Here is a 57,671-nt window from a genome sequence, read left to right on the forward strand (position 1 = left end):
CGAGCGTCTACGTGATCTACTCACCACCTGAAACCAAGTGGTGTTGCGACGACCCCTGGAACCCAAGCACGACGCGCCGGGGCCTCCTGCTGTGTCCCTAGGTCCATCGACTGATCAACTCCGAGCCTTGCTGCTGCTAGCCTGCACTTGCGAAAGAGTTGCAATAAGCCGCGCGACGCTGGAGGCTCGGTCCATGGCGATCTACACCCTTCCGGAACTGCCCTACGACTACGCGGCGCTGGCGCCCGTGATCAGCCCGGAGATCATCGAGCTGCACCACGACAAGCACCACGCCGCCTACGTCAAGGGGGCGAACGACACCCTGGAGCAGCTGGAGGAGGCGCGGGACAAGGAGCAGTGGGGCTCGGTCAACGGCCTCCAGAAGAACCTGGCCTTCCATCTCTCCGGCCACATCCTGCACTCCATCTACTGGCACAACATGACCGGCGACGGCGGCGGTGAGCCCCTGGAGAAGGACGGCGTGGGCGGACTGGCCGACGCCATCGCGGATTCCTTCGGCTCCTTCGGCCGCTTCAAGGCCCACCTGTCCAAGGCCTCCGCGACCACGCAGGGCTCCGGCTGGGGCGTCCTCGCGTACGAGCCGGTCAGCGGGCGGCTGATCGTCGAGCAGGTCTACGACCACCAGGGCAACGTCGGCCAGGGCTCGGTGCCGATCCTGGTCTTCGACGCCTGGGAGCACGCCTTCTACCTCCAGTACCGGAACCAGAAGGTGGACTTCATCGAGGCGATGTGGCAGGTCGTCAACTGGCAGGACGTGGCGAAGCGTTACGCCGACGCGAAGAACCGTACGCCGCTGATCGCCCCCTGACGGCTCCCCCCGGCGTCCTGCTCGTGATCGTCTTCTCACCCTTCACGCGGCAGGCGGAGAAAGGGACGGCCCCCGCGAGGACAGGACTCGCGGGGGCCGTTCTGCATGAGCCGGAGGAAGGACTCAGTCGAAGACCGGCCCCTGGGTGCGGGTGCGCTTGATCTCGTAGAAGCCGGGCGTGGACGCCACCAGAAGCGTGCCGTCCCAGAGACGGCCGGCCGCCTCGCCCCTGGGTGCCGGGGTGACGACCGGGCCGAAGAAGGCGACCTCCTCGCCGCCGGGGCCCGGCACCGCGATGACCGGCGTGCCGACGTCCTCCCCGACCTTGCCGATGCCCTCCGCGTGGGAGGCACGGAGCTCCGTGTCGTACGTGTCCTTCTCGGCGTACGCGGCCAGCTCGGCCGGCAGGTCCGCGTCCTCCAGGGCCGCGGTGATCGTCTCGCGGTTCACCGGCTCGCCCTTGTTGTGGAAGCGAGTGCCCATCGCGGTGTAGAGGCGGGCCAGCACCTCCGGCCCGTGCAGCTGCTCGGCGGCGACGGCCACGCGCACCGGGCCCCACGCGGTGGCCAGCAGGTCCACGTACTTCTGCGGCAGCTCGTCGTGCCGGTTCTCGTTGAGGACGGACAGGCTCATGACATGCCACCGCACGTCCACCGGCCGCACCTTCCCCACCTCCAGCATCCAGCGCGACGTCATCCACGCCCACGGGCACGTGGGGTCGAACCAGAAGTCGGCGGTGGTCCTGGTCTCGGGCATGTCACTCCTCACAGGTAACGGGGGCCACGGCAGTGCGGCTCACTTGCGACAACGCCGGGGGCGAACGAGGGCATTCCCGCTTATCGGCTCCGGAAGCCCGTGGGAGGATCGCTGCTCGTACCAACGAGCCACGAAGGAGTCGCCCGTGCCCGGCGAGAACCTGTCCCGCGACGAGGCCCACGAGCGCGCCGCGCTGCTGACCGTCGACAGCTACGAGGTCGCACTGGACGTGCGGTCGGCGGTCGGGGACAGCGGGAGCGCCGGGGCGGAGCCGCGTACCTTCCGGTCGGTGACGACGATCCGGTTCCGGAGCGCGCGCGCCGGGGCGGGCACGTTCGCGGACCTGATCGCGCCGGCCGTGACCCGGGTGACCCTCAACGGCCGGGACCTCGACCCGGCGGCCGTGTTCGACGGGGCCCGGATCGCGCTGGACGGGCTGGCCGAGGAGAACACGCTGGTGGTGGACGCGCAGTGCGCGTACAGCCGCACCGGTGAGGGTCTGCACCGGTTCGTGGACCCGGAGGACGGCGAGGTCTACCTCTACACCCAGTACGAGCCGGCCGACGCCCGCCGGGTGTTCGCCAACTTCGAGCAGCCCGACCTGAAGGCGCCGTACCGCTTCGAGGTGACGGCCCCCGAGGGCTGGAACGTGTGGAGCAACGGCGCGGAGGAATCCCGCACCGGCGCCTCCGGCGGCCATGTGTGGCGCTTCGCGGAGACGAAGCCCATCTCGACGTACATCACCTGTGTCGTCGCCGGCCCGTACCACTACGTCACGGACACCTACCGGCGCGGCGACCTGGAGATCCCGCTGGGCGCGATGTGCCGCAAGGGGCTGGCCAAGCACTTCGACGCGGACGACGTCTTCCTGGTCACCAAGCAGGGCCTGGACTTCTTCCACGAGGCCTTCGACTTCCCCTACCCCTTCGGCAAGTACGACCAGGCCTTCGTGCCCGAGTACAACCTCGGCGCCATGGAGAACCCGGGCATGGTGACCTTCCGCGAGGAGTACATCTACCGGGGCAAGGTGACGCGGGCCGCGTACGAGCGGCGGGCCAACGTCATCCTGCACGAGATGGCGCACATGTGGTTCGGGGACCTGGTCACCATGAGGTGGTGGGACGACCTGTGGCTGAAGGAGTCCTTCGCGGACTTCATGGGCTCCTTCTCGATGGTCGAGGCGACCCGTTTCACCGGCGGCTGGATCACCTTCGCCAACAACCGCAAGGCGTGGGCGTACCGCGCCGACCAGCTGCCCTCCACACACCCGGTCACGGCCGACATCCGTGACCTGGAGGACGCCAAGCTGAACTTCGACGGCATCACGTACGCCAAGGGCGCGGCGGTACTGAAGCAGCTGGTCGCATACGCCGGCCGGGAGGCGTTCCTGGAGGGCGCGCGGCGGTACTTCAAGCGGCACGCTTACGGCAACACGACGCTGGGCGACCTGCTGGCGGTGCTGGAGGAGACCTCGGGCCGGGACATGAAGGCGTGGTCGCGGTCGTGGCTGGAGACGTCCGGCGTCAACGTGCTGACGCCGGTGGTGACGTACGACGGCGAGGGCCGGGTCGCGGAGCTGGCCGTCGAGCAGTCCGGGCCCGCGGAGGCCCGCCCGCACCGGGCGGCGGTGGGGCTGTACCGGCTGGAGGGCGGGGACCTCGTACGGTACGCGCGCGCCGAGGCGGACATCACCGGGGCGCGCACGGTGGTCGCGGAACTGGCGGGGGCGGAGCGGCCCGCGCTGGTACTGGTGAACGACGAGGACCTGACGTACGGGAAGGTGCGGTTCGACGAGGCGTCGCTGGCGACGCTGCGGGCACATCTGGCGGATGTGACGGACCCGTTGGCGCGGGCGCTGTGCTGGTCGGCGCTGTGGAACATGACGCGGGACGCGCTGCTTCCGGCGCGGGAGTTCGTGGCACTGGTGCTGGACTTCGCGGGGCGCGAGTCGGACATCGGTGTGCTGCAGATGCTGCACGCGTGGGCGCGGACGTCGCTGGTCCATTTCGCGGCGCCGGAGTGGCGCGCGGAGGGCGGCCGGGTGGTGGCGGAGGGCGCGCTGCGGGAGCTGCGGGCCGCCGAGCCGGGCAGCGAGCACCAGCTGACGTGGGCGCGGTTCTACGCGGAGGTGGCGGCGGGGGACGCTGACTTCGCGTTCCTGGAGGGGCTGCTGGCCGGTACGGAGTCGGTGGACGGCCTGGACGTCGACCAGGAGCTGCGGTGGGTCCTGCTGGAGCCGCTCGCGGCGCACGGGCGCGCCGACGAGGAGGTGCTGGCGGCGGAACTGGCGCGGGACGACACGGCGTCGGGCAAGCGGCACCAGGTGCGGTGCCTGGCGGCGCGGCCGTCCGCGGCGGTCAAGGCCCAGGCGTGGGCACAGGTCGTGGAGTCGGACCAGCTGTCGAACGCGCTGGTGGAGGCGACGATCGCGGGCTTCGGGCAGCCGTCGCAGCGGGAGCTGGTGGCGCCGTACGCGGTGAGGTACTTCGAGGCGGTCGAGCGGGTGTGGGCCGAGCGGTCCATCCAGATCGGCATGGACGTCGTGCGGGGCCTCTTCCCGATGCTCCAGGGCGACGCGGCGACGCTGGCGGAGACCGACGCCTGGCTGGCGGAGCACGGCTCCTCCGCGCCCGCGCTGCGGAGGCTGGTGCTGGAGGCGCGGGACGACCTGGCGCGGGCGCTGCGCGCGCAGGAGTGCGACGGGCGCGCCTGAGCCGCCCGTGGGCGGCACTCCGCCGAGGGGGCGCCGCCCACGGGGGTCAGGCCTGCGGCCAAAGCTTCCATCATCGGCATTCGAACGCCCGTACTTTAGGGCGGTGATGTCCCTATTTGTCGACGGGCGTGTAACAGCGGTTAGCGGGGGGTTCGGCGGCGGGCACGTGGGCTGCATGAAGAAGACCCCGCTCTCCCCCCGCCCCCTGTCCCACCTCTCCGACGCCCCGCGCCGGGTGCTCTCCGCCGCGCAGCTGCGGGCGCACGGCGTACCGTCGGCCGAGGCCAGCGCGCAGAGCCGCAAGGGCGGCCCCTGGCAGCAACTGCTGCCTGGTGTCTATCTGCTGCACTCGGGACAGCCGACCAGCGACGAGCGGCTGCACGCCGCGCTGCTGTACACCGGGCGGCGCCCGGCCCCGGCGGACGAGCCCGGGTACGGAGACTCGATGATCACCGGCCTGGCGGCGCTCACACTGCACGGCTTCACGTCCACTCCCCCGCTGCTCGCGCTGGACCGGATCGACGTACTGGTGCCGCGTACCCGGCGGCTGCGGTCCACCGGGTTCGTCCGGATCGTGCGGGCGACCGGCCATGACCTGCCGGTGGCCCAGGAGCTGACCGGACTGCCGGTGGCGCCGGTGGGGCGGGCGCTGGCCGACGCGGTGGCACAACTGCCGGACGCGCACGCGGTGCGCGGCGTGCTGACCGAGGCCGTCCGCGACGGACATGTGGAACCGGCCACCGCGGTACGGGAGTTGAACCGGGCGCGGCTGCTGTCGCGTCCGCATGTGGTGGACGCGGTGGACGCGCTGCTCGCGGAGGGCCGGGCGCTGGCGGAGGACCGGCTGTACGAGATGGTGAGCCGCCACCGGCTGCCGGACCCGCTGTGGAACGTGGATCTGCGGCTGCCCGGCGGCCCGCATCTGGGCGGCGTGGACGCCTACTGGCCGGACCACGCGGTGGCGCTGGAGCTGGACACGCGGGCACCGCGTCAGGACGACGCCGCGGTGTGGTCGGAGTACACCCGCAAGCGGGAGTACCTGGAGCGGCTGGGCATCACGGTCGTGCACATCACGCCGCGCAAGCTGCGGGACTCCATGGAGCAGCAGGCGGTCGTGGTGCGCACGGCCCTGATGGCGGCCGAGGACCGGGCGCCGGCGGCGTATGTCGTCGTCCTGCCGCGGTGACGGCGGGGCTCCGGTCAGCGGCAGAACTCGGCTTCGAGGACCTTGCCCAGGCCGCCCGTCCAGTCCCCGTTCGCATTGGCCGCCATCGTGTGGGTGCCGGAGCGGTCGGCGGCGACGAAGGACGAGGAGCCCCGGATGCCGCCGGTGTGGCCCCACACCTGCGTGCCGCAGCTCAGCTTGAGGGTGCGCAGGCCCAGCCCGTAGCCGTCGTCGGCGTTGCTCCCGTCGACGGGGACGGCCGTGGTCATCTCCTTCAACTGCCGCTCGGGCAGCAGACGCCCGGTCAGCAGAGCGCTCAGGAACCGCTGCAGGTCGGCGTTGTCGGAGATCAACTCGCCCGCGGCCCAGGCTCCGGACGGGTTGAGTTCGGTGACGTCGTGGATCGTGGTGGCCGGGTCGGCCGGGTCGGCGCCCAGCGTGGAGTAGGCACGGCCGCTGGGTCTGGGCAGCCGGACGTCGGTGCCGGGCACGCTGGTGGCGCGGAGCTTGAGCGGCCTGATGATGCGGCGCTCGGTCTCGGAGCCGTACGGGCGTCCGGTGACCTTCTCGATGACGAGGCCGGCCAGGACGTAGTTGGTGTTGGAGTAGGACCAGTCGGTGCCGGGTGCGAAGCGCGGCTCGTGCCGCATGGCCACGGCGACGAGCTGGTCGGGGGTCCAGGTGTCGTAGCGGTGTTCGAGGAATCCCGGGCCGTTGCGGGTGGCCCGGAAGTCCGGGTCGGACGTGTAGTCGTAGATGCCGCTGGTGTGGTTGAGCAGTCGGCGGAGCGTGATGCTCCGGCCGTCGTGGCCGTTGCCCCGGACGGTACCGGGAAGCCATTTCTCCACGCTGTCGTCCAGGTCGAGTCTGCCCTCGGCCTCCAGCTGGAGCATCACGGTCGAGACGAAGATCTTGGTGATGGACGCGACGCGGTACCGGTCGTTGTGGCGCCGCTTGCGCCCGGAGTCCCGGTCGGCCACGCCCGCGTCGCCCTTCCAGACCCCGTACCGGTCGCGTGCCTCGGCGACGACGCCGGGCGCTCCGTTCCGGACGATGTCGTCGATGGCCGCCTGGGTCGCGCGGTGGCCGTGCGGGGTGGGCGCGGTCGGCGCGGCGACCGCGGTGGAGGTGAGCGAGGTCGCGCCGAGGGCGGTCGCCACGGCCACGCCGACGAGGGCGGTGCGGGTGGTACGTACGGACATGAGGGTCCCCCTTCACCGATGACTGCGGATGACTGCGGTGCATCCGGTCACAGGGAAGGACCCGGACTCGCCTGCCAGAGTTGATCACCTTTCGGCCGTTCCGGTCGGCCACGCTGGGGAGCCGCGGGTGGTGTGGTGCTCTTCGGGCCTCGCGGGCGCCCGGAGTCCCGGGGACCTGTCTCTGACGCATCCGCTTCCTGTCGCCGCCCGTTCCGGCTCCGAGGTGTCCCGGGCCCGGCGGCTTCCCCTTCGCGATGCCGTACGGGGGTTGCGGGCCCTGTCATGGACTGTCGGCCCCGGCGGGGAGCTTGCGGTTCTGCTGGTCCACCGGTGCCGTCTGCGGCACATCCGGTACGGGATGCGACGGGTGCGGTGGATGGGGGACATCCCGTTCCGGGGTGAACTGGTCACCGTCGGCGGGCGGGAGGAACGACGGATGCCACCGGTGGACGTCCGGATGCGCCCGAACCACCTGGCTCCCCTGCCCGATGGCCGGTTCCTGCCGGCGAACGGCCGTTCCTCCCGAAGCGAGACCGACGGCGTCTGGAAGCCGAACGCCGTGGTGTTCTCCGCGTCGGGCACACCCGAATCCGAGTTCTGCCCGGGTGGCGGCATCCCCGCGCCGGTCACCGACCGCCGCGGCGGATCTGGACGGCCCACGGGGACGAGGGGATCAACGGCGGCCACCCCGAGTCGGGCGCGGGGCCGGCGGGCTGGAGACGCGAGAGGGGTGCCGTCCGGAGTCCGGCGGGGCGACTGCCCGCCCACCCGCTGGAGGGTCCGGCCGCCGCGACCGAGGGCGACCACGTGTGGCTCGCCTGGTACGAGAGCGCCAGCGCCACCGGCATCTACCTGACCCGGATCACCCCGCTCAGCGGCGCGGTGACCGGCTGCCGCGGCCCCGTGCCGGAGCCGTACGGATTCGCCGTCCGCGACGGCCGGGCGGTGCTGACCGCCCGCCGCCGCGACAAGCGCTCCACCGAGCTGATCCGCGTCCGGCTCGACGGACCGGGCGACCGTGACCAGCCGCCGCACGCTGCGCGTACGCGGCCCTGGCCAGGGCCGTGACGGCATCCTCCGGCTCCGCACCGGCAACACCCGGCTGCGCGTAGCGGCATGAGCCTGCCGGGTCACCGGGTGAGCCGGACCAGGCCACCACCCAGGTCCTCTTCGCCCAGGCCCGGCTCCGCGGCCAGAAGCTTCCGTGTGACCGCCTCCCCCGCGATCACGCAGTCCGGGACGCCGGGGAACCCGTCGCCTTCGTGCAGCACGATCGAGTCCCAGTCCTCCGGGTCGTGGATGCCTCGCCGGTCGACGATCACCGCACGGCTGGGTGTGGGCAGTCCGGCCGCGGCGGCGGTGACGGCCGCCTCCACCGTCCCCGCCTCCTCCGGACTGAGGCCGTCCAGCCACAGCGTCTGGACCTCGCAGCCGAAGGGTTCATGGGTGAAGCTGCCGATCACGTTGGTGTCGGCCGAGAACCACCAGTTCATCGTGATGGACGCGAGGCGAAGCCCGAGCAGGCGGCGCAACTCCTCCTGCTCCATGGGGACGTCGTCCCCTTCGACGTTCAGCACCAGGGCCGCGCCCGCCACCGGGTGCTCCAGCACGATCCCGTACCGCCGGAACAGCCCCGCCTGCTCGCCGAAGACGGACACGTCCCCCGACTCCCGGTACCACCGGACGAATCCGTCAGCCATCCCGCTCGCCGCCCCGCCCCCGCGCCACACGGCCCGTGTCCGGGCGTTCGCGCCACAGGCGGAGGGCGGTGTCGACCAGGCGGATGCGGCGGAGGGCGGGGACCGTCACCAGCGGGTGCCAGGCGGCGAGGTCGGTGGAGCCGTTCCGCTCCGGGCGCAGGGTGCCGCCCGTGACGCGGGCCTCGTAGACCAGGCGGAGGCTGTGGTGGTCGACGGTCGCGCCCAGGGTGGAGCGGTGGGAGTCGACGCCCAGAAGGGTGGTCATCTCGGCCCGGTAGCCCGTCTCCTCCTCGACCTCGCGGACCGCGGTCTCCAGGGGATCCTCGCCGTGCTCCATGCCCCCGCCCGGCAGCACCCATTCCCGGCCGCCGTCGGCGGTGGGGCTGCGCGCCAGGAGGATCTCGTCGCCGCGGACGACCACGGCGTAGGCCGCCACCCTCAACCTCTTTTGCATAGAGGGAGGTTAGGAGGGATTCCCCTCTCCCCGCATCCGATTTCTGGGGGATTCTTCCCGGTGGCGCTCTGCACCCTATGGCGGGTTTGCGTCATGGGCATGATCTGACTTGGTGTGCACTCCCCAAAGACCTGTCACATACGAAAGGCTCAGCGGTCATCCGGTATCGATTTCCGGACTGTTCCCTTCACAACAGGTCTCACACAGGGATGTACATGACCCCCGAACCCCCCAACCCCATACCGGGAATGAGACGCGCTGCCCGTGTCGCGGCAGCCGCCGGCCTCGTGGCCGCGCTGGTCGCCGCCGGTGCCGCGCCCGTCCTCGCCGCGCCGGCGGCGGCGCCCGCGCCCGAGGCGACGCCGAACGCCCCCGAGCCCGGCAAGTCCGCCGAGGAGAAGCTCGGCTCCGAGGACGCCGAGCGGCTCGCGGAGGCCGAGGCACGCGGCGAGAAGACCGTCACGCTCATGGTCGCCACCGAGCCCGGCAAGACCGACCAGGTCGCCAGGGAACTGGACGCCGTCAAGGGCGGCACCGTCGGGCAGCGCCACGACAAGCTCGGCTACGTCCGCGCCACCGTGCCCACCTCGCAGGCCGAGGCCGCCATCGGCAAGGCCGCCAAGCTGTCCAGCGTCCAGGGCATCGACCTGAAGCACGAGATCGTGCTGGAGGACCCGCGGCCCGACGGCGGCCGGGGCGGCAAGGCCCCCTCGGGCAGCGCGGGCAGCGGCTACCTGTACCCGGCGCCCACCAAGCGCACCCCGGCGGCCAACCCGTACAACCCGTCCCATGAGACCGGGGCCGTGGACTTCGTACGGAAGAACCCCGGCGCCGACGGGCGCGGTGTCACCATCGGCATCCTCGACTCGGGTGTCGACCTGGGGCACCCCGCGCTCCAGAAGACCACCACCGGCGAGCGCAAGATCGTCGACTGGGTGACCGCCACCGACCCGGTGAGCGACGGCGACGGCACCTGGCTGCGGATGGACACCCCGGTGTCCGGGAGCACGTTCACGGCCGCCGGCAAGACCTGGACGGCGCCCGAGGGCTCGTACCGCTTCCGCACCTTCGCGGAGGCCGCCACCGAGGGCGGCGACATGGCGGGCGACCTGAACCGGGACGGCGACACCACCGATGTGTGGGGTGTGCTGTACGACGAGGCCGCGGGCACCGTGCGGGTCGACCTCGACGGGGACTTCGACTTCTCCGACGACGAGCCGATGAAGCCGTACAAGGACGGTTTCCAGGTCGGCTACTTCGGCACCGACAACCCGAAGACCGACGTCGTCGAGCGCATCCCGTTCGTCGTCGAGATCCGCAAGGACGTCGTCTTCAACGGGGCCGGTGACAAGGCCGACTTCGTGAGCATCGGCGTCATCGAGGGCTCGCACGGCACCCATGTCGCCGGGATCACCGCCGCCCACCGCCTCTTCGGCGGCAAGATGAACGGTGCCGCGCCCGGAGCCAAGCTCGTCTCCTCCCGCGCCTGCACCTGGAGCGGCGGCTGCACCAACGTCGCCCTGACCGAGGGCATGATCGACCTCGTCGTCAACCGCGGGGTCGACATCGTCAACATGTCGATCGGCGGTCTCCCGGCGCTGAACGACGGCAACAACGCGCGCGCCCGCCTCTACACCCGGCTGATCGACGAGTACGGAGTCCAGCTCGTCGTCTCCGCGGGCAACAGCGGCCCCGGTGTCAACACCATCGGTGACCCGGCGCTGGCCGACAAGGTCATCAGCGTCGGCGCGGCCATCTCCAAGGAGACCTGGGCCGCCAACTACGGCTCCGCCGTGGAGAAGAAGTACCAGATGCTGCCCTTCTCCTCGCGCGGCCCGCGTGAGGACGGCGGCTTCACGCCGACCCTCACCGCCCCCGGCGCGGCCGTCAACACCACGCAGACCTGGTCGCCCGGCGACCCGGTCAAGGAGGCCGGGTACCAGCTGCCGGCCGGTTACTCGATGCTCCAGGGCACCTCGATGTCCGCCCCGCAGGCCACCGGCGCCATGGCGCTGATGCTGTCGGCCGCCAAGCAGAAGGGCATCGACCTCACCCCGGCGAAGCTGCGCACCGCCGTGATCAGCCAGGCCGACCACATCCCGGACACCCAGGCGCACGAGCAGGGCGCGGGCCGGATCAACGTGGTGGACGCCTGGAAGGAGGTGCTGCGCGGCGCCGACGCCCACGAGTACACCGTGAAGGCGCCGGTCGACACCGCGATCGACCAGTTCCTGAAGGAGCCCGGCTTCGGCACCGGCCTCTACGACCGCGAGGGCGGCATCAAGGTCGGCCAGGAGAAGGTCTACGAGGTCACCGTCACCCGCACGACGGGCGCCGACAAGCCGATCCGGCACGAGCTGTGGTTCGAGAACAACCACGAGGACACCTTCCGGATCGTCGGCAGCGACGAGATCGTGCTTCCGCTGAACAAGCCGGTCACCTTCAAGGTCGCCGCCAAGCCGCGCAGCGCCGGAGTGCACAGCGCCGCGCTGGAGCTGAGCGACCCGAAGACCAAGGGCATCGACCGGCTGATCCAGACGACGGTCGTCGCCTCGGAGGAGCTGGCCGAGCCGTCCTTCAGCCACTCGGCGTCGAGCATCGTGCAGCGCAACGAGACCCGGTCGTACTTCGTGACCGTCCCGGCGGGCGCGAAGGCGCTGGAGATCGCGATGAGCGGCCTGGCGAAGGACAGCCAGACCCGGTTCATCGCGATCCACCCGTACGGCGTGCCGGCCGACCCCACGTCGACGATCTACTGCTACCCGAACTACGAGAGCCCGAAGAACACCTGCCGCCCCGACCTGCGGTCGTACCCGAACCCGCAGCCGGGCGTGTGGGAGATCGAGGTGGAGGCGCGCCGTACGTCGCCGCTGCTCGACAACCCGTACACGCTGGACGTGTCGGTGCTGGGCGTCACCTTCGACCCGCAGACGCAGACCCTGGAGTCCGCGGCCCAGGGTTCCGGTACCCCGGTCGAGTGGCAGGTCACGAACGGCTTCGCCGCCCTTGAGGGCAGGCCGCAGGGCGGCTCGCTGGGTTCCGCGAAGGTGGACCGCCCGACGATCGGCCACCAGGGCCAGAAGAAGACCACCGTCGAGATCGGTGAGGGTGTCGAGCGGTTCGACGTCGCCATCGGCAACGTCTCCGACAAGGGCGCCGACCTGGACCTGACCGTCCTCCGCGACGGTGTGCGGGTGGGCTTCTCCGCCGACGCCGACTCCGAGGAGTCGGTGTCCCTGCTGAAGCCGGCTCCCGGCACGTACACGATCGTCGTCGACGGCTACGCGGTCCCGGCCGGCGAGACCGCCTACGACTACAAGGACGTGTTCTTCTCGTCCTCGCTGGGCGAGATCAAGGTCGACCGGACGAATACGCTGGCGCTGAAGAACGGCGAGTCCGGCGTCTTCCGCGGCGAGGTCGTCGTGAACGGCCCGGCGCCCGAAGGACGGCAGTTCTTCGGTGAGGTCAGCCTGCTGAACGCGCGTGGCACCGCCGCGGGCACCGGCAGCGTCGTGATCAAGAGCGTCACGCAGTGAACCGCGCGAAGATCACTGCCGCTCCGTAGCCCGGAGGGCCACGGAGTGTGAGGGCGGGCGTCCGGCACGGGCGCCCGCCCTTGCGTGTACCCGGACGCCGCCGTGATCGATCCGTGGTGCTTCTCACCCTCTGGACAACCGATTGGACAAGGCGGCACGGGACATACGCATCATGGACGGCGGCAGCACCCCTTGCCGCACACACGTACGGAGGAGTTCCCGTGAAGGTCGGAATCGTCGGAGCCACCGGTCAGGTCGGCACGGTCATGCGCAGGATCCTCGCCGAGCGGAACTTCCCGCTGGACCGGCTCCGGCTGTTCGCCTCCGCGCGCTCGGCGGGCACGGTGCTGGACGGCATCACGGTCGAGGACGCGGCCACCGCCGACTACACGGGCCTGGACATCGTGCTGTTCTCGGCGGGCGGCGCCACCTCCCGGGCGCTCGCGGAGAAGGTCGCCGGGCAGGGTGCCGTCGTGATCGACAACTCCTCCGCGTGGCGCCGCGACCCCGAGGTGCCGCTGGTGGTGTCCGAGGTGAACCCGCACGCCGTCAAGGACCGCCCCAAGGGGATCATCGCCAACCCGAACTGCACCACCATGGCCGCGATGCCGGTCCTGAAGCCGCTGCACCAGGAGGCCGGTCTGGTGGCGCTGGTCGCCACCACGTACCAGGCCGTGTCCGGCTCCGGGCTCGCAGGCGTCGCGGAGCTGGACGGCCAGGTCAAGGCGGTCGCCGGCCGGGCCGCCGAGCTGGCCCACGACGGCGAGGCCGTCGACTTCCCCGAGCCGGGCGTGTACGCGCGGCCGATCGCCTTCAACGTGCTGCCGCTGGCCGGGTCGATCGTCGACGACGGCCTGCACGAGACGGACGAGGAGCAGAAGCTCCGCAACGAGTCCCGCAAGATCCTGGAGATCCCGGACCTGAAGGTGTCCGGCACCTGCGTCCGCGTCCCGGTCTTCTCGGGGCACTCCCTCCAGGTCAACGCCCGCTTCGAGCGCCCGATCAGCGTCGAGCGCGCGTACGAGCTGCTGAAGGACGCCGAGGGCGTCGAGCTGTCCGAGATCCCGACACCGCTCCAGGCCGCCGGCAAGGACGCCTCGTACGTGGGCCGTATCCGGGCCGACGAGACCGTGGAACACGGTCTGGCGCTGTTCGTCTCCAACGACAACCTGCGCAAGGGCGCCGCGCTGAACGCGGTGCAGATCGCTGAGCTGGTGGCTCAGGAGCTGCGCGGCTGACGCCTCCCGGCACCGGCAGCTTCCCAGGGCTGTTCACAGGGCGGTCCCGCCGGGGTGGCGGGACCGCCCTTCGCCGTTCCCGTTCTCTGCCTCTGTGATCCGCGTCCCCCCGTGGAAGGATGGCTCCAAAAGGCCGTACATGGAGGAGATGACCGGGTGCCTGGCACAAACCTGACCCGTGAAGAGGCGCGGCGGCGCGCGGCGCTGCTGACCGTGGACGCGTACGAGATCGACCTCGATCTCAGCGGTGCGCAGGAGGGGGGCACCTTCCGGTCCGAGACCTCGGTGCGCTTCGCGTCGGCCGAGGAGGGCGCGGAGACCTTCATCGACCTGGTGGCCCCGGCGGTGCACGAGGTCGTGCTGAACGGCGAGCGGCTGGACGTCGCCTCGGTGTTCCGGGACTCGCGGATCGCGCTGAAGCACCTGAGGCAGGGCGCGAACGAGCTGAGGGTGGTCGCGGACTGCGCGTACACCAACAGCGGTGAGGGGCTGCACCGGTTCGTCGACCCGGTCGACGACCAGGCGTACCTGTACACGCAGTTCGAGGTGCCGGACGCGCGGCGGGTGTTCGCCAGCTTCGAGCAGCCGGACCTGAAGGCCACGTTCCGGTTCACCGTGCAGGCGCCGCCCGGGTGGACGGTGATCTCGAACTCGCCCACGCCCGGGCCCGAGGGCCCCGATTCGACCGTATGGCGCTTCGAGCCGACCCCGCGTATCTCGTCGTACATCACGGCGCTGATCGTCGGCCCCTACCACGCGGTGCACTCGACGTACGAGGGCCCGGACGGGCAGGTCGTGCCGCTCGGCGTGTACTGCCGTCCGTCGCTCGCGGAGCACCTGGACGCGGACGCGATCTTCGAGGTCACGCGGCAGGGCTTCGACTGGTTCCAGGAGAAGTTCGACTACGCGTACCCGTTCGCCAAGTATGACCAGCTCTTCGTGCCCGAGTTCAACGCGGGCGCGATGGAGAACGCGGGCGCGGTCACCATCCGCGACCAGTACATCTTCCGGTCGAAGACGACGGACGCGGCGTACGAGGTGCGGGCCGCGACGATCCTGCACGAGCTGGCCCACATGTGGTTCGGCGACCTGGTCACCATGGAGTGGTGGGACGACCTGTGGCTGAACGAGTCGTTCGCCACCTACGCGGAGGCCGCCTGCCAGGCGTACGCGCCCGGCTCGAAGTGGCCGCACTCGTGGACGACGTTCGCGAACCAGATGAAGACCTGGGCGTACCGGCAGGACCAGCTGCCCTCCACGCACCCGATCATGGCCGATATCCGCGACCTCGACGACGTGCTGGTCAACTTCGACGGCATCACCTACGCCAAGGGCGCTTCGGTGCTGAAGCAGCTCGTCGCGTATGTCGGCATGGACGCGTTCTTCCAGGGCGTGCAGGCGTACTTCAAGCGGCACGCGTACGGCAACACCCGGCTGACGGACCTGCTGGGCGCGCTGGAGGAGACCTCCGGCCGCGACCTGACGAACTGGTCGAAGAAGTGGCTGGAGACGGCCGGGATCAACGTCCTGCGGCCGGTCATCGACACGGACGCGCACGGGGTCGTCACGTCGTTCGCGGTACGCCAGGAGGCCCCGGCGCTGCCCGAGGGCGCCAAGGGCGAGCCCACGCTCCGGCCGCACCGCATCGCGATCGGTTTCTACGACCTGGACGAGGCCGGGAAGCTGGTGCGCACCGAGCGCGTCGAGCTGGACGTGGACGGCGAGCTGACGGGCGTCGAGGCCCTGGTCGGCAAGGCGCGCCCGGCCGTCGTGCTGCTGAACGACGACGACCTGTCGTACGCGAAGGTGCGGCTGGACGAGGAGTCGCTGCAGAACGTGGTGGCGCACCTCGGGGACTTCTCCGAGTCCCTGCCGCGTGCGCTGTGCTGGGCGTCGGCGTGGGACATGACGCGGGACGGCGAGCTGGCCACGCGCGCGTACCTGGATCTGGTGCTGTCGGGCATCGCGAAGGAGTCCGACATCGGTGTCGTGCAGTCCCTGCACCGGCAGGTGAAGCTGGCGCTGGACCTGTACGCGGCGCCGGACTGGCGTCCGGTCGGCCTGGCCCGCTGGACCGAGGCCGCGCTGGAGCACCTCCGGGGTGCCGAGCCGGGCAGCGACCACCAGCTGGCCTGGGCGCGCGCCTTCGCGGCGACCGCGCGGACGGACCAGGAGCTGGACCTGCTGGCGGCGCTGCTGGACGGCTCGGTGTCGGTCGACGGCCTGGTGGTGGACACGGAGCTGCGCTGGGCGTTCGTGGAGCGGCTGGCCGCGACGGGGCGCCTGGGCGCGGACGGGATCCACGCCGAGCACGAGCGGGACCGTACCGCCGCGGGTGAGCGGCACGCGGCCACGGCGATGGCAGCGCGGCCGACGGCCGAGGCCAAGGCGGAGGCGTGGGCGTCGGTCGTCGAGTCCGACAAGCTGCCGAACGCGGTGCAGGAGGCGGTGATCTCCGGGTTCGTCCAGGCCGACCAGCGGGAGCTGCTGGCGCCGTACACGGAGAAGTACTTCGCCACGGTCAAGGACGTCTGGGAGTCCCGCTCCCACGAGATGGCCCAGCAGGTCGCGGTCGGGCTGTACCCGGTGCTCCAGGTGTCCCGGGAGACGCTGGAGGAGACGGACGCGTGGCTCGCGTCGGCCGAGCCGAACGCGGCACTGCGACGGCTGGTGCTGGAGTCGCGCTCGGGTGTGGAGCGCGCGCTGAAGGCCCGGGCGGCGGACCGCTGACGGGGTGCTGAGGGACCGCTGACGGGGCGGGGGCGTCCGGTGTCCTCCGGGGGCTCCCCGCCCCGCCTGAGGCCCCGGTCCGTCATGGGCCGCAACCCGCCGTGGCGGCCGGTGGCGTCCACCCGACAGTCGGCGGGAACCGGTTGCCGGTGTTCCCTGCGCGCCCGGAGACTCGGGAGCGGCGCTCCCCGCCGGGTGGCCCGGCCCGCCGCCTGACCAACGGCCGGGCGGGGCCACTCCCATGGACCGTCGTCGTGCGGGAGGCCGGGCCGAGCGCGACCCCGCCCAGCACCAGTGCCATGGCCACCGCCCCCGTGCCCGGCATCGTCTCCCCCGGCAGCAGGTACGCGAGCAGGGCCACGCACAGCGGCTGGGGGCGTACATGATCCCGGGCCGCTCCGATCCCGGCCACGGCCGCGTTCCAGGCGAGGAAGGCGACCGCCGAGGACAGCATGCCCAGGTACGGCAGCGGCCCCGCCGTCCCGGCGGTTAGCGGAAGGCCGCCGCGCAGGGCCGCGTGGGCGGCGTACACCGGCAGCAGCACCGGCACGCCGAGCAGCGAACACGGTGAAGAGCAGCGCCGGGCCGTCCTGACCCGTGCGACGGCGCCGCAGCAGGGCTCTGTACGAGGCGAAGCGGACGGCCGCGGCCACGATCCACAGGCCGGTCGGACGAGGGTGTCGTACGCGGTGACGCCGAGCATCGAGGTGAGGGTGAGCCGGCCGAGGTGACGCCGCATCGGTTCACGCCGCCGCCATGCGGCCCGGCACCGAACGGGGCGGCGAGGAGGGCGACGATCCAGCGCCGGAACGCGGCCTGGACGGGCGGAACGGTGTCCGCGGGAGCGCGTGCGGCGACGAAGCTGCCGGACCGGACGGCCGTCGCCGCGCTCGCCGGCAGCAGCCCCGCCGTGGTGTGGGCGGTGCGCGGGACGGAGTGAGCCGGGAGGTGGGCGGTCGCGGGCCGTGTCGTGGTGGGCGTCGTCGCCATGGGCCTAACGTCGCACCGGCGGAGCCGTGAGGTCCATCGAGACTTCCTGAGGCTTCCTTTCGGTCTTCCGGAAGGGACTGCCCTGGAGCTGACCCACCAGGGTCGCCCCGAACGCCACGGCCATGCCTAGGAGCTGTACCGGCCCCAGGGCCTGGCCGAGGGCCGCCCAGCCGATGACCGCGGCGGTGGCCGGGGACAGCGGGCCGAGAAGGGTCACCGAGGTCGCGGAGAGCCGCTCGATGCCCCGGAACCAGAGCCAGTAGCCGATGGCCGTGTTGCCGAACGCCAGGTAGGCGAAGCCGATCAGCGCGTTCCCGTCGAGCGCCGGCGGGTCGCCCTCCAGCAGGAGGGCGACCGGAGCGATCACCAGCCCGCCCGCGGTGAGCTGCCAGCCGGTCATGGCCAGCGCCCCCACGCCCTCCGGGCGGCCCCACCGCTTGGTCAGCACCGTGCCGGCGGACATCGACGCCGTACCGGCCAGTCCCGCGACCACACCCACCAGGTCCAGTTCGGCGCCCGAGCGCAGCACCACCAGGCTCACCCCGACCGCGGCGGCCACCGCCGCCGCGGATCCGCGCAGCGTCGGCCGCTCCGCCGCCAGCAGCGCGGCCAGTCCGATCACGAACAACGGGCCCACCGAGGTGACCACCGCCGCGACACCGCCCGGCAGCCGGTACGCGGCCAGGAAGAGCAGCGGGAAGAACGCACCGATGTTGAGCGCGCCCAGCACCGCCGCGCGCCACCACCAGCCGCCGCGCGGCAGGGTGCGGGTCAGGGTCAGCAGAAGGAGTCCGGCGGGCAGGGACCGGACGAGGCCGGTGAACAGAGGCCGGTCGGGCGGCAGGAACTCGGTCGTGACGTAGTACGTGGTGCCCCACGAGACGGGGGCGAGGGCCGTGATGGCGACGACGGCGGCGCGGCGGGACATGACAGGGAGCCCTTCGACGGGTTTCCGGCTTGCTGGGTCACAATTTCCTTGACGGCAAGTAGCTTAGCTCTAAGCTACTTGGGTGCAAGTGGGTTATGGGCAAGCCACTCATTGGGCGTCCGCTTGCGCACGAGTTACTTGCGAGTGACCCTCGACCGTGGCCAGACTGCCCACATGCGCTCGACCTCCGGCCCCGGCCCCGCCCGCACCAGCCCCCGCACCAGCACCGCCACCGGAGCCGGGTCCCACCCCGACGCCGTGGACGCGATCACCGACCAGTGGGCGGCCGTCCGACCGGATCTGGAGACCCTGCCCATGGCCGTCTTCGGCCGTGTGTACCGCCTCACCCAGACCGTGGGATCCCGTATGCAGCAGGCCTACGCGCCCTACGGCATCTCGCGCGGCGAGTTCGACGTGCTGGGGACGCTGCGCCGCTCGGGGGAGCCGTACACCCTCTCGCCGCGCGAGCTGTCCGCGACGCTCATGCTGACGACGGGCGGGATGACCGGGCGGCTGGACAAACTGGAGCGCGCGGGGCTGCTGGCCCGCAGCCCGGACCCGCACGACCGGCGCGGGCTGAGGGTGACGCTCAGCAAGCGGGGGCTGGAGCTGGTGGACGAGGCGGTCACGGCCGGGCTCGCCGTCCAGCGGGAGGCCCTTGACGCGGGGCTGGACGAGGAGGAGGCCAGGCAACTGGCCGCCCTGCTGAGGAAGCTGCTGCTCGCCACGGGGGCGTGAGAGCGCGACAAGGCGCCACGCGGCGGGCGGTGGCCCGGCGCGCGGCGCCTGTCAGAAGGAGTGAGGTGGCGTCAGCCCTGCTGCTTCACGCGGTCCTTCGAGCGGTCCAGGACCATCACCGCGGCGGCGATGACCAGGAACAGCACGATCGGGGCCGCCACGAACAGGCCCAGCGTCTCACCGACGCTCAGGCCCGGGCCCGGGTCGTCGCCGTCGTCACGGGTCAGCGCGAGCGCGGGGGACGACATCAGCAGCATCATCAGCGTCGTACCGGTCGCGACGGCGCCGGTGCGCAGGGCGTTCTTCTTGTCCACGGAGCAAACGTAGCGAACGCCTAAACGCAGCGCGCGCCCGGGGGTGCCGTACGGGGCTCCGCGCGCTCCGGCCGCCCGGACAGCACCGCCATCAGCGCGCGCAGCCGGGGTGACGCGGCCAGCTCCTCCAGGGACATCGGGCGGCCGTCCGCCCCGGCGACCGGCAGCCGCCAGTTCGGGTACTGGTCCCAGGTGCCCGGCAGGTTCTGCGGGCGCCGGTCCCCCACCGCGTCCGGCAGCCACAGGCCGGTCATCCGCGCGGGCGTGCGCCGCAGGAAGCGGTACAGGGCCTGCACCTGTTCCTCCTCGTCCGCGCCCGGCCGCAGCAGGCCCAGCTCCCGCAGGTACGCGAGCCACTCGGCCACGTCCTCGGCCGCCTCCGCGCGCTCCTCGTCCAGTGGCCGCGCCAGCAGGCCGAGCCGGTGGCGGAGGTCCACGTGGTCGCCGGTGAGGCGGGCGGCCGTGGGCGGCAGGTCGTGGGTGGTGGCGGTCGCCACGCAGCCGGCCCGCCAGTCCCCGGGCGGCAGCGGGCGCCTTGTGCCCTCCCAGTCGCGCTCGAACCAGAGGACCGAGGTGCCGGAGACTCCGCGCCGCCGCAGGGTCTCCCGAACCCCCGGTTCGACCGTCCCGAGGTCCTCCCCGATGACGGCCGCGCCCGCCCGGTGCGCCTCCAGAGCCAGCACGGCGAGCATCGCCTCCGCGTCGTACCGCACGTACGTCCCGTCCGTGGGCGGCAGCCCGGCGGGCACCCACCAGAGCCGGAACAGGCCCATGACGTGGTCGATGCGCAGGGCGCCCGCGTGCCGGAAGAGGGAGCCGAGCAGCTCCCTGTAGGGGGCGTAGCCGGAGGCGGCGAGCGCGTCGGGACGCCAGGGCGGCAGGCCCCAGTCCTGCCCGCGCGCGTTGAACGCGTCCGGCGGGGCGCCCACGGACATCTCGCGTGCGTACGCCCCGGGCCGCGCCCATGCGTCGGCGCCGTCCGGATGGACGCCGACGGCGAGGTCGTGGACGACGCCGACGGCCATGCCGGCGTCCCGGGCCGCGCGGGCCGCGGCGGCGAGCTGCTGGTCGGTGAGCCAGGCCAGCCAGGTGTGGAAGGCGACGCGGTCGGCGAGCGCGGCAGCCGCGCGCGCGGTGGCGGCCGACCGGGGGTCGTGCAGGCCCTCGGGCCACTGGCTCCGGTCGGAGCCGTACCGGTCGACGAGTGCGCACCAGGTGGCGTGGTCCTCCAGGGCCCGCCCCTGGGCGGCACGGAAGTCTTCGAAGGCGGCCAGGCGGCCGGGGCCCAGGGGGACCCGGCGGACGATCTCCAGGGCCTGCCGCTTGAGCACCCCGACCGCGTCCCGGTCGATCAGCTCGCCCTTGCGCAGGACGCCGTCGCGCAGTTCACCGGCGCGGGCGGCGAGTTCGTCGAGCGCGGCCCGGTCCGCACCGGTCACGTACGCGTACTCGGGGACGTCCTCCACACGCACGTGCACCGGGTCGGGGAAGCGGCGGGAGGAGGGGCGGTACGGGGAAGGGTCGGTGGGGGTACCGGGCACGGCCGCGTGCAGGGGGTTGACCTGCACGAAGCCGCAGCCGTGGGCACGGCCCGCCCAGTCGGTCAGCTCCCGCAGGTCCCCGAGGTCGCCCATGCCCCAGGAGCGGGCCGAGAGCAGGGAGTAGAGCTGGACCAGGATGCCGTGGCAGGGGGCGGACGGCTGCGGTACGCGCGCGGGAGCGGCGATCAGTGTCGCCCGGGCCTCCTCCCGGTCGCCGGGGGCCCGCGCGGTCAGGGTGTGGACGCCCGGCGGGAGATCGGCCCAGGGGACGGGCGAGGTGACGGCGGTGCCGTCCTCCAGGGTGATCCGCAGGGCGGTCCCGGAGGGCAGGGCGGCGAGCGGGCGCGGGCGGCCGGACGGCTCGTCGCCCTGCCAGACGACCACGGTGGGCGGAAGGAGCCGCCGCGCCCGCACCTCCTCGGTGGCGGCCAGGGAGGCGCGGACCGCCTCGGGCGTGCTCGCGTCGACGTCCAGGGCCCCCAGGACGGCGGCCACGGTGCCGTCGGGCACCGGGACCGTGACCCCCGGGGACGGCGAGTAGGCGGTGGCGACTCCGTGCAGAGCGGCGAGCCGGGCGAGGGTCATGCGGGGGCTCCTGGTCCTGGGAGGGGCTCAGTGGCGCGATCAGGTCGGTGGCCGGCTGAGCTGGGAGGAATCGACCCGCATGTGGCTCAGGTGGGTGGGAACTCCAGCCCGTCGGCGGTTCCGCGGGAGGTCGGCTCGCTGGTCAGGGGGGCGGCGTCGGCCAGCGGCGGCTCGCTGGTCAGGGGCGCCGCGTTCGCCAGCGGCGGCTCGCTGGTGAGCGGCGGGGCGTAGTACTGGGCGGCGGAGGTGGAGGCGGGCCGGGCGGGAAGCCGGGTGACGGGCGGGGCGGAGAGCTGCGGGGGGATCGGCGTGCGGTGGTGCGCGGCGCGGGACGTGCGGGCCCGGTTGTCACAGGCGCGGTCGGAGGGGGCTCCGTGGGCCTGTTTGGAGAGGGCGGAGAGCAGCAGCTGAGCGGACGTGGCCATGGTGGTCTCCCTGTGCGGTGGAAGGGCGGACCACAGCAGCCCTACCCAGCACACGCCGGAGCATCCGCGAAATGTGATTGCCGTCACATCGCGGTGGCGGGTATGTGCTCCCCGCCGCACCGAGAGCTGAACGGTTCTGCGACGTCACAGCCTGACCCGTGTGCAAATACGACACATCGACCATGCACATTGACACCTTCAGCGAGGGGGTGGTGGGCTCGAACCACCGGTACGAGCACCTGTACGGCCTGCCCACCGGCCAAGCTACCCACAGAACCACGCAGTACGAGGGGAGACGCGCGTGCAGCTCGCGCAGTTCGGGCGCGGCAGGCGGACCGCGACCGCCATCGCGGTCGCGGTGATCGGCGGTCTCCTGGGCGGCGCCCCCGGTGTACTGGCCGCGCCGGGGGACCCGTCCGACCCGTCGGCGCCCACGAGCGCGCGGCCCGGGCAGGACGCGGAGGCCGGAACCCCGCCGGTGTGGCCACGCCCGCAGTCCATGCGGAGCGTTCCGGAGGCCGCCGTACGGCTCGGTGACACCGTGTCGGTGGTCGCGGCGCCGGACGCCCATCCGTATGCGCTCACGTCGCTGGAGGAAGCGCTGCGGGCGGCGGGCGTGCGGGAGGTGCGCCGGGACGGCGGTCTCGTGGACGGCGGGTCCGGCCCGGGCGCGGTGGTGTTGATGGGCGGCACCGGCGCGCAGGCCGCCCTGCGCGCCCTGCGAGCGCCCGAGCGCGGTGACCTGCCCACCGGCGGCTACCGGCTCGCGACCGGCCGGTACGAGGGCCGGGACGTCATCGCGGTCGACGGAACGGGCCGGGACGGCCTCTTCCACGCGGTGCAGACACTGCGTCAGCTCATCACCGGGGAGCGGCTCGTTCCCGGTGTGCAGGTGCGGGACTGGCCGGGCACGGCGGTCCGGGGGCTGACGGAAGGCTTCTACGGGCGGCCTTGGAGCCATCAGCAGCGGCTCGCGCAGCTGGACTTCATGGCCCGCACCAAACAGAACCGGTACATGTACGCACCCGGTGACGACCCGTACCGGCAGGCGCGCTGGCGCGAGCCGTACCCGGCGCCGCAGCGCGCCGCGTTCCGGGAGCTGGCCGAGCGGGCGAAGCGCGCCCACATCACGCTGGCCTGGGCGATCGCGCCCGCGCAGTCGATGTGCCTGGCGTCGCCGGACGACATGCGGGCACTGAAGCGGAAGATCGACGCCATGTACGCGCTGGGTGTGCGCGCGTTCCAGATCCAGTTCCAGGACGCGAGCTACGACGAGTGGCACTGCGCGCAGGACGTGGACACCTACGGGCGCGGCCCCGAGGCGGCGGCGACGGCGCACGCGCGGGCGGCGAGCGAACTGGCCCGCCATCTGGCGGAGCGGTACCCGGACGCGGAGCCTCTGTCGCTGATGCCCACGGAGTACTACCAGGACGGCGCCACCGACTACCGGACCGCGCTCGCCGGAGCCCTCGACGCGCGGGTGCAGGTGGCCTGGACCGGTGTCGGCGTCGTGCCGCGCACCATCACGGGGCGGGAACTGCGGGGTGCGCGGGAGGCGTTCGCGCACCGGCCCCTGGTGACCATGGACAACTACCCGGTCAACGACTACGCGCAGGACCGGATCTTCCTGGGCCCGTACACCGGGCGGGAGCCGGCCGTCGCGGCCGGTTCGGCGGCACTGCTGGCGAACGCGATGGAGCAGGCGTCGGCGTCGCGGATCCCGCTGTTCACGGCGGCCGACTACGCGTGGAACCCGCGCGGCTACCGGCCCGGCGAGTCGTGGGAGGCGGCGCTGGACGACCTGGCGGACGGCGACCCGAAGGCACGGGCGGCGCTGAAGGCGCTGGCCGGGAACGCCGCGTCCTCCCTGCTGGACCAGCACGGGGAGTCGGCGTATCTGCGGCCCGTGCTCGACGCGTTCTGGCGGACGCGGACCACCGCCGGGGTGCCCGCGGCGGTGCGGGACCGGGCGGCCGCGGAGCTGCGGGCGGCGTTCACCGTGATGCGGGAGGCGCCGGACGCCCTGGCGGGCACCGCGGAGGGGCGGCTGGACGACGAGGTACGGCCCTGGCTGGAGCAGCTCTCCCGGTACGGGCGGGCGGGCGAGACCGCGGTCGACATGCTCCAGGCCCAGGCGCACGGCGACGGCGCGGCGGCCTGGCGGGCCCAGCTGTCCCTGGAGCCGCAGCGCACGGCCCTGCGCGCGGGCCAGGCGACGGTCGGCAAGGACGTGCTGGACGCGTTCCTGGACCGGGCGGGGAAGGAGTCCGCGGCATGGACCGGCACGGCGCGCAAGACCGGGGGCGAGGCGCACCGGTCGGGTGACGCGTACACGCTGGAGCTGGGGCGGACGCGGGTGGTCGAGGCGGTGACGGTGCTGGCGGAGCCGGACTCCGGTGGAGGGACCGGGGCGGGTGCCGGGGCCGGGTCCGGCGGTTCGGCCGGCGGCGCGGTCGAGGTGCGCGTGCCGGGTGAGGGCTGGCGGCCCGTGGGCGCGTTGTCGCCGTCGGGGTTCACTCAGGTCCCGGTCGGCCGGGTGCGGGCGGACGCACTGCGGGTCGTCCGGGAGGGCGGCGGCAGGGCCGTACCCGTACGGGCACTGGCCCCGTGGTTCGCGGACGAGCCCGTGGCGGTGCTCGAACTGCGCCAGGGCGAGGTGGACGCGGAGATCGGCGGCGCCGCGCAGCGGGTGGACGCGGTGGTGGCCGCGCGGCGGCCGAGCGCCGTGCGCGGAGCGCTCACGGCGCGCGCGCCCGAGGGGGTGCGGGTGGAGGTGCCGAAGGAGACGACTGTGCCGCGCGGTACCGCCACGTCGATACCGGTGACGGTGACCGTGCCCGAGGGCACGGAGGCGGGCGCGTACCAGGTCCCGCTGACCTTCGCGGGCGAACGCCGTGTGCTGACCGTCCGGGCCTTCCCCAAGACGGGCGGCCCGGACCTGGCCAGGACCGGCAGCGCCTCCTCGTCCGGCGACGAGACGCCCGACTTCCCCGCGGGTGCGGCGCTGGACGGCGACGCGGAGACCCGCTGGTCGTCGCCGCCGGAGGAGACGGCGTGGTGGCAGGTCGAGCTGGCGCGGCCCGCGCGGGTCGGGCAGGTCGTCCTGCACTGGCAGGAGGCGTACGCGACGCGGTACCGGGTGCAGGTGTCGACGGACGGGCGCGTCTGGCGCACCGCCGCGACCGTCCGCGACGGGCGCGGGGGCCGCGAGTCCGTCCGCCTGGACGCCACGGCCCGCTACGTCCGCGTCCAGCTGGACAAGCGCGCCACGGAGTACGGCTACTCCCTGTACGCGGCCGAGGTCTTCGCGGTCCTGCCGTAGGGACCGGGACGCCCGGGAGCACACCCTCCCGGGCGGGTGCACGGCTGCCGCCCGGCGGTTCGTCCCGGCTCGGCGGCCCCGGAAACGGCTGGGCCCGGGTCTAGGCGGAGACGCCGTCGATCCGGGCCATCGCATCGTCCGCGCCGTACGGCTGCAGGTAGGGCAGCCAGCGCGGGTCCCTATGCCCGGTGCCGATGATCCGCCAGGCCAGCCCCGTCGGCGGCGCCGGTGGCTGATGCAGCCTCCAGCCCAGCTCCCGGAGGTGCCGGTCGGCCTTCACATGGTTGCAGCGACGGCACGCCGCGACCACGTTGTCCCAGGTGTGCTTGCCGCCCCGGCTGCGCGGGATGACGTGGTCGACGCTGGTTGCGACGCCACCGCAGTACATGCACCGCCCGCCGTCACGGGCGAACAGTGCCTTACGGGTAAGAGGAACGGGCCCCCGGTAAGGGACCCGCACGAACCGCTTCAGCCGCACGACACTCGGTGCGGCGACGGCTCGGGTCGCGCTGTGCATGAAGGCGCCGGACTCCTCAAGGCACACGGCCTTGTTCTCCAGGACGAGCACGAGCGCGCGGCGGAGCGGTACGACGCCGAGGGGCTCGTACGACGCGTTGAGGACCAGGACGTGCGGCACGGATGCCTCCTTGTACGCCGGCGGCGCGTGGCTCGCGCCGGGACGATCTGCTCTCAGTCTCTCCTCATGCCTGGTCGAAGCGCCACCACGTACGGGTAACGGGCTCGGAGTGTTTTCGACCACACCGAGTGTCATCCCCCGGAGCGGCCGGAAACTCCCTCGAACGGACGGGCGGATCGGACGCGGCGGCGATACGGGCTACTCCGGGCCGTTAGATTGTTGTGACCCGCCCGTGATGCCAGGAGGTTCCGCGTCGTGCTCTGGTCGGCCCCGCCATCCGCTGATCCCACCGACCCCGCCACCCAGCCGCCTCCGGTCTCGCTGGACGAAGCCGCACGTCAGGCCGGTGAGGCCGCCGGGTGGGTGGAGGAGAACTGGCCCACCTGGGTCGGAATCGGCCTGCGGATCGTCCTGATCCTGACGATCGCCTTCACCCTCCGGTTCGTCATACGCCGGGCCCTGACCAAGCTCATAGACCGGATGAACCGCGGCTCCGACCAGGCCGTGCAGGGCCGGGCGCTCGGCGGGCTCCTGGTGAACGCCGAGCGCCGCCGCCAGCGTTCCGAGGCGATCGGCTCGGTGCTCCGTTCCGTCACCTCGTTCCTGATCATGGGCACGGCCGCGCTGATGATCCTCGGCGCGTTCAAGATCGACCTCGCCCCGCTGCTGGCCTCGGCCGGTGTGGCCGGCGTCGCGATCGGCTTCGGCGCGCGGAACCTGGTGACGGACTTCCTCTCCGGCGTCTTCATGATCCTGGAGGACCAGTACGGCGTCGGGGACAGCATCGACGTCGGTTCGGCCTCCGGCGAGGTCGTCGAGGTGGGCCTGCGGGTGACGAAGCTGCGCGGCACGGACGGGGAGATCTGGTACGTCCGCAACGGCGAGATCAAGCGCGTCGGCAACATGAGCCAGGGCTGGGCCACCGCCTCCGTGGACGTCACGGTCCGGCCCTCGGAGGATCTGGACCATCTGCGGAAGGTGATCGGCGAGGTCGGGGAGGCCCTCGCCGAGGAGGAGCCGTGGAACGAGCGGCTGTGGGGTCCGGTGGAGGTGCTGGGCCTGACCGAGGTCCTGCTGGACTCCATGACGCTGCGGCTCTCCGTGAAGACCATGCCGGGCAAGGCGCTCGGGGTGGAGCGGGAGCTGCGGTGGCGCGTGAAGCGGGCGTTCGACGCGGCGGGCGTCCGGATCGTCGGCGGCTCGGCGCAGGCCGCCGGGGACGAGCCGGCCAAGGACCCGACGGCCGGGATGGCCGCGCCCTCCGCGTTCGCCGCGCCGAACTCGCCGCAGACGCTGGCGACCAACCCGATACCGCACCAGCCGGGGCCCTCGCTGACCAAGCACTGACGGCGGCGTACCGCTCCCGCCCGCCCCGGCCGCCACCGGGCGGGAGCGACCCGATGGCCTCGGCCTGCTGACACGAGAGGTCTAGACCTGGTTACGTATGCGGGTACACGCAACACGGACGCACCAGGTGACTCGTGAGTGGAGGGGTACGGCATATGAGGCTAGTCGTCGTGGGGGGCGGCTCCACCTACACACCCGAACTGGCCGACGGGTTCGCACGGTTGCGGGGCACCCTGCCTGTGAGCGAACTCGTGCTCGTCGACCCGGACGCCCGGCGGCTGGAGCTGGTCGGCGGGCTCGCCCGGCGGATCTTCGCCCGGCAGGGCCACCCCGGCACGGTGACCACGACCGGCGACCTGGACGCGGCCGTGGACGGCGCCGACGCCGTGCTGCTCCAGCTCCGCGTCGGCGGGCAGGCGGCCCGCGAGCAGGACGAGACCTGGCCTCTGGAGTGCGGCTGCGTCGGGCAGGAGACCACCGGCGCGGGAGGGCTCGCGAAGGCGCTGCGGACCGTTCCCGTGGTGCTGGACATCGCGGAACGCGTCCGGCGGGTCAACCCGGCGGCCTGGATCATCGACTTCACCAACCCGGTGGGCATCGTCACCCGGGCCCTCCTGGAGGAGGGGCACCGGGCGGTCGGGCTGTGCAACGTCGCCATCGGCTTCCAGCGGAAGTTCGCACGGCTGCTGGGCGTGGCACCGGAGGCCCTGCACCTGGAACACGTGGGCCTGAACCATCTGACCTGGGAACTGGGCGTACGGCTGGGCGGGCCTGACGGCGAGGACGTCCTGCCGGGGCTGCTCGCGGAGCACGGGGACGCGGTGGCCGAGGACCTGCGGCTGCCGCGCCCGCTGCTGGACCGGCTGGGGGTCGTCCCCTCGTACTACCTGCGCTATTTCTACGCGCACGACGCGGTCGTGGCGGAGCTGGGCGGCAGGCCCTCGCGGGCGGCCGAGGTGGCGGCCATGGAGCGGCGGCTGCTGGAGATGTACGGGGACCCGGCCCTCGACGAGAAGCCGGGGCTGCTGGCCCGGCGCGGCGGGGCCTTCTACTCGGAGGCGGCGGTCGACCTGGCCGCGTCGCTGCTGGGCGGGCGCCCGGCGGTCCAGGCCGTCAACGTACGGAACGCGGGCACGCTGCCGTTCCTGCCGGACGACGCGGTGGTGGAGGTTCCGGCGGAGGTGGACGCGACGGGCGCCCGGCCGCTGCCGGTACCGGCCGTGGACCCCCTGTACGCGGGGCTGATGGCACAGGTCACGGCATACGAGCGGCTCGCCCTGGACGCAGCGCTGCGGGGCGGTCGGGACCGGGTGTTCCGTGCCCTCCTCGCCCACCCGCTGATCGGTCAGTACACGTACGCGGACACGCTGGCGGACACCCTGATCGCGCACAACCGGGAGCACCTGGCATGGGCATGAGGAGGATCCTGGCCATCGACGCCGGGAACAGCAAAACAGATGTCGCGGTCGTGTCGGCCGACGACGGTGCGGTCCTGGGCTCGGCGCGCGGCGGGGGTTTCCGGCCGCCTTCGGTGGGCGTGGCGACCGCCGTCGGCATGCTGGCGGGAGTGGTGGAGGAGGCCCTGGCCCGGGCCGCCGGAGGGAGGAGCGGGAGGGACCGGCCGGGCGGCCGGGGGCCCGGTGACCCGGGGGCGGCCGGTGCGGCGGGGGCCTCGGGCGCGGCCGGGGCGTCCCGTGTGGTGGAGGCGGCCGGGGCGGCGGGCACCGCTGTCGCGGCCGGGGGCCCGGACGGGCCTGCCGTCGTGCATGTCTCCGCATGTCTGGCCAACGCGGACCTGCCGGCCGAGGAGCGGGAGCTGACCCGGGCGCTGGAGACGCGTGGCTGGGGCGCGTCGGTGACGGTCCGGAACGACACGTTCGCGCTGCTGCGGGCCGGGGTGGACGAGCCGAGGGGCGTCGCCGTGGTGTGCGGGGCGGGCGTCAACTGCGCGGGGCTGCTGCCGGACGGGCGGACGGCGCGGTTTCCGGCGCTGGGCCGGATCTCCGGTGACTGGGGCGGCGGGGCGGGGCTCGCCGAGGAGGCCCTGTGGCACGCGTCGCGCGCGGAGGACGGACGGGGTGAGCCGACCGCACTGGCCCGCGCCCTGCCGGAGCACTTCGGGCTGGACTCCGTGCTCGCGCTGGTCGAGGCCCTGCACCTGGGGCGGATCCCGGCGGAGCGGCGGCACGAACTGGTGCCGGTGCTGTTCGCGGTCGCGGCGGACGGGGACGCGGTGGCGGACGGACTGGTGGAGCGGATGGCGCGGGAGGCGGTGGCGATGGCGGTGGTCGCGATGGACAGGCTGTCCCTGCGGGAGGCGGTGGAGCCGGTGCCGGTCGTGCTGGGCGGGGGCGTGCTCGCGGCGGGGCACGAGGGCCTGATGACGCGGATCGTCGCGCTGTTGCGGCGGGAGGCGCCGATGGCCGAGCCTCGGGTGGTGACGGCGCCGCCGGTGCTGGGGGCGGCGTTGCTGGGGCTGGACCGCGTGGGGGCGGGCCCGGGTGCGGCGGAGCGGCTGCGGGCGGCGCTCTCGTAGCCGGGTCCGGGGCCGCACCGGATGACTGTGGCTGTTCCGGATGATCCTGACCGGGCAGTCTGTCACCGTGTCTTCTGACCGCGGGTCCGGTCTTCGGACCTGCCGGCCTTCCGGCCGCTGTGACGAGCGAGGGGTGATCGATGGGCGTCGCGGGACTCCCCGGGCCGGTGATGGACCGGGACGAGGCGGACCGTGCCCTGGCACGGCTCGGCGCGGAGCACCAGGCGGTCGAGGACTCGCTGCTCGCGCTCCAGGACCACGCGGGCCGCAGACTGCTGGAGAGGGCGGAGCTGACCGGTGCGACCCGGGAGCGCTGGGCCGCCACCGAGCTGACGGTGGCCCGGCTGTGGGCGTACTTCGACGCGTACACGGCCGCGCTGCGGGAGGCCCGGGAGGTGCGGGCGCGGCGCCGCTGGCCGGGGCGGGCGGAGCTGACCGAGCTGACGGAGCTGCTGTGCGGCGAGAGCGTCGCGGTGCCCCGGGACGGGGACGACGCCGCCGAGACGTTCACCCTGGAAGGGCTGGTGGCCCGGGTGAACGAGCTGTACGCGCGGTCCCTGGACGTGGTGGTGACGGCCGAGGCCGTGTGGTCGGCGCTGCCCGCGCGGATAGACCTGCTCGCCGCCGAGCTGCACCGCACGCGGGCGCTGGCACGTTCCGCCGGCGTGCGGCCCGGGGAGCACCCGGCAGGCGACGACCTGGAGGAGATCACCGCGGAGCTGACCGCCCTTCGGTCGGAAGTGCTGACCGACCCGCTGGCGTACTGGCGTCCCGCGCAGGGCAGTTCGGCGCCGGGGGGCGGCCGTCCGGACACGGAGCGGTACGACGCGGCGGCGCGGGCACTGGAGGACGTACGGCGCGAGATCGAGGCGGTGCTCCAGGTACGGCAGGACTCCGAGTCGCGGCTGCTGAGGCTGCGGGACCTGCTGTCCCGGGCGGACCGCACCCTGGCGGAGGCGCGGACCGCGCGAGGGGAGGTACTGGCGAAGATCGCGGCGTCCGAGGTGCCGGTGGTGAGCGGTCCGCCGACGGCGCTGCAGGAACGTCTCGCGACGGCGGCGGAGTACCGGCGGCACGCCCAGTGGCACCGGCTGTCTCCGCTGCTGGAGGCGCTGGAACAGGAGGCGGAGGACGAGCTGCTGCGGGCCCGCGAGTCGCTGACCGCCGTCACGGCTCCCCTGGCGGTCCGCGCCGAGCTGCGGGGGCGCCTCGACGCGTACCGGGCACGGCTGTCCCGGCAGGGCCTGGCCGAGGACACCCTGCTGACCGAGCGGTACGACGTGGCCCGCCGCATGCTGTGGAGCGCGCCATGCGACCTCAGGGCGGCGGAAGCCGCCGTACAGCGCTACCGGCAGGCGGCGCTGGAGGCGCTGTCGGGCGCGGAGAGCCCAGGCCCGCCCGGCGCTTGAGGACGAGTACGGCTCGGGTGCGGCTGCGGGGTCCGGGGGCGGAGTCTCCCAGTTTCCGCGCCGTCGGCGTCGGCTGGGGCGGGTGGGCCTACCGTGTCAGGTATGAGCGCTGAACGCGACCGCCCCGAACGTCACGACCCCCCGGGTGGGCGGCCCGACCGCGAGCCGCACGCCCCGCGCCCCGGCGTCTGCGTGGCCTGCCGGGTGGGGCGCGTGAACCGCGACGGCCACTGCGAGCACTGCGGGCACGCCCAGCCGCGTCCGCGCGACCACATGGAACAGGAGCTGGGCCCCGTCGCGGCCGTCAGCGACCGGGGGCTGCGCCATCACCGCAACGAGGACGCCTTCGCAGTGGCGGCGACACCCCTCCCCGGCGGCGAGCCCGCCACCGTCGCGGTCGTCTGCGACGGCGTGTCGTCCGCGTCGCGCCCCGACGAGGCGTCCGCCGCCGCCTCCGAGACCGCCCGTGCCTCCCTCACGGCCGCCCTGGCGCAGGGCGCGGATCCGCGGCGGGCCATGCACGACGCGATCCTCACCGCCGGGGAGGCCGTCGCCGCGCTCGCGGGGCGGGAGGAGGGCGAGGGCGGTGCCGCCGCGTCCGACCACGACCCGCGGCGGCACCGCAACGCTCCCGCCTGCACGCTCGTCGCCTCGGTCGCCGCGCGCGGACTGCTCGTCGTGGGCTGGGTCGGGGACAGCCGGGCGTACTGGGTACCCGACGACCGGGCCGCCCGGCCGGCCCGGCTCACCGAGGACGACTCGTGGGCCGCGCAGATGGTCGCGGCGGGCCTGATGAACGAGGCCCAGGCGTACGCGGATCCGCGCGCCCACGCCATCACCGGCTGGCTCGGCGCCGACGCGTACGAACTGGAGCCGCACACGGCCACGTTCCAGCCGGACCGGCCGGGTGTGGTCGTGGTGTGCACGGACGGACTGTGGAACTACGCGGAGTCGGCAGGGGACATGGCCCGAATCGTTCCGCCGGACGCGGCCGAACGCCCCCTGCACTGCGCGCGCGTCCTCGTCGGCCACGCCCTGGACGGAGGCGGGCACGACAACGTGACCGTGGCGGTGCTGCCGTTCGCGGTGGCGACGCGAGGGGCACGTTCCGCCTGAGGCCGGCGGCGGGGCCGGGGACCGGACCGACCGGGGACGGGGCCTGGAACGGCACCTGGACGCACAGGAGTCGGACATTCAGCGAAGCCGCTTTCGAAGGTGGTCGACATCGTCGACATGGCGACAGGTACTGTGCGACTGAAGGCGAAGGTGGAGAACGCGGACGAGACGACGCCCGGAAGGCGTCCCGCGCACACTGCTCGCCGTCGTGACGAAGGATGTGCCGGCCGCCGGTGGCCGGTGAGGAGAGGGGGATAGGCCGACATGCCGACGTGCCCGAACGGACACCAGTCGCCGTCCGGCGACTGGTGCGAGGTGTGCGGCCACCGCATGGCCGGGGCGGGCGCGGCACCGCCGCCGCCCCCGCCGCCGCCCGCCCCGGGATACGGCTACCCGCCCCCGCCTCCCGCCCCGATGGCCGGCGACCCGAACGCCACCCAGCAGGCGGAGCTCTGCCCCCAGTGCCGCACGCCACGGGAACCGCTGGCGCAGTTCTGCGCGGAGTGCCGCTGGAGCTTCACACCGGGCCCGGGCCCCGGCGGGCCGGGTACCCACGGCGGACCGGGCGGACCCGGAGGTCCGGGTACCCACGGCGGACCGGGCGGACCCGGAGGTCCGGGTGGCTTCGGCGTGCCGGGCGGGCCCGGGGACTTCGGCGGACCGGCTGGACCCGGGCGACCTGACGGCCACGGCGGGTCCGGGGGCCCGGGTGGCCCCGGGTATCCCAGCGGACCCGGCGACTTCGGCACCCACGGCACGCCCAGCGGACCCGGCCGCCCCGGGGACTTCGGCACGCACGGCGGACCGGGTGCACCCGGCCGTCCGGGGAACTCCGGCGGCTTCGACGGACCCGGGGCACCGGGTGGACCCGGGGGACCGGGCATATCCCACCGCCCCGGGGGCCCGAACGACTTCGGCGCACACGGAGGACCGGGCGGCTCCGGGCGCCCCGACGGCCACGGCGGACCGGGGGGCCCCGGCGCCTTCGACGGGACCGGCGGACCGGGCTCACCCGGCGGGCCCGGGGGCTACGGTCCGCCGGGCGGGCCCGGCCGGGCCGACGGCCACGGCGGGACCGGGGCGTACGGCGCGCAGGGAGCCCCGTCCGGGGTGGATCTGCCGCCGGGGTTCCAGTCGCCGCCCCCGGCACAGCCCGGCCCCTACCAGGACTCGCGGCCTCCGCAGGTGAACCAGCCGGCCGGTGAGGGTGCCGACGACTGGCTGTTGCCGCCGCCCTCGCACGGCCAGCAGGCCGCGCCCGTCGGCTGGTCGGTCTCGGTGGCGCCGGACCGGGAGTACTTCACGGCGATGATGCGCCGCAGCGGCCCCGAGGCGGCCGGGCTCAGCCTGCCCGCCTACTCGCCGGACCGGCGGGTTCCGCTGACCGGTGGCCAGGTGAGCATCGGACGCCGCCGCCAGTCCACCGGCGAGGCACCCGACATCGACCTGTCCGTCGCGCCGGAGGACCCGGGGGTGTCGCACCAGCACGCGCTCCTGGTCCAGCAGCCGGACGGGGCGTGGGCGGTCGTGGACCAGAACTCCACGAACGGCACCACGGTCAACGGCGGTGAGGACCCGATCCAGCCGTACGTGCCGGTGCCGCTTCAGGAGGGCGACCGGGTGCACGTGGGCGCCTGGACGACCATCACGGTCCGGCGCGGCTAGGCGCGGGCGCGGGCCCCGGGGGTGCGGGTTGCGCCCCCTCCGGTACCTGCCGAGACGGGGGCACGGGGAAGGGCACCTCCCCCCTATGCCCCCGTCGGCGTCGTGCCCAGCGCCCAGGCGTACGGGCCCCCGGGATCGTCCAGCCACGCCCACTGGGCCCCGCCCGTCACCGTCACCCCGTAGCGTTCGCGCTCCGGGCGGCCCTCCCGCTGCCACAGCGCGTAGGCCTCGTACGGGTCGAGGCTGCCCGCCGTCAGGACCAGCAGGAAACGGAACAGGTCGCTGTCGAGCGCCCCGCGGGGCAGGCCCGCCGTCCGCACCTCCGGGGCGGGCGGCACCGCCCCCCGCAGCGGGACGAAGTACGCCGCGGTGTGCAGGAACCGGCCCTCCGCGTACCCCGCGTCCCGCACCCGCAGCCGCAGCACCCCGGTGGACAGGGGCGCCACGATCCGGGCGCCCGGCCTGCACTGGGCGATCCACGCGGCGGGAACCGACGGCAGCCCGCAGGTCGCGATGACCAGGTCGAAGGGCGCCCGGCCGGGGCAGCCGCGCGCCCCGTCGCCGGTCACGACGGCCGGGTGGTGGCCGCAGCGCGCGAGGTGGGCCCGGGCCGCTTCCGTGATGCCGGGGTCCAGGTCGACCGTGGTGACCCGGTCGTCGCCCAGCCTGTGGCACAGCAGCGCCGCGTTGTAGCCGGACCCGGCGCCGATCTCCAGCGCGGTGTCGCCGTCCCGTGCCTCCAGGGCGTGCAGCATCGCCGCCATCAACGACGGCTGGCTCGCCGTGGAGACCATGTCGCCGTCCCGTACCCGCAGTCCCAGCGGCTTGTCCTCGTACGCGCCCAGCAGCCAGGTCTCACGGCGCAGCGGGTCGGGGTCCTCGCACCACAGCCGCTCGTAGCCGCCGAGCGCGCCCACGTAGTAGTACGGCACGCACAGGTGCCGCGGCACCTGTGCGAACGCCGCCCGCCAGGCCGGGTCGGGCAGCGCCCCGGCGGCGTCGAGCACGGCCACCATCCGGCTCCGCGCCGCGACGGCGGCCTCTGCCTGCGGATCGCGCGGGTCCTGCCGTTCGGCTCCCATACCTCCACTCTGGCACCCGGAGCAGCCGGTATCCCCCGCGGAGTCCTAGGGCTCCGGTCCTCCCCCGGGCGGTCTGAGACGATGGACGGGTGACTGAGATCCCGCGCGACACACTCCAGGAGCAGACGTTCTACGAGCAGGTGGGCGGCGAGGAGACCTTCCGGCGCCTGGTCCACCGCTTCTACCAGGGTGTCGCGGAGGACCCGCTGCTGCGCCCGATGTACCCGGAGGAGGACCTGGGCCCGGCCGAGGAGCGGCTGGTGCTGTTCCTGATGCAGTACTGGGGCGGCCCCCGCACCTACAGCGACCACCGCGGGCACCCGCGCCTGCGGATGCGGCACGCGCCGTTCACGGTCGACAGGGCGGCGCACGACGCCTGGCTGCGGCACATGCGCACGGCCGTGGACGAGCTGGAGCTGCCGGACGAGCTGGAGCGGCAGCTGTGGGGCTACCTCACGTACGCCGCCGCGTCGATGGTGAACACCGCGGACTGAGGCCGCTGCCCGGCGGGGGCGGCTGCGGGCTCGCGCCGGTCCGCCGCAGGCCGTCAGCCGTGCCGTAGGGGGGCCACGCCCAGTTCGCCCAGCCCCGCTCCGGTCCGGACCACCACCGAGCCGAACGGCGTCCTCAGCCGCAGCCACGGCCCCGTCGCCAGCAGTGCCACGGGCACCTCGTGCGGCAGGGCGCCGCCCGGGGGCAGGAAGCCCAGCGACTGCGCCGCGTGTGCGGCCCTCAGGGGCAGGCCGGTGTCCCCGAGCGTGCGGGACCAGATCTCGCGGCCGATCCGGTCGCGGGCCTCGCGAGTCCGGCCCTCCGGCGGCAGCGCCTCGTCCCGCGCTCGGAACTCCGCCACCGCCGCCGCGACCGCCCGGCGCAGCGCGTCCGCCCCGGGCGTCCCGGGGAGCTCGCGCCAGCCGCCGCGCGGCGGCAGGACCCCGCTCCACGGCGGGCCGGTGACGGCGGCGGGCACACCCACCCGGCCCTCCGGCTCCTCGATCGCGTCGAGCAGCTCACCGGCGGACACGGTGACGTCCAACGACACCTCCGCGTCCCGCAGCGCGGCCGTACGGACGGCGAGGACCTCGAAGGACGGCGGGCGGCCGAACACGGCGAGGACGCCGCCGCCCGCCCGGAGGCGGACCGCGGCGGCCCTGTCGTACCGCAGCAGCCGGGTCAGGAAGGCGGCGAGGCCCGCCGCCTCCCCGGCGCCGGCGAGGTGGAGCGTGGCGGTGGGCGCCGTCATGCGGCGGCACCCTCCGAGGACATCCCGTCGTCCACGTACTCCTGGAGGAACTCCCGCTCCTCGTCGCTGATCCGGCGCGGGCGCTGCGCCTCCAGGTCGAACGGGACGACGACCGTCGACGCCCGTACGTAGACCTGCTCCGGGTCCTTGATCTCGTACGCGATCGTCAGCGACGCCGCGCCGATCTTGGTGACCCAGGACTCGACGGTCACCGGCTCGTGCCGGTGGACCAGCGGCCGGAGATAGTCGATCTCGTGGCGGGCGACGACGGACCCGCCGGAGAACGACGGCGAACCGTCGCCCGGAGCCAGCCGGAACATGAAGTCGATCCGGGCCTCCTCCAGGTAGCGGAGGAAGACCACGTTGTTGACGTGCCCGAAGGCGTCCATGTCCGACCAGCGGAGCGGGCAGCGGTATATGTGCCGGGCCATGTGAAGCTCCCCGCCTCAGCCTCGGGTGAGCTTCTTGTACGTGGCGCGGTGCGGCCGGGCCGCGTCCGGGCCGAGTCGCTCGACCTTGTTCTTCTCGTACGCCTCGAAGTTGCCCTCGAACCAGAACCACTTCGAGTCGCCCTCGTACGCCAGGATGTGCGTGGCGACCCGGTCGAGGAACCAGCGGTCGTGGGAGACGACCACGGCGCAGCCGGGGAACTCCAGCAGCGCGTTCTCCAGCGAGGACAGGGTCTCGACGTCGAGGTCGTTGGTCGGCTCGTCGAGGAGCAGCAGGTTGCCGCCCTGCTTGAGGGTGAGCGCCAGGTTGAGGCGGTTGCGCTCACCGCCGGAGAGGACACCGGCGGGCTTCTGCTGGTCCGGTCCCTTGAAGCCGAACGCGGAGACGTAGGCGCGGGACGGCATCTCGACCTGGCCGACGTTGATGTAGTCCAGCTCGTCGGAGACCACGGCCCAGAGCGTGCGCTTCGGGTCGATGTTCTCGCGGCTCTGGTCGACGTAGCTGATCTTTACGGTATCGCCGACCTTGATGTCGCCGGAGTCCGGCTCCTCAAGGCCCTGGATCATCTTGAACAGGGTCGTCTTGCCGGCGCCGTTCGGGCCGATGACGCCGACGATGCCGTTGCGCGGGAGGGTGAAGGACAGATCGTCGATGAGGACCTTCTCACCGAACGCCTTGCTGAGGTTCTCCACCTCGACGACGACGTTGCCCAGGCGCGGGCCCGGCGGGATCTGGATCTCCTCGAAGTCCAGCTTCCTGGCCTTCTCCGCCTCTGCGGCCATCTCCTCGTAGCGGGCGAGGCGGGCCTTCGACTTGGCCTGGCGGCCCTTGGCGTTGGAGCGGACCCACTCCAGCTCTTCCTTGAGCCGCTTGGCGCGCTTGGCGTCCTTCTGGCCCTCGACCTTGAGACGGGTCTGCTTGGTCTCCAGGTAGGTGGAGTAGTTGCCCTCGTACGGGTAGGCGCGGCCCCGGTCCAGCTCCAGGATCCACTGGGCGACGTTGTCGAGGAAGTACCGGTCGTGGGTGATCGCGACGACGGTGCCGGCGTACTTGGCGAGGTGCTGCTCCAGCCACTGCACGGACTCGGCGTCCAGGTGGTTGGTGGGCTCGTCGAGCAGCAGCAGGTCGGGGGCCTCCAGCAGCAGCTTGCAGAGCGCGACGCGGCGCTTCTCACCGCCGGAGAGGTTGGTGACCTGCCAGTCGCCGGGGGGGCAGCCCAGGGCGTCCATGGCCTGCTCCAGCTGGGCGTCGAGGTCCCAGGCGTTGGCGTGGTCCAGCTCCTCCTGGAGCTTGCCCATCTCCTCCATCAGCTCGTCGGTGTAGTTCGTCGCCATCTCCTCCGCGATGGCGTTGAACCGGTCGAGCTTGCCCTTGATCTCGGCGACGCCCTCCTGGACGTTCTCCAGGACGGTCTTCTCGTCGTTGAGCGGGGGCTCCTGGAGGAGGATGCCGACGGAGTAGCCGGGCGACAGGAACGCGTCACCGTTGGAGGGCTGCTCCAGGCCTGCCATGATCTTCAGCACGGTGGACTTACCGGCGCCGTTCGGGCCGACCACACCGATCTTCGCACCGGGCAGGAAGCTCAGCGTCACGTCATCGAGGATGACCTTGTCGCCGTGCGCCTTGCGCGTTTTGCGCATCGTGTAGATGTACTCAGCCAAGAGAAACCGTCCGGCAGTCAGTAGGGTTCGATCCGCGTCTCCGCCGCATCAGGGCAGATACACCCCATCTTGCCGTACCGCCACCCCAGGGCGAAAACGAGTACCTCGGCGGGCCCGGGGGGCTGAGCCCCCCGGGCTTGCCCCTACGCGTCCTTCTTCCTGCGGAGGAAGAACACCGCTCCCCCGCCGACCAGCAGGAACACCGCGGCCACGCCCGCGATCATGGGCGTGGCGCCGGAGGCACCGGTCTCGGCGAGGTCGCCGGTGGGGCCGGTGGCGCCTCCGGTGGCCGTGCCGCCTCCGGTGGAGCCTCCGGCGGCCGTGGCTCCTCCGGCGGCCGTGGCACCTTCCGGGCCCGTGCCGGACGAGGTGCCGCCGGACTGGGGGCTCGGGCCCTCATCGGGCTGCTCCCCGCCGGTGTCCGGCGTCGTGCTGCTCGTGGTCCTGCAGTCCAGGACGCCCTTGAACGTCTTCTTCTCGCCGTTGGGGAGCGGGATGGTGAACTCGTACGGCTGGTCCTCCGCGACCGGGACGGTCACTGTCTTGGACTCTCCGGCGGGGACGGAGAACTTGAGGCCCATCAGCTCGAAGGCGAAGGGCTCGTCGCTCTTGTTGGTGGCGGTGATGTCGACGCCGCCCTCGGCACAGTTCTTCTTCGCGGACAGCGCCGGGGTGCCCCAGGAGGCGGTCGCGGTGGCGGAGACCGTGGACTCGCTGGAGCCGGCCAGGATCTGGGTCTGGCTCCTGCTGAGGCTGGCGAAGGCGCGGCCGACGGAGACGGAGGTGGTGGCCTGCACGGCGAAGGTGGCGGAGCCGTCCCGTGTGTCGGCCGGGACGTCGACGTACAGCTCGCTGCCGTCGCCGGCCTCGGTGAGGGGCTTGCCCGCCTTGTCGGTGACCTTGACCCCGGTGACGGCGACCTCGGACGGCAGGTTCACGGAGGCCCGCTCGGCATTGGTGCGGACGGTGACCGGCCCGATCCTGGTGCCCGCCGGCCCGGAGACCGCGGCAGGGTCGAGACTCAGTGAGGCCTTGGGCTCCTCAAGGCCCTTCGCGTTCTTCTCCAGCCAGTCCGCGAGCTTCTCTGCCGCCGGGTCGAGGGCCTCGACCTCGACGTCGTCCGAGTAGCGCCAGATGGCGACCTGCGTGCCCGCGGCGGCGGTCTCCCTGGTCAGGGCGCCCGCGCCGGCCTTCTTGGCCAGGCTCTCCAGGTCGTCGACCTGAGGGTAGGAGTTCTGCAGGATCCAGCGGATCCGGCCTGCGTCCTCGTTCCCCCCGAGAGAGGTCTGCCCCCAGGGTGTCTCCTGGTACTTGGCCTTCTGCTGGGTGGGCTTGTGAATGTCGATGCAGTACGTCTTGAGGGTGCCGCCGCCCTCGACCGCCATCTCGAACAGCCCGGCGGGCAGCTTCTTGCGTTCGCCGTCCTCCACGAGCACCGCCTGGTCGAAGGTGGTGAGCCCGTTGAGGGTGGCGGAGGCGCCGCTCTGCTGCGGGCCCTCGTCCGCTGTGGCCGTGGCGGCCCCCGCTATGGACCCCCCGGCGATCAGGCCGGACGCCAGGGCCACGGCGGCAAGACGGCCGGCCAACCGCTTGCGCCGCTTTACCGAAGAACCAAACACGAATTTCCCCTCTGGGCGAGGCCCCCGGGGGCGCGGCACGCGCGCCGTGAGACACATGGGGGGTGGGACTCGCCGTACGTCTCAAGTGCCCCGTGAGTACGCGGAATCCTAGAGAGGCGGCCGGGCCGAATCCCCCGTGATACCCGCGGTCAATCATTCCGAATCTCAATCGTTACGCTGAACCACCCCCGTGCGGCGCTCCCTTCGGCAGATCAGTCTCCCAAGTTCCCGTTTCGGCTGCGCCCCTTGCGGGCCTCGCCGACGGGGCCCCACTCCTCAGGTCGCCACCAGTTCCCTCTCCGGTTCCGGTGGGGCGGCGTCCGTCGCCTCCTCCGCCATGTCCGGTGCGCGCTCCGGCTGTTGTGTGTCCGTGCACCTGGCCGGGCGGCGGAAGGCGGCCGTGCCCCGGGTCAGGTCGTGGCCGACGGCGACGGCGTCGATGTCGACGAACGTCTTGCGCCGGCCCTCCCAGTCGCCGTCCTCCCGCACTCTCAGCCGTCCGTGCACCACGAGGGGTTCACCGACGGAGACGGAGGCGGCGACGTTCGCACCGAGCTGGCGCCAGGCGTTGACGGTGAAGAAGTTGGTGGGCCCGTCGGCCCAGGCGCCGCGCTGCCGGTCCCAGCGGCGCGGGGTCGCCGCGAAGCGGAACCGGGCCACTCCGCCGGTGCGGGTCTCCCGGTACTCCACGCTCGTCGCCACGTTCCCGACCACGGTCACCAGGGTGTCGTTCATGATGTCTCGCTCCTCCTGCTCGCGGTGTGTTCGTCCGTGTCCCCATCGTGGAGGTGGGAGGCGAATCCCGCTGAGAGCTGTGGAGGAGCGCCCCGCTGTGGACAACTCCGTCACCCGTCGGAGCTACCTGTGGGCGTTGTCTGCCGACGTCGTCTCCCGGCGTTGCCGGGGTCGGCTGCCGGGGTCGTCCGTGGTGTTCGTCATCCGGCGTCACCTGCTGCGGAGGCGGCTGGTGCCGGACACTCTGGCGTACTGCTGGCGCACCTCGCGGTAGCGCATCAGCTCGGCGGCGACGGGGTCGAGCACCATGGCGCGCCCGCAGGCCGCCGCGGCCTCCCGCAGCCGCCGCTCCACGTCCTGGCCGTATCGCCGGGCGGGTCCCCGCGCGGCGGCGGCGCAGCCCCATTCGAGGAGCGGGCCGCCGACGATCCCGGCGAGCATGACGAGCACGGGGGCCAGAAGCCCGGGTTCCAGGACGCCGATGATCTGGCCGGCCAGCCACAGCGCGCCGACGATCTGCAACAGCGTCATGGCCATCTGGAGCAGCACGGCGACAGGCCACCAGGCAGGGCGGGACGGCCGGTTCCTCACCCTGCCGGAGCGGGACCCGGCGCGGCGGCGGGAGGTGAAGCGGCCCGGCCCGGCGCCGTCCCGCGACCGGCCCCGCCCGGTCCCGTCGGCCGCCGTCCCCTTCCCGTCCCGCTCCCCCGCCGCACCCTCGTCGGTGTCCCCGCCCGCTTCCCCGACGGTTCCCGCTCCGTCCAGCGCGCCCGCGTCCCCTTCAGCGCCCGTGCCGCGCCCCTCCCCTGCCTCGTCCGCGTCCTGCCCCTCCGGCCGCCGCAACCTCACCGCCAGGTCGTCCAGTGCCTCCGGCAGCCCTCGTGCCCCCCGCACCGCCGCCTCCCGGACAGCCTGGGCCCAGGGGGTGGGCAGGCCGTCGGAGGCCTCGTCCGCGACGATCCGCACGGCCTGCTCGACCCGCTGGCGGGCGGTCGGCTCGTCCTCCGCGGGGCGCGGTTCCAGGGGCTCGCCGCCGCCCGGGGTGCGCAGCCGCTCGTACCAGCGCCACAGCCGCAGCCACGGGGTGCCGCAGGCGCGGCCGGCGTTCCGGCGCCATTCGCGTTCCGCGGCCTCTCCGGCGGCGGTGGCGCCGACGGCGACGGCGAGGCGGGCGGCGAAGTCGTCCTGGGAGCGTTCACCGAGCCCGACGTTGCCGTGGCCGACGTAGGCGGTGCGCAGCCGGTCGGCGGCGGCGTCGACGTCGGCGGCGATGCGGCGGGCGGCGGCGGCGCGGCTCTGGACGAACGCGGCGAGCATGTCCCGCAGTTCCCCGACGCCTTCGCCGGTGAGGGCGGACACGGCGAGCACGGTGGCGCCGGGTTCGCCGTGCTCCCCGAGGGCCATGCCGTCGTCGTCGAGGAGGCGGCGCAGGTCGTCGAGGACCTGGTGGGCGGCGTCGCCGGGGAGGCGGTCGATCTGGTTGAGGACGACGAAGGTGACCTCGGCGTGCCCGGCGAGGGGTTGCAGGTAGCGCTCATGGAGGGCGGCGTCGGCGTACTTCTCGGGGTCGACGACCCAGATGACGGCGTCGACGAGGGCGAGCACCCGGTCGACCTGGCGGCGGTGGGCGGTGACGGCGGAGTCGTGGTCCGGGAGGTCGACGAGGACCAGTCCCTGGAGGGCCTCGTCGCCCGTGCCGCCGGCGAGGGGTAGGCGGCGCAGGCGGCCGGGGATGGCCAGCCGGTCGAGGAGCCCTGCGGCGCCGTCGGACCAGACGCAGGCGATGGGCGCGCCCGTGGTGGGCCTTCTGAGGCCGGTCTCGGAGATCGGCACCCCGGCCAGCGCATTGGTCAAGGTCGACTTGCCGCTTCCCGTGGCGCCCGCGATGGCGACGACGGTGTGCCGGGAGGACAGGCGCTGCCGGGCGGCGGCCTCGTCGAGGACCCGGCCGGCCTCCGCGAGGACCTCGGTGTCGACGCGGGTGGCGGACAGACCCATGAGTTCGCGCAGGGCGTCGAGGCGGGTGCGGAGGGTGCCTTTGTAGGGGACGGTCTCCAGGGCGTGTGCGGTGTCGTCGGCGTTCCCCGCCGGGGGGTCGTACGGGTGGGAGGTGTCGTCGTAGACGGCGTGACCGTCCACGCGGCGGGCGATGAGCCCGTCGTCCCAGCTCTGCTCCACGGCGCTCACCCGCCGTCACCTCTCCTTCTGCAGTACGGACAGTGCGGCGATGAGCGCGGCCTGCGGTTCGGGGGTCACACCGAGGTCGTCGAGGGGGGCGAGGCGCCGGTCGCGTTCCTCGCGCAGGATGCGGTCGATGGACGTGGTGGTCAGTTCGGCGCCCTTGTCGCGGAGGCGGAGGGTGCTCTGGGCGCCGAGGAGTTCCGCGAGCTGCTCGCCCGCGCCGCGGGCGCGGCGTCCGCCGAGGAGGGTGGTGGCGAGGAGGGCGGCGACGGTTTCGGAGGCGGGCGGGGCTGCGGGACGTTCGGTGCGGTGCACTTCGTCGTCGGCGAGCTCTTCGAGGACGCGGCGCCAGCGCCGTACGGCCATGGCGATGCGCTCGGAGGCCTCGCGGTCGACCCGGGTGACGGGGGTGCGGTGGCGCAGGACGTCGGCGGCGGGTTCGCGGCGCCAGGCTTCGTGGAGACGTTCGTCGGCTGCGGCGACGGCGCAGTGGAGGAGGGCGGTGAGGGATTCGACGAGGGCGTCGAGGAGTTCGGTGGCCGTGCAGTCGTGAGGGTGGGCGCGCCAGCGGGTGCGGGCGTCCCCGGCGAGGACGGCGCCGCGGCGCAGTTCGGCGCGGACCCGGTCGCGCTCCTTCTCGTAGGCGGCCTCGACGGCGCTGGTGAGACGGTCGGCGGCGGCGCACTGGGCGGCGACGGCGGAGGCGAGTTCGGGCATCCGGCCGCGGAGGGAGTCGATGACGCCGTTGGCGGTGCGGCCGACGGCCTGCTGGCGGGCGGCGGGGTCCTGGGCGCGGTGGGCGAGCCAGGCGCGCAGGGCGGCGACGGCGGTGTCGGGGAGGAGACCGGTGCCGCCGCCCGCGGACTCGGGGAGTTCGGGAACGGCGAACCGGGGGACGTCCCCGAGTCCGGAGCGGGTGAGGAGGGCCTCGTACTGCCGGGCGACGTCGTCGATCACCTGGTGGGGGACGCGGTCGAGGACGGTGACGAGCGTGGCGTCGTACTCCTTGGCCGTGCGCAGGAGGTGCCAGGGGACGGCGTCGGCGTAGCGGGAGGCGGTGGTGACCATCACCCAGATGTCCGCGGCGCAGATGAGCCGGGCGGCGAGTTCGCGGCTCTCGACGACGAGGGAGTCGATGTCGGGGGCGTCGAGCAGGGCGAGTCCGGGAGGCAGGGTGTCGGCCAGTTCGACGCGCAGGGTGTTCGCGGGGGGCGGGAGGGTGTCCCGTTCGTCGCGGTCGCCGGTGTCCTCGGGGTGGGGGCCGCGGACGCGGGCGAGTTGGGGAAGCACGCGGGGATCCGCGAACCAGCCCTGGTCGGCGGGGTGGCAGACGAGGACGGGCGTGCGGGTGGTGGGTCTGAGCACTCCGGCCTCGCTGACCCGGCGTCCGACGAGGGAGTTGACGAGCGTGGACTTGCCGGCACCGGTGGAGCCGCCGATGACCGCGAGCAGTGGCGCGTCGGGGCGGGTGAGGCGGGGGACCAGGTAGTCGTCGAGCTGGGCCAGCAGCTCGGATCTGGCCCTTCGGGCGCCAGGGGCGCCGGGGAGGGACAGCGGGAGACGCACAGCGGCGACACTGTCGCGCAGGGCGGAGAGTGCGTCGAGGAGCTGAGGCCGTACGTCCAAGGTCACCACATGTGAAGAATGCCCAATTTCACCATCTTTTTGAAGCGTATGCCCCTCCCTGCGCGCCGACCGGGTGCAGGGGACAGAGGGGACGAGTGGGACCCAGGCATAACGAGTGCACAACACCCGGCGCGTGAGGCGCGAAAAGCGCTGCGGGAATCGCACCTGCCTGCGATTATCGGGGTCGCTTCACCGAACCTCCACATCGTGCCACGCAGGCGAAGCGACCGGGCCAAGGCGATCGGAGCCCTATCCTTGACCCCGGCAAGGTCACGGACCACCCACCCCGGGCTCCAGAGGCCACAAGGCCACCACCGGCCCCCGTAGCTCAGTGGATAGAGCAGGCGCCTTCTAAGCGCTTGGCCGCAGGTTCGAGTCCTGCCGGGGGCGCTCGCTCACAGGGCGGCGCCGGTCCCGGCGACCGCTGCCGCACGCTCCCCGGCCCAGGGGACCACACCCTGACGGACCCCGGTTCCGCCAGAGCGGACAGGCCGCGGAGGAGAGCGGACCCTCCCTGGAGACGGCCCGGATCCCGGGTCTCCCAGGACGGCCGGGGCGGGGACACCGCGGCCCGGACCAGGGTACCGGGCGCCGGACCACCGCCGCCGCCCCCTTCCGCCACTCCCTCATGAACGACGCCCCGGCCGGCGCTCCGTTCGAAGGTGTGCCACCCGCCCGCCGTACGGGCCGGACACGGTCGGCGCGCAGCACGTCCGGCCGAGGCGTCCCGCGGGGCCGTACCGGCTCGGCACCACCGCACGGCGCATCCGGTGCCGCCGCACCGGGAGAGGCGCCGGGAGGCGGGAAGGCCCTGCCGCCAGGAGCACACCGACGCCTCGTCTCGCCACATCGCTTCCGTGCGCTTCGCCGGCCCCGGCGCCGCGGTCCGGTACGGGGCAGCCTTCTCATCGCGCTCTCATCGACGGCTTATCCCGTGCTCACCTTGGCTGCCTACGTTTCGGCGCATGTTCTTCACCTATCTCCGGCGCGAGTTGCGCCGTCGGCGGAAGGCGGCGCTGGTCGTGGCCTCCGGACTGGCGCTGGGCATCGCGTTGGTCATCGTCGTCGACTCGGTCACGGCCGGTATGAGACAGGCCCAGAGCCAGGTTCTTCAGTCGCTGTACGGGCTGGGCACCGACATGACCGTCACCAGGGCCGCCGGACCGCCGGGCGAGGGGGACACCGCGGTCCGGCGGCCCCGCTTCGAGTTCGACGCGAGCGAGGAGGGCGGCGAGGAGACCCGGCAGAGCCGGGACGTCGTCATGGTGCAGGGCTTCCAGACGCTCGCCTTCTCCACGGTCGGTCAGGTCTCCGGGCAGGACGGAGTGGCCGAGGCCGTCGGCGGGCTGAACGTGCGGGTGATGAAGGTCAGCGGCGAGTTCACCAGCGGCCGGGCCGAACCGGAGCAGCCCGGGCAGCGGCAGCCGGGAGGCGAGGGGCGGGTACGCGGCGGAGGTGCGGCCTTCGACGTCGCCTCGTTCAGCGTGTACGGCACCGACGTGGAGCACCTCGGGCTCGGGCCGCTCACCACCTCGGCCATCACCTCCGGGCGCGGCTTCACCTCCGCTGACTCCTCGGCCGACGTCGCCGTCGTCGACAGCGCGTACGCGAAGGAGCACGAGCTGGCGGCCGGAGGGGTCCTGGAGATCTCCGGTGCGGAGTTCACCGTGGTCGGGATCGCGACCGCGACCGGCGGCGACGCCGCCGCCGACGTCTATCTTCCGCTGGCCAGGACGCAGGAACTCGCAGACGCCCAGGACAAGGTGACGACCGTGTATGTCAGGGCGGTCGACTCCCGGCAGATCGACGAGGTCAAGGCCGTGGTGCAGAAGAACGTGCCGGGCACGACGGTGACGACCTCCGAGGATCTGGCCGAGACGGTGTCCGGGTCGCTGACCACTGCGTCCGACCTGGCGACGGGCATCGGCAGGTGGCTGTCCGTGGTGGTGCTCGCCGCCGCGTTCCTGGTGGCCGGGCTGCTCACGTCGTCCGCGGTGAGCCGTCGGGTACGGGAGTTCGGCACGCTCAAGGCACTGGGCTGGCGCAGTGGCCGCGTCATCCGGCAGGTCGTCGGCGAGGCACTGGTCAACGGGCTGGTCGGCGGAGCGCTCGGCATCGCCCTGGGTGTGGCCTGCGCCTGGGCGGTCGGTGCCTTCGGTCCCACGCTGACCGCCCGGCTGGGCGGGGGCGCGGCGGCTGGGCGCGGGCCGGGAGGTCCCGGCGGAGACGGACTGCGTCAGACGGCCGGACAGGCCGTGGACGTGGCCCTGACCGCGCCGGTCTCGCTCACCGCCATCGTCCTCGCCGTGGGCCTCGCGGCCGCCGGCGGGCTGGTCGCGGGCGGCTTCGGCGGCTGGCGTGCCGCCCGGCTGCGGCCCGCGGACGCGCTGCGGCGCGTCACGTGAACGCGCGTCGCCCCCTTCCACGTACGACAGGAGAAACACCCCCATGTACCAGCTGAGCGGCGTCACCAAGTGCTACCGGCGCGGCAAGGAGACCGTGAAGGCGCTCGACGGCGTCGACCTGACCGTCGAGGACGGTGGACGGCTTGTCATCCAGGGGCCGACGGGCGGCGGCAAGTCCACCCTGCTGCAGATGCTGGGCGGGCTCGACCGTCCCACGACAGGAAGCGTCGTCCTGGACGGCACCGATCTCGCGGCGCTGCCCGAGGCGCGGCTCACCCGGGTGCGGGCCGAGAGGATCGGTTTCGTGTTCCAGAGCTTCAACCTGGTCCCGACACTGACGGCCCGTGAGAACGTCCAGACCGCGCTCGTCCCGCTCGGGCTCAAGGCCGGGGAGCGACGGGAGCGTGCGGCCGAGGCGCTGGCCTCGGTGGGCCTCGCGGAACGCGCCGGACACCTGCCGGCCGAGCTGTCCGGCGGGCAGCAGCAGCGGGTGGCCATCGCCCGCGCGCTGGTGAAGCGTCCCGCCGTGCTGCTGGCCGACGAGCCGACCGGGAACCTGGACGAGTCGACCCGTGACGAGGTCATGGAGCTGCTGGAGGGGCTGTGGACGGAACACGGGCTGACCTTCGTCATGGTCACGCACGACTCCGCCCTGGCCCGGCGCGCACCGCGGCTGGCGACGATCCGCGCGGGACTCGTCACGGTCACGGAACAGGCGGGCAGCCGCTCCTGAAGAGGGTGACACGGTGCGGCCCGGGCGCCGTCGGCGGAAGTACGGCCCGTGCGGGCGGCCTTCCGCCGAGCGGACACGGGGACTCAGGGCGATCAGGTGGATGAGGTGCGGCGCCGCCGAGGGGGCCCAAGAGGGGATCCCTGGCAGATCCTGTGGGGCGAAGGCCGCGAGGCCGACGGTCGCGAGGGCTACGCAGGCCGGGTGCGCGACGCGGTCGCTGTGCCCTCCGGGTGCGGGTCGCGGGCGCCCCCGAAGCACGTCGTTCGTGGAGACATCAGGCGGCACGCCACCGGACACGGAGCACGCCTCGGCCGCGGGGCCGGCTCCGATGGCGCGGACGCGAAGGCGGCGCCCTCGTGGCCTCGTCGCCGTCGACGGCCGTCCAGGCGGCGCGGCTGACGACGGCCCCAGGCCCCGCAACGCGGCCCCTCAGGCGGCGGCGCCGGGTGCCGAGCTCGCAGCGGGCCGGGACCACCGTCGGTGCGCGACGCCGCGAGACCCTCCAGGACGGAGACCGACCGGGGGGCCGCCGAGCGGCGGAGCCGCAACTGTTCCCCCGCACTTCGCGGCCCCGCACCCGCGTCCTGGGCGAAGACCCCGGCCCGGGCGTCCTACGAGGCGATCGCCTCCATTCCGCAGGGAGAGGAACGCGACCGGCTCTTCGAGCGGGTCGTCGAGGTGGCACCGGGCTACGGCGACTACCAGGTGAAGACCACCCGGGTGATCCCGGTGGTGGTGCTGCACCGGACCGGCCCCGAACCGGGCGCCGAGCGGGTCAAGGGCATGGGCGACTGGATCGTGGAGGTCCACGACTGGCTCCGCGAACAGCTCGCCGGGCTGCGCGTCCAGTTCGACGCGCTGGTCGACGGGACGGCGGAGTCCGTGTCGGTCGGCTTGCCGGACCCCGGGCTCGCGGAGCAGCTCCGCACGCACTGCTTCGAGTTCTGCGGTGCGCTCAAGAGGCACCACACGGGCGAGGACGCCGCGATGTTCCCCGTACTGGCCAAGCAGTTCCCGGGGCTCGCCCCGGCACTGACCGAGCTGGGCGAGCAGCATGCGGTGGTGGCCGGGCTCCAGGACGAGATCGGAGCACTCGTCGAGGGATTCGTCCCCGGCGAGAGCGACCCGGCGCGGGTGCGCACCGAGCTCGAGGAGCTCGCGGACCGGCTGGAGGAGCACTTCGCGTACGAGGAGCAGATCATCGTCAAGGCTCTCAACGCCACAGCCCCGGCACCTGTCTTCGCCTGACGGCACCACGTCCGGCGCGAGAGGGGCCTCACGCCGGTGCGGTCGCCCGGGTCCACGCCGCGACGGCGAGGCCGGGGCGAAGGGCACCTCGCGGCCTCCCACCGGGATGCGGCGGATCATGGTCACGTGGCCCAGGGCCGCTTCGGGGAGACCGGTGCCGCCCGCGTCCAGGACGGTGCGCGCACGGCCCTCGGTCACCCCGAGGAACGCGGCACGGACGTGGACCCCGAACCCCTGGCCTCCCGACGCGGGCTGCTCGCGGGCCGCAGTCCTGCCCGCGGCCATGGAGCGCGGGCAGCGGCAGACCGTGAACACCACGGCGCACGAGTACGCGGAGGTGCCGTCGCCGGAGACGTTCCGTTTGCCGAGGCGACCGTCCATCCGTGCACGGGAGACGGTGCCGGCCACCGCGCGCGGCGCCCAGACCGTCACGGCGCACGCGCCGCACCCGGCCGGGCGAGCCGCTCGTCCGCTCCTGCCGGGCGGCCTCGGCCCGCAAGTACCAGGTCTCGCGGTGCCACCTGCCCCGCAGCCCCGCACGCCGCCGCGCGGTGGGGCTGCGGGGCACCGGCAGGTTCATGCGCGGCCCCCGGCGGGCTGTGCCCGCTCCGCCTTCAGCCGCTCGTTCTCCGCCTCCAGTTCCGCCATGCGCTTGCGGAGCGGGGCGATCGCGTCCTCCACCTCGGCCACCGTGTAGCGGGGTTCGATGTGCTGGGGGCAGTTCCAGTCGAACGCCTCCACCTCGATGAGGACGACCCGTTCGACCACCGCCCGGTAGTCACCGGGCAGCAGCGGGCCCGCCGTGTCCGGCCACTCCTCCGGCCCGGCCGTGCGGGCGCGGCCCAGGATCTTCAGCCGGGCCCTGGCCGGATAGTCCATCAGGAACAGTGCCACCCGGTTCTCGTGGTCGAGGTTTCCGGTGGTGATGTACTGCTTGTTGCCCCGGTAGTCCGCGAAGGCCAGAGTCCGCTCGTCGACGGCCCGCAGGAAGCCGGGCGGGCCGCCGCGGTGCTGGAGGTAGGGCCAGCCGGTGGAGCTGACGGACGCCAGGTAGAAGCTGGTCCGGCTGGCCGCGAAGGCCGCCTCGTCCTCGGTGAGCCGGTCGGCCTCTGCCGGTCCGGCCGTCATGTTCGCGTAGCTGCGGCGGCTGCCGTGCTTCTCCTGGTGCCGCTGCGCCTGCGGAGTGAAGAGCAACTGTCCGTATCTGCTGGTCATGGCGCCCTACCACCAGTAGGTGGGGTAGCGGGCGGTCTTGCCCGAGCGTCCGGCGAGGATGCCGATGCCGACCAGGACCAGCGTGGCCAGCAGCAGAAGCAGCAGGAACAGGGCCGTGGACGGCTGGGTGAGCACCACGATCACCGCGGTGGCCGCGGCGGGCGAGTGCGGTGTACGGGCCAGGGCCATCGCACCGGCGGCGAGACCGCCGGCCACCGCGGCCGTCCACATCGAGCTGCCGCCGACCGCGAGGCAGAGGAAACCGACCACGGCGGAGATCAGCTGACCGCCGACCACGCTGCGCGGCTGCGACAGCGGGAGCGCCGGGGCGGCGAAGACCAGGGCGGCGCTGGCCGCGAGCGGCGGGATCAGCACGGTCTGGTCGAGCAGGACGCCGATGACGACCAGGGCGACGAGCGCGGCCACGCTGCCGAGCGTGGCCACCGAGATGGCGGCCTTCGGGGCGCGCGCGGGGGCCTTGCCTGCGAAGGCGGCGCGAAAACGCCGTAAGGCGGTGACCTCGGTCTGGGCCGGGGCGTCGGTCACGGTGGACTCGGACATGGGTGACTCCTCCCTCGGGGAGCGGACGTGAACCTCGTAAGCTAACGGATGGATCATAGCCTCATGCATTAGGTTCAGGGAGGGTGTCAGGGAAGAAGTCCCGGGACGGCAGGATGGAAAGATGGGCGACAGTACGAAACCGGGGCAGGACGGCCGGGAAGCGGTAGGGCAGCTTCCGCTGGCCGGCGAGCCACTGCCCCTGGACCTGGTCAACACCACGTACATCAAGGGCGGCCGGCGCGGCCATCTGGTGGACGCGCTCACCGTGCCGGAGGCCCTGGACGCCTGGCTGGCGGCCCACCGGGCGGAGTTCAGCCCCGCGCTGACCGAGGCGCTCGAAGACTCCGGGCCCGCCGGGCCGGCCCATGTCGAGGCGTTCACGGAACTGCGGGGCGCCCTGCGCGACCTGGCGGCGGCCCGCACCTCGGGTACGGCTCCGGAGCCCGGGCCGGTGGACGTGGTGAACACGGCGGCCCGGCTGGCCACACGGTGGCGGGAGCTGGCACCGGGCGCGGCCTTCGCGGCGGTGCCCCGCTGGCTGGAGGCCGATCCGCGGCGGGTCGCGCTCGGCGAGGTGGCGGCGGCAGCCGTGTCACTGTTCTCGGGCGACCGGGCGGCGCTGATCCGGGCGTGCGGAGCGCCCGGCTGCATTCTGTACTTCGTCAAGAGCCACGCGCGCCGCGCATGGTGCACGGCCGGCTGCGGCAACCGGGTACGGGTGGCCCGGCACAGCCGCCGCGCGAAAGACGGCGGCGGCACCGGTCCGGACACGGAGGGGGGGTCCGCGCCAGGCCCGGTGCCGCCGAGCGGTGCCCGGCCGCGCGGGTGAACGGCCGGGGCTCGCAGCCCTGGCCGTCCGCGGCTCCGCGACGGCCAGGGAGTCATCGGGCGCGTCCGGGTGCCCCGCCGGTGCGGGACGGAACCTCTCCGGGACCCGGTGCGTCCTCGTCGAATCTACGGCGCCCCGGAGCGGGGGCGACGGTGGCTTCACAGATGACAGCGATCGGGGTTTCCGATGGGCCCGGGCGGGCAGGCCGTCGTCGCCGCGAGACCGCACCCTTCCGTCGAGTTCACCGGACGGCCGCCTGCATCTAACGCATCGTCTTCATCCACCCGTTAGACCCGCTTGTGCTGGCGTCGAGCGTAGTGGCGGGCCACCCGCGCGCGGTTGCCGCACCCGGTCGAGCACCACTCACGCCTGGAGCGAGCGTGGTCGAAGAAGAACACACAGCCCGGCGCCCTGCAGGCCCGGGGTTCCACGTCCGTCGCCCCGCAGAGCAGGGTGATCAGCGCGTGTGCGATCTCCGCCTGGACCGCCACGAGGGGCGGCGCGGCGGAGACCTCCAGCGAAGAGGGCCGCGCCTCACCGCTCCAGCGCAGCAGCAGCCAGGGCCTGCCCACGCTGGACACCCGGTTGATCTGCGCCACGTCCCAGGCGTCGGGCGGGCTGTCGTGGATGTGCGCGTCGACCAGTCGGCGCGCCGCGTCGCGGAGCATCACGAAGCAGTCGACGTCGGCGGCGCGGATACCGCGCAGGGCGCTGTCCGGGAGCGGGGTGGTGAGCCGGCTGCGGCAGGCACCCAGCCACCAGGCGAGCCCTTCGGGGGAGTCGAGGATGTCCCGGTGCTCACCGCGCACCGGGAAGACCGTGTTGGCGAACTCGAGCGGGAGGGGCTCACCATGCAGCGGAGGTACGTCGGCGGGCACCGACAGTCGGGGGTCGGAAGGCATCATGATCACTCATCCGGCTTGTCAGGGGCGGGAGTTGACGGAGTCGGGGGCATATACGGGCGGAGCTTGCCAGGACTTGTCGATCGGAGTGGACACGTGGCAGGATCCTCAATCTAACGCACTACCGCTCCCAGAGCCGTTAGTCTGGCAGCGGGTCCGGCAGTAGGCCGCGTGGGGAAGCGGCCAGCACTGTCGGGGGGTTGATCGATTCCCGGGGGCTCCGGTACGGGCCGGTGAGGCCGCAGCCGGGCTGACGGGATGACAGCGGATCCGTGTTTCCTGGGGGACAACGTGTCGTTAGATCTCGCTCTCTACCAGCTCAGAACATTTCGCGAAGTAGCTCGCCTCGGAAGTTTCACCAAGGCCGCCAGAAGCCTGGGATACGCGCAGTCGAGCGTCACCTCACACATTCGGTCGCTGGAGTCGCGACTGGGCATGCAACTGGTCCAGCGGCTTCCGCACGGAGTGCGTCTGACACCCTCCGGAGAAATATTCCAGGAATACACTCAGCGGATCTTCCACGTCGTCGACGAGATGGCCTCGGCGCTCAACCCCTCCGGCGAAATGGAGGGCCGCATCACGATCGGTGCCTCGGCGCTGCTGCTGGAGACCCGGATGGGCGCGCTGATGCACGAGTGCCGCTACCGCTACCCGAAGGTGCAGGTGTCGCTGCGCCAGATGCCGATCAGCCGGGCGTACGAGGCGGTGCGCAGCGGCGAGGTGGACGTGGCTCTGGTGCACGGCGAGTGCACCTCCGGGGACTCCCCCGCCGCCGGCCTCACCGAGGAGGTGCTGCCGGACCTGGAGGTGGTCCCGGTGGCCGCGCCGTCCCTGGTGGACGCACCCGACCCGGCCGAGGCGCTGGCGAACGTACGGGTCCTCGCCGTCGACCCCGACTGCGCCTCCCACCAGGTGCTGGTCGCCGCGCTCCGGGAGGTGTACGGCATCGACGCGCCCGTCATCGAGGCGGGCTCCATGGGCGGCGCCCGTGAACTGGCCCGCGCCGGATACGGCATCGCGATGCTGCCGTACGAGTCGGTGGGCACCGCCGAGAACGGCGGCGGACTTACGCCGCTGCCGGGGCTGCCCCGGGTGCGGCTGACCGTGCGGGCCCTGTGGGCCGGGCGGGAGCTGGCCAGGCCGGCGGTCTCCGCGGTGTGCGACGTCGCCACCCGGGTGGGCCGTGAGGGCCGCGCGAAGGTCTCGCAGCCGGCCTGACGGCCACCCCGTCAGAGCCTCGCGGAAAACAGTGGAGGCGGCGCCCGGGAAAGCGGAACATTCGCTTTCCCGAGCGCCGCCTTTTCTTTTCGTATTCCATCTGTTCATCACGCCCGACCCCCTCCCATCGGGAAACCCGATACCCGGCATCGAGGTATACGGGGAACAGCGTCTCTCCCTGCCTCATAACCTTGCGAAAGAAAGAAGGAAATTCACCGGGAGAGGCAAATCTGTGTCCGACATCGAGTACATCCCGAACGTGTTCCGCAGCGGGTTCGAGCTGGACGACCTGGAATGGACGTCGTGGGACGAACCCGGCCGGGCCAATGTGGAGCACCACGTGCTGTGGGCACCGGACGAGTCCAGGAACGAGGACTCGGTGGGCCTGCTCCTGCGCTTCCCCCCGGGCGCGCACGGCGACTTCCACGAGCACCTGGGCTTCGAGCTGATGCTCGTCCTGGACGGGGTCCTGGACCACAGCGACGGCATCTCCTACGTCAAGGGCGACCTCGTCGTCGAGGGCCCGGGCACCGAGCACCAGATGTCCAGCCGCACCGGCTGCACCGTGCTCGCCATCCGGACCCGGCCCGCCTCCGCCCGTGACCCCCAGAAGGAGATTCGTCCGGTCGGCGTCACCGCGGCGCCCTGACCGGCCGGGCGGGGCGGCCGTCCATGCCCTGACTCGCCGCCCCGCCCTCCCCCACGCTCCCTTCGCGAGCCCGAGAGACGGATGCGCCGGTCGGCGTTCCGTCCTTTCCGCCATGCCGTCACCCGCGCACCGCGCCGAGCCGAAAGAGCCCAGTCTTGACCACGTACCCCGTCCATGCGCAGCAGAGCCGCCGCCAGGACGCTCCGCAGCAGAGCGCCGAGGGCGCCGTGGAGCGCCGAGGCCGCCGTGTACTCGTCTCAAGCGTCTCCTCCGACTCCCACACCTGGAACCTGGTCTTCCTTCAGCTGCTGCTGGAGGAGATGGGCCACGAGGTCACCAACATCGGTTCGTGCGTGCCCGACGAGCTGCTCATCGAGGAGTGCCGGCGGGTCAGGCCCGAGCTGGTGGTCATCAGCAGCGTCAACGGCCACGGAGCGCTCGACGGGGCCCGGGCCGTGCGCAGGCTGCGGGACCAGCCGGACCTGCGGGACGTGCGGGTCGTCATCGGCGGCAAGCTCGGTGTCACCGGCGCCGGAGCGGGCACCTACGGGCCTGAGTTGCTGTCCGCCGGATTCGACGCGGTCTTCGAGGACGCGGCGGGGGTCGCGGAGTTCCGCCGCTACCTCTCCGAGTCCTCGACGCCCGCCATCGCCGCCGCGTCGGGTGCCCGGTGAACGGCCACGCCCCGGAGTCCCCGGCCGCCGCGGACCCGTCCCACGTCCCGGCGCCGGTCACCCGTCCGGTGACCGTTGCCCGGGCCGACGTGTCGCTCGGCTCGTTCGCGTCGGCCGTCGCCGCCGCCGGGCGGGACGGCGAGCTGGTCGTGCAGCCCCGGATGGGCTTCGCGGACCTGCCCCGTATGCGCGGCGGCCTGGAGGCGGTGAAGCAGGCCCGGGCACGGACCGTCGGCACGCTCACCATCGACAGCTACACCCGGGTCAACGACAACGAGTCGGCCCGCCTCGCGCTGGCCGAGGGCACCGACCTCAACGGCTACCCGATCGTCGCGCACGGCCCCGACACCACCCGGCAGCTGGTGTCCGGGCTGGTCGGCGACCGGTTCGCGGTCCAGGTACGGCACGGCTCCGCCGATCCGGTCGACATCATCCGCGCCCTGCTCGACTCGGGGCTGGACGCGACCGAGGGCGGACCCGTCTCGTACTGCCTCCCCTACAGCAGGAAACCCCTGCCGGAGGCGGTCGACGCCTGGGCCCGCAGCTGCGAGCTCCTCGCCTCCCGGCCCGGCACGCACCTGGAGAGCTTCGGCGGCTGCATGCTCGGCCAGCTCTGCCCGCCCAGCCTGCTCGTCGCCCTCTCCGTCCTGGAGGGGATCTTCTTCAAGCAGTACGGGCTGCGCAGCGTCTCGCTCAGCTACGCCCAGCAGACCCACCGCGGCCAGGACGTGGAGGCGCTGCTGGCACTGCGCACTCTGGCGGCTGAGCACCTGGCGGGGCTCGACTGGCACGTGGTGCTCTACACGTACATGGGCGTGTTCCCGCGCACCACGGGCGGGGCGCTGGAGCTGCTGCGGGACAGCGCGCGGCTGGCGGCGCTCACCGGCACCGAGCGGATGATCGTCAAGACACCGGCCGAGGCGCACCGGATCCCGACCATCCAGGACAACGTGCACGCCCTGGAGGAGGCGGGAGCCGCGCACCGGGCTGCCCGGCAGGACGGCGGACCCGTCCCGCCGGGGAACGAGTTCGGGGTGCTCGACGAGGCGCGGGCGCTGGTCGAGGCGGTCATGGAGCTGAACCCGGACATGGGCCGCGCGCTGGTCGAGGCGTTCCGGCGGGGCGTCCTGGACGTGCCGTACTGCCTGCACGCCGACAACGCGCAGCGTTCCCGGAGCTACATCGACGGGCGCGGCAGCCTCCAGTGGCACGCGACCGGCGCCATGCCGATCCGGGCCGTTCCCGCGCCGGGCCGCGACCGTCTCCGCGCCGACGACCTCCTGGGCATGCTCTCCCACACCCAGGAGGCCTTCGACCGCGCCGCTCTCACCACAGGTGACGGGGAACCGGGAAGAACGGCCGCCCTCTCCTCGTAGCCCGGAGCCACCGGACCCGGCTGGCAGGCCCCGGACTCCGGCTCGTGCCGACAGGGCCTGCTCGCCGGGCGCCGGACCCGGCGAGGGCCGGACTCCGGCCCCCGACCGCCGGAACCCGGCGGGTGCGCCGGACCCGGAACACGCCACCGGACACGGTCGGCGGGTGCGGGCTCGGCTCGCGCCACCGGACCCGGCGGCGGGGAAGCGCCGTCGGCCCGAGCCCGCCGGCCCCCGGTCGGCAGAGACCGGGCTTCGGCCCGTACCCGCCGAAACCCGGCCGGCGCGCACCGGACCCGGAACACACCACGTGAACCCGGCCCGTGCCGCCGGATCCGGCCGGCAGGCGCCGCCGGGCGGGGCCCCTGACCGGACCGCCCGTCGTGACCGTATCCGTCCCACGACTCCGCAGTACCCGTCGGTGCGCCGCCCCCGGAACCGCCCGCGCCGCGCCACCACCGTCCCGCGACCCGATCCTCCTCGGGCGTTCCTCCTCACCACCTAGGACTCCCTGTGCCCGGACACACATCCGCATCGCGTCCCCTCGTCATCGCCATCGTCGGCAGCGGCCCGCGCGGCATCTCGGTTCTGGAGCGGCTCGCCGTGCGGGCGACCGCCGAGGCCGAGGCCGCCGCGGAACGCGGCGCCGAGCCCCGGCCGGTCCGGATCCACCTGATCGACGCGACCGAGGTCGGCGCCGGCCGGGTCTGGCGCACCGACCAGGACGACTGGTTCACCATGAACACCGTCATCAGTCAGGTCACCATGTACTCCGGCGACCCGGACGGCGGCCCGGCCCGCCCCGGCGCCGGTCCCTCCCTCGGCCAGTGGATCGAGGAGCGCGCCCGGGTCGCGGGCGAGGAACCGCTCGGTCCCGACGACTACGCGCCGCGTGTCCGGTACGGCGAGTACCTCGTCGACGTGTACGAGACGATCGTCAGCAGCCTGCCCGCGCATGTCGAGCTGCTCCCGGTGTGCGGCCGGGTGACCACCCTGCGCACCGGCGCCGACAGCGGCTACCTGCTGAGCCTGGACACGGCCCCGCACCTGCTGGAGGCGGACCGAGTCGTACTGGCGACCGGCCACCCGGTCAACGCGCCCGACGACTTCGAGCGCGAGATGCTGGAGTTCTCCGCCCGCACTCCCGGCACGCACTACCTGTGCGGCGACTCGGCGGCCGACATGCCGCTCGGCGAGGACACCGTCCCGGCGGGCGCCGCGGTCGGCATCCGCGGGATCGGGCTCTCCTTCTACGACGTGATGCTGTCGCTGACCGTGGGCCGCGGCGGGACCTTCCACACCCGTGAGGACGGCACCCTGCGATACCGGCCCAGCGGCCGGGAGCCGCACATCGTCGCGGGTTCCCGCAGCGGTCTGCCGATCCCGGCGCG

Annotated in this window: 45 protein-coding genes, 1 tRNA gene and 2 pseudogenes (1 of these 48 running past the window's edge); 27 read left to right on the forward strand and 21 right to left on the reverse strand. The window is 73.3% G+C overall.

Features of this window, described 5'->3' with window-relative positions; translation table 11 throughout:
* Positions 1–193 precede the first annotated feature (193 nt).
* Positions 194–829, forward strand: a complete 636-nt coding sequence (locus I3F58_RS16820; protein WP_240109430.1) for a superoxide dismutase — start codon at positions 194–196, stop codon at positions 827–829.
* 123 nt (positions 830–952) lie between these two features.
* Here I3F58_RS16820 and I3F58_RS16825 read toward each other — a convergent pair whose 3' ends face one another.
* Positions 953–1,585, reverse strand: a complete 633-nt coding sequence (locus I3F58_RS16825) for a disulfide bond formation protein DsbA (protein WP_240109431.1) — start codon at positions 1,583–1,585, stop codon at positions 953–955.
* 145 nt (positions 1,586–1,730) lie between these two features.
* Between I3F58_RS16825 and pepN (I3F58_RS16830) the strand changes: the two genes are divergently transcribed.
* Together pepN (I3F58_RS16830) and I3F58_RS16835 are read left to right on the forward strand one after the other, a co-directional pair.
* A complete protein-coding gene (gene pepN / locus I3F58_RS16830) occupies positions 1,731–4,298 on the forward strand; it encodes an aminopeptidase N (protein WP_240109432.1) in 2,568 nt (855 codons plus the stop codon).
* Positions 4,299–4,473: 175 nt separating this feature from the next.
* On the forward strand, positions 4,474–5,484 hold the full coding sequence (locus I3F58_RS16835) for a hypothetical protein (RefSeq protein ID WP_240109433.1): 1,011 nt from the start codon (positions 4,474–4,476) through the stop codon (positions 5,482–5,484).
* A 14-nt stretch (positions 5,485–5,498) separates the two neighbouring features.
* On the opposite strand, the gene I3F58_RS16840 is transcribed toward I3F58_RS16835, so the two are convergent.
* Positions 5,499–6,665: a serine hydrolase gene (locus I3F58_RS16840; RefSeq protein WP_240109434.1), complete on the reverse strand. Its 1,167-nt coding sequence runs from the start codon at positions 6,663–6,665 to the stop codon at positions 5,499–5,501.
* 807 nt (positions 6,666–7,472) lie between these two features.
* On the opposite strand from I3F58_RS16840, the gene I3F58_RS16845 reads away from it, so the two are divergent.
* Positions 7,473–7,733, forward strand: coding sequence for a hypothetical protein (locus I3F58_RS16845; protein WP_240109435.1), 261 nt, complete (start codon positions 7,473–7,475; stop codon positions 7,731–7,733).
* Between the two features lie 62 nt (positions 7,734–7,795).
* On the opposite strand, the gene I3F58_RS16850 is transcribed toward I3F58_RS16845, so the two are convergent.
* Both I3F58_RS16850 and I3F58_RS16855 read right to left on the reverse strand, forming a co-directional pair.
* A complete protein-coding gene (locus tag I3F58_RS16850; RefSeq protein ID WP_240109436.1) occupies positions 7,796–8,365 on the reverse strand; it encodes a hypothetical protein in 570 nt (189 codons plus the stop codon).
* Positions 8,358–8,819, reverse strand: a complete 462-nt coding sequence (locus tag I3F58_RS16855) for an NUDIX hydrolase (protein WP_240109437.1) — start codon at positions 8,817–8,819, stop codon at positions 8,358–8,360. Before I3F58_RS16855 ends, I3F58_RS16850 begins: the two co-directional genes overlap by 8 nt.
* A 215-nt stretch (positions 8,820–9,034) precedes the next feature.
* Here I3F58_RS16855 and I3F58_RS16860 point away from each other — a divergent pair, with 215 nt between their 5' ends.
* From I3F58_RS16860 to pepN (I3F58_RS16870), 3 genes are all read left to right on the forward strand, one after another.
* Positions 9,035–12,355: a S8 family serine peptidase gene (locus I3F58_RS16860; protein WP_374207988.1), complete on the forward strand. Its 3,321-nt coding sequence runs from the start codon at positions 9,035–9,037 to the stop codon at positions 12,353–12,355.
* A gap of 221 nt (positions 12,356–12,576) precedes the next feature.
* A complete protein-coding gene (locus I3F58_RS16865; RefSeq protein WP_240109439.1) occupies positions 12,577–13,593 on the forward strand; it encodes an aspartate-semialdehyde dehydrogenase in 1,017 nt (338 codons plus the stop codon).
* Between the two features lie 156 nt (positions 13,594–13,749).
* The gene (pepN, locus tag I3F58_RS16870) at positions 13,750–16,323 is read left to right on the forward strand and encodes an aminopeptidase N (RefSeq protein WP_240109440.1); all 2,574 of its coding nucleotides are present in this window, start codon (positions 13,750–13,752) and stop codon (positions 16,321–16,323) included.
* An 82-nt stretch (positions 16,324–16,405) separates the two neighbouring features.
* Here pepN (I3F58_RS16870) and I3F58_RS16875 read toward each other — a convergent pair whose 3' ends face one another.
* Both I3F58_RS16875 and I3F58_RS16880 read right to left on the reverse strand, forming a co-directional pair.
* A complete protein-coding gene (locus tag I3F58_RS16875; RefSeq protein WP_240109441.1) occupies positions 16,406–16,873 on the reverse strand; it encodes a DMT family transporter in 468 nt (155 codons plus the stop codon).
* A 444-nt stretch (positions 16,874–17,317) separates the two neighbouring features.
* Positions 17,318–18,241: an EamA family transporter gene (locus tag I3F58_RS16880; RefSeq protein ID WP_240109442.1), complete on the reverse strand. Its 924-nt coding sequence runs from the start codon at positions 18,239–18,241 to the stop codon at positions 17,318–17,320.
* 174 nt (positions 18,242–18,415) lie between these two features.
* On the opposite strand from I3F58_RS16880, the gene I3F58_RS16885 reads away from it, so the two are divergent.
* Entirely contained in the window at positions 18,416–18,979 is a 564-nt protein-coding gene (locus I3F58_RS16885) for a MarR family transcriptional regulator (protein WP_275678602.1), read from the forward strand.
* Between the two features lie 71 nt (positions 18,980–19,050).
* Here I3F58_RS16885 and I3F58_RS16890 read toward each other — a convergent pair whose 3' ends face one another.
* The 3 genes from I3F58_RS16890 to I3F58_RS16900 all read right to left on the reverse strand — a co-directional run bounded on the left by I3F58_RS16890 (position 19,051) and on the right by I3F58_RS16900 (position 21,844).
* Complete coding sequence (locus tag I3F58_RS16890) at positions 19,051–19,293, reverse strand: hypothetical protein (RefSeq protein WP_240109443.1); 243 nt, start codon at positions 19,291–19,293, stop codon at positions 19,051–19,053.
* A gap of 20 nt (positions 19,294–19,313) precedes the next feature.
* Entirely contained in the window at positions 19,314–21,419 is a 2,106-nt protein-coding gene (malQ, locus tag I3F58_RS16895) for a 4-alpha-glucanotransferase (RefSeq protein ID WP_240109444.1), read from the reverse strand.
* Positions 21,420–21,505: 86 nt separating this feature from the next.
* The gene (locus I3F58_RS16900) at positions 21,506–21,844 is read right to left on the reverse strand and encodes a hypothetical protein (RefSeq protein ID WP_240109445.1); all 339 of its coding nucleotides are present in this window, start codon (positions 21,842–21,844) and stop codon (positions 21,506–21,508) included.
* Positions 21,845–22,145: 301 nt separating this feature from the next.
* Between I3F58_RS16900 and I3F58_RS16905 the strand changes: the two genes are divergently transcribed.
* On the forward strand, positions 22,146–25,166 hold the full coding sequence (locus tag I3F58_RS16905; RefSeq protein ID WP_240109446.1) for a beta-N-acetylglucosaminidase domain-containing protein: 3,021 nt from the start codon (positions 22,146–22,148) through the stop codon (positions 25,164–25,166).
* A gap of 100 nt (positions 25,167–25,266) precedes the next feature.
* Here I3F58_RS16905 and I3F58_RS16910 read toward each other — a convergent pair whose 3' ends face one another.
* On the reverse strand, positions 25,267–25,803 hold the full coding sequence (locus tag I3F58_RS16910; protein ID WP_240109447.1) for an HNH endonuclease: 537 nt from the start codon (positions 25,801–25,803) through the stop codon (positions 25,267–25,269).
* 255 nt (positions 25,804–26,058) lie between these two features.
* On the opposite strand from I3F58_RS16910, the gene I3F58_RS16915 reads away from it, so the two are divergent.
* The 7 genes and pseudogenes from I3F58_RS16915 to I3F58_RS16945 all read left to right on the forward strand — a co-directional run bounded on the left by I3F58_RS16915 (position 26,059) and on the right by I3F58_RS16945 (position 33,876).
* A complete protein-coding gene (locus I3F58_RS16915) occupies positions 26,059–27,150 on the forward strand; it encodes a mechanosensitive ion channel family protein (RefSeq protein ID WP_240109448.1) in 1,092 nt (363 codons plus the stop codon).
* Positions 27,151–27,305: 155 nt separating this feature from the next.
* Positions 27,306–28,568: a 6-phospho-beta-glucosidase gene (locus I3F58_RS16920; protein WP_240109449.1), complete on the forward strand. Its 1,263-nt coding sequence runs from the start codon at positions 27,306–27,308 to the stop codon at positions 28,566–28,568.
* Positions 28,559–29,686, forward strand: coding sequence for an N-acetylglucosamine kinase (locus I3F58_RS16925; RefSeq protein ID WP_240109450.1), 1,128 nt, complete (start codon positions 28,559–28,561; stop codon positions 29,684–29,686). Before I3F58_RS16920 ends, I3F58_RS16925 begins: the two co-directional genes overlap by 10 nt.
* Before the next feature lie 140 nt (positions 29,687–29,826).
* On the forward strand, positions 29,827–31,095 hold the full coding sequence (locus tag I3F58_RS16930) for a hypothetical protein (RefSeq protein WP_240109451.1): 1,269 nt from the start codon (positions 29,827–29,829) through the stop codon (positions 31,093–31,095).
* Positions 30,996–32,211 (forward strand): annotated as a pseudogene (locus I3F58_RS16935) (PP2C family serine/threonine-protein phosphatase). Before I3F58_RS16930 ends, I3F58_RS16935 begins: the two are co-directional and overlap by 100 nt.
* 63 nt (positions 32,212–32,274) lie before the next feature.
* Positions 32,275–32,469: pseudogene (locus tag I3F58_RS16940) on the forward strand (hypothetical protein); the annotation flags it as partial.
* A 6-nt stretch (positions 32,470–32,475) separates the two neighbouring features.
* The gene (locus tag I3F58_RS16945; protein ID WP_240109452.1) at positions 32,476–33,876 is read left to right on the forward strand and encodes an FHA domain-containing protein; all 1,401 of its coding nucleotides are present in this window, start codon (positions 32,476–32,478) and stop codon (positions 33,874–33,876) included.
* 83 nt (positions 33,877–33,959) lie between these two features.
* Here the strand turns inward: I3F58_RS16945 and I3F58_RS16950 are convergent, their stop codons facing one another.
* Positions 33,960–34,958, reverse strand: coding sequence for a methyltransferase domain-containing protein (locus I3F58_RS16950; RefSeq protein WP_240109453.1), 999 nt, complete (start codon positions 34,956–34,958; stop codon positions 33,960–33,962).
* 89 nt (positions 34,959–35,047) lie between these two features.
* Here I3F58_RS16950 and I3F58_RS16955 point away from each other — a divergent pair, with 89 nt between their 5' ends.
* Positions 35,048–35,452, forward strand: a complete 405-nt coding sequence (locus tag I3F58_RS16955; protein WP_240109454.1) for a globin — start codon at positions 35,048–35,050, stop codon at positions 35,450–35,452.
* 53 nt (positions 35,453–35,505) lie between these two features.
* Here I3F58_RS16955 and I3F58_RS16960 read toward each other — a convergent pair whose 3' ends face one another.
* From I3F58_RS16960 to I3F58_RS16990, 7 genes are all read right to left on the reverse strand, one after another.
* Positions 35,506–36,201 (reverse strand): hypothetical protein, encoded by a 696-nt coding sequence (locus tag I3F58_RS16960; protein ID WP_240109455.1) that lies wholly within the window; start codon positions 36,199–36,201, stop codon positions 35,506–35,508.
* On the reverse strand, positions 36,198–36,632 hold the full coding sequence (locus I3F58_RS16965; protein ID WP_240109456.1) for a thioesterase family protein: 435 nt from the start codon (positions 36,630–36,632) through the stop codon (positions 36,198–36,200). The genes I3F58_RS16960 and I3F58_RS16965 overlap by 4 nt, the downstream gene beginning before the upstream one ends.
* A gap of 15 nt (positions 36,633–36,647) precedes the next feature.
* Complete coding sequence (gene ettA / locus I3F58_RS16970) at positions 36,648–38,312, reverse strand: energy-dependent translational throttle protein EttA (protein ID WP_240109457.1); 1,665 nt, start codon at positions 38,310–38,312, stop codon at positions 36,648–36,650.
* A 143-nt stretch (positions 38,313–38,455) separates the two neighbouring features.
* Positions 38,456–39,877, reverse strand: coding sequence for a thioester domain-containing protein (locus tag I3F58_RS16975; protein WP_308355032.1), 1,422 nt, complete (start codon positions 39,875–39,877; stop codon positions 38,456–38,458).
* Between the two features lie 330 nt (positions 39,878–40,207).
* Positions 40,208–40,666 carry a single-stranded DNA-binding protein gene (locus tag I3F58_RS16980; protein WP_240109459.1) on the reverse strand — a complete coding sequence of 153 codons (459 nt, stop codon included), beginning with the start codon at positions 40,664–40,666 and terminating at the stop codon, positions 40,208–40,210.
* 210 nt (positions 40,667–40,876) lie between these two features.
* On the reverse strand, positions 40,877–42,844 hold the full coding sequence (locus I3F58_RS16985; protein WP_374207989.1) for a GTP-binding protein: 1,968 nt from the start codon (positions 42,842–42,844) through the stop codon (positions 40,877–40,879).
* A 15-nt stretch (positions 42,845–42,859) separates the two neighbouring features.
* Positions 42,860–44,482 carry a dynamin family protein gene (locus I3F58_RS16990; protein WP_240109461.1) on the reverse strand — a complete coding sequence of 541 codons (1,623 nt, stop codon included), beginning with the start codon at positions 44,480–44,482 and terminating at the stop codon, positions 42,860–42,862.
* Positions 44,483–44,790: 308 nt separating this feature from the next.
* Here I3F58_RS16990 and I3F58_RS16995 point away from each other — a divergent pair.
* From I3F58_RS16995 to I3F58_RS29655, 4 genes are all read left to right on the forward strand, one after another.
* A tRNA-Arg gene (locus I3F58_RS16995) sits at positions 44,791–44,863 on the forward strand.
* A 575-nt stretch (positions 44,864–45,438) separates the two neighbouring features.
* Positions 45,439–46,878: an ABC transporter permease gene (locus I3F58_RS17000; RefSeq protein ID WP_240109462.1), complete on the forward strand. Its 1,440-nt coding sequence runs from the start codon at positions 45,439–45,441 to the stop codon at positions 46,876–46,878.
* A gap of 43 nt (positions 46,879–46,921) precedes the next feature.
* Complete coding sequence (locus tag I3F58_RS17005) at positions 46,922–47,611, forward strand: ABC transporter ATP-binding protein (RefSeq protein ID WP_240109463.1); 690 nt, start codon at positions 46,922–46,924, stop codon at positions 47,609–47,611.
* A gap of 480 nt (positions 47,612–48,091) precedes the next feature.
* Positions 48,092–48,859, forward strand: a complete 768-nt coding sequence (locus tag I3F58_RS29655) for a nitroreductase/quinone reductase family protein (RefSeq protein WP_240109464.1) — start codon at positions 48,092–48,094, stop codon at positions 48,857–48,859.
* 576 nt (positions 48,860–49,435) lie between these two features.
* Here the strand turns inward: I3F58_RS29655 and I3F58_RS17015 are convergent.
* Complete coding sequence (locus I3F58_RS17015; RefSeq protein ID WP_240109465.1) at positions 49,436–50,074, reverse strand: pyridoxamine 5'-phosphate oxidase family protein; 639 nt, start codon at positions 50,072–50,074, stop codon at positions 49,436–49,438.
* Positions 50,075–50,080: 6 nt separating this feature from the next.
* Entirely contained in the window at positions 50,081–50,635 is a 555-nt protein-coding gene (locus tag I3F58_RS17020; RefSeq protein ID WP_240109466.1) for an HPP family protein, read from the reverse strand.
* Between the two features lie 121 nt (positions 50,636–50,756).
* Between I3F58_RS17020 and I3F58_RS17025 the strand changes: the two genes are divergently transcribed.
* Positions 50,757–51,464, forward strand: a complete 708-nt coding sequence (locus I3F58_RS17025; RefSeq protein WP_240109467.1) for an ABATE domain-containing protein — start codon at positions 50,757–50,759, stop codon at positions 51,462–51,464.
* Between the two features lie 287 nt (positions 51,465–51,751).
* On the opposite strand, the gene I3F58_RS17030 is transcribed toward I3F58_RS17025, so the two are convergent.
* The gene (locus I3F58_RS17030; protein WP_240109468.1) at positions 51,752–52,369 is read right to left on the reverse strand and encodes an ABATE domain-containing protein; all 618 of its coding nucleotides are present in this window, start codon (positions 52,367–52,369) and stop codon (positions 51,752–51,754) included.
* 255 nt (positions 52,370–52,624) lie between these two features.
* On the opposite strand from I3F58_RS17030, the gene I3F58_RS17035 reads away from it, so the two are divergent.
* The 5 genes from I3F58_RS17035 to I3F58_RS17055 all read left to right on the forward strand — a co-directional run.
* Positions 52,625–53,584, forward strand: a complete 960-nt coding sequence (locus I3F58_RS17035; RefSeq protein WP_240109469.1) for a LysR family transcriptional regulator — start codon at positions 52,625–52,627, stop codon at positions 53,582–53,584.
* A 232-nt stretch (positions 53,585–53,816) separates the two neighbouring features.
* A complete protein-coding gene (locus tag I3F58_RS17040; RefSeq protein WP_240109470.1) occupies positions 53,817–54,233 on the forward strand; it encodes a cupin domain-containing protein in 417 nt (138 codons plus the stop codon).
* A 155-nt stretch (positions 54,234–54,388) separates the two neighbouring features.
* Positions 54,389–54,907 (forward strand): cobalamin B12-binding domain-containing protein, encoded by a 519-nt coding sequence (locus I3F58_RS17045; protein WP_240109471.1) that lies wholly within the window; start codon positions 54,389–54,391, stop codon positions 54,905–54,907.
* Positions 54,904–56,283, forward strand: a complete 1,380-nt coding sequence (locus I3F58_RS17050) for a methylaspartate mutase (RefSeq protein WP_240109472.1) — start codon at positions 54,904–54,906, stop codon at positions 56,281–56,283. Before I3F58_RS17045 ends, I3F58_RS17050 begins: the two co-directional genes overlap by 4 nt.
* A gap of 510 nt (positions 56,284–56,793) precedes the next feature.
* Positions 56,794–57,671, forward strand: partial view of an FAD/NAD(P)-binding protein gene (locus I3F58_RS17055; RefSeq protein WP_240109473.1) — the 5' portion only. The gene runs 1,117 nt beyond the window's last position; the window shows 878 of its 1,995 coding nt (coding positions 1–878); its start codon is at positions 56,794–56,796; the stop codon falls past the right edge of the window.

The sequence above is a fragment of the Streptomyces sp. MUM 203J genome (genome assembly GCF_022414595.1).
Lineage (GTDB): Bacteria > Actinomycetota > Actinomycetes > Streptomycetales > Streptomycetaceae > Streptomyces.

Excerpts from the sequence above, each read along its gene's own strand:
- I3F58_RS16820 (WP_240109430.1), top strand. The coding sequence starts at position 194 with ATGGCGATCTACACCCTTCCGGAACTGCCCTACGACTACGCGGCGCTG.
- I3F58_RS16825 (WP_240109431.1), bottom strand. The coding sequence starts at position 1,585 with ATGCCCGAGACCAGGACCACCGCCGACTTCTGGTTCGACCCCACGTGC.
- I3F58_RS16835 (WP_240109433.1), top strand. The coding sequence starts at position 4,474 with ATGAAGAAGACCCCGCTCTCCCCCCGCCCCCTGTCCCACCTCTCCGAC.
- I3F58_RS16840 (WP_240109434.1), bottom strand. The coding sequence starts at position 6,665 with ATGTCCGTACGTACCACCCGCACCGCCCTCGTCGGCGTGGCCGTGGCG.
- I3F58_RS16850 (WP_240109436.1), bottom strand. The coding sequence starts at position 8,365 with ATGGCTGACGGATTCGTCCGGTGGTACCGGGAGTCGGGGGACGTGTCC.
- I3F58_RS16855 (WP_240109437.1), bottom strand. The coding sequence starts at position 8,819 with ATGCAAAAGAGGTTGAGGGTGGCGGCCTACGCCGTGGTCGTCCGCGGC.
- I3F58_RS16860 (WP_374207988.1), top strand. The coding sequence starts at position 9,035 with ATGACCCCCGAACCCCCCAACCCCATACCGGGAATGAGACGCGCTGCC.
- I3F58_RS16880 (WP_240109442.1), bottom strand. The coding sequence starts at position 18,241 with ATGTCCCGCCGCGCCGCCGTCGTCGCCATCACGGCCCTCGCCCCCGTC.
- I3F58_RS16885 (WP_275678602.1), top strand. The coding sequence starts at position 18,416 with ATGCGCTCGACCTCCGGCCCCGGCCCCGCCCGCACCAGCCCCCGCACC.
- malQ (WP_240109444.1), bottom strand. The coding sequence starts at position 21,419 with ATGACCCTCGCCCGGCTCGCCGCTCTGCACGGAGTCGCCACCGCCTAC.
- I3F58_RS16900 (WP_240109445.1), bottom strand. The coding sequence starts at position 21,844 with ATGGCCACGTCCGCTCAGCTGCTGCTCTCCGCCCTCTCCAAACAGGCC.
- I3F58_RS16920 (WP_240109449.1), top strand. The coding sequence starts at position 27,306 with ATGAGGCTAGTCGTCGTGGGGGGCGGCTCCACCTACACACCCGAACTG.
- I3F58_RS16925 (WP_240109450.1), top strand. The coding sequence starts at position 28,559 with ATGGGCATGAGGAGGATCCTGGCCATCGACGCCGGGAACAGCAAAACA.
- I3F58_RS16930 (WP_240109451.1), top strand. The coding sequence starts at position 29,827 with ATGGGCGTCGCGGGACTCCCCGGGCCGGTGATGGACCGGGACGAGGCG.
- I3F58_RS16945 (WP_240109452.1), top strand. The coding sequence starts at position 32,476 with ATGCCGACGTGCCCGAACGGACACCAGTCGCCGTCCGGCGACTGGTGC.
- I3F58_RS16950 (WP_240109453.1), bottom strand. The coding sequence starts at position 34,958 with ATGGGAGCCGAACGGCAGGACCCGCGCGATCCGCAGGCAGAGGCCGCC.
- I3F58_RS16960 (WP_240109455.1), bottom strand. The coding sequence starts at position 36,201 with ATGACGGCGCCCACCGCCACGCTCCACCTCGCCGGCGCCGGGGAGGCG.
- I3F58_RS16965 (WP_240109456.1), bottom strand. The coding sequence starts at position 36,632 with ATGGCCCGGCACATATACCGCTGCCCGCTCCGCTGGTCGGACATGGAC.
- I3F58_RS16980 (WP_240109459.1), bottom strand. The coding sequence starts at position 40,666 with ATGAACGACACCCTGGTGACCGTGGTCGGGAACGTGGCGACGAGCGTG.
- I3F58_RS17000 (WP_240109462.1), top strand. The coding sequence starts at position 45,439 with ATGTTCTTCACCTATCTCCGGCGCGAGTTGCGCCGTCGGCGGAAGGCG.
- I3F58_RS17005 (WP_240109463.1), top strand. The coding sequence starts at position 46,922 with ATGTACCAGCTGAGCGGCGTCACCAAGTGCTACCGGCGCGGCAAGGAG.
- I3F58_RS17015 (WP_240109465.1), bottom strand. The coding sequence starts at position 50,074 with ATGACCAGCAGATACGGACAGTTGCTCTTCACTCCGCAGGCGCAGCGG.
- I3F58_RS17020 (WP_240109466.1), bottom strand. The coding sequence starts at position 50,635 with ATGTCCGAGTCCACCGTGACCGACGCCCCGGCCCAGACCGAGGTCACC.
- I3F58_RS17025 (WP_240109467.1), top strand. The coding sequence starts at position 50,757 with ATGGGCGACAGTACGAAACCGGGGCAGGACGGCCGGGAAGCGGTAGGG.
- I3F58_RS17030 (WP_240109468.1), bottom strand. The coding sequence starts at position 52,369 with ATGATGCCTTCCGACCCCCGACTGTCGGTGCCCGCCGACGTACCTCCG.
- I3F58_RS17035 (WP_240109469.1), top strand. The coding sequence starts at position 52,625 with ATGACAGCGGATCCGTGTTTCCTGGGGGACAACGTGTCGTTAGATCTC.